Origin of the sequence: Hydrogenophaga sp. Root209, assembly GCF_001428625.1 — a bacterium.
GTDB lineage: Bacteria > Pseudomonadota > Gammaproteobacteria > Burkholderiales > Burkholderiaceae_C > Hydrogenophaga.
Genome location: NZ_LMIE01000029.1, coordinates 658,163 through 700,743, shown reverse-complemented (window position 1 = coordinate 700,743; position 42,581 = coordinate 658,163). Strand labels below are relative to the sequence as shown.

The window sequence follows — 42,581 nt, the reverse complement described above, 5'->3', positions numbered from 1 at the left end:
CTACTGGAATCACCACTACAACTGGCACCGCCCTCATCAAGGCATTGGCGGCATCGCTCCCATGTCCCGGCTCACTCGCTCAAGAAACAACCTCTTGACTCTTCACAACTAGGCCATCTCTGCCGCCATTAAATTGAATGGATGCTATTGAGCTTCCCATTTCTTCCTTTCGTCTCCCCAGATCTGCCCAAAAGCTATCGTTGTCAATCTCCTCTTGATTGGTGGGGAGTAGTTTTATAGTGACTTTCTCGATTTTCTTGAATCTATCGATAAAGTCACTAAGAGATTGACGATCTGAAAGAGGAGTGATGCGAAGCCTCGGGCTGGGATAGCGCCTATGTATATTTGCCCTTGTTCCTCGCGGGGCTTTTTCTTCATTTGGAAGTATCGCATCCTTAATGAGTTTTTGAACAAGGATTTTGTGTTCAATAATTAAAAATTTTTGACAGGTTGATTCAAAGTTTTGAATTGAGGGGGCGCCAGGTAATTCTCTACAAAATATCAGTCGATGAGTTTCAAGGAGAAGTAGAAAGATCGACGTAGGTGCTGTTTCGAGTTCCTTTTTATCAGCAACAATGTGATTGTCCTGAAAGATTTGCTCTCGCTTTAGCTTCGTATTCTTTACTATTCTTCCAACTATGGCGGGATGTTTTTTCTTATTGAAATCAGTGAGTGTTATTTTGGATGAGTCTAGAAAGAAATATTCGCCTTTACCTTCTATTTTTCGATGATGCTTTTGAGCCGTAAATGAAGGTTCTACTATTTCTTCGAAAAAGTCGAGTAAGACTTTTTCGTCTCCAAATTTAAGGGTGAAGTTTCCAAATTCAATTCTTTTCGTGTAGCTCATGGTTCCTCCTGAATTATATTTCTGATGGTTATTTGATCAACATTCGCCGTTTATTTCCCCCAAGAATCCTTTAACCCAGCGATCCGATTGAAAACTGGCTTCCCCGCCGCATGGTCCACCCGATCCGCCACAAAGTACCCAAACCGCTCGAACTGGAACTTCTCATCCGGTTTCGCCGCAGCCAATGACGGCTCCACATAAGCCGTCACTACCTTCAAGCTGTTCGGGTTCAGCGCTTCAATGAAGTCCTTGCCACCAGCATCGGGCTGGGGGTCGCTGAACAGGCGGTCGTACAGGCGCACTTCGGCGGGCACGCCGTCGGCCACGCTGACCCAGGTGATGGCGGCTTTGGCTTTCACGCTGTCGGCGCCGGGGGTGCCGCTCTTGGTGCCGGGGATCACCTTGGCGTGCACGGCGGTCACGGTGCCGCTCGCGTCTTTTTCGCAGCCGGTGCACTCGATCACGTAGCCGCCTTTGAGGCGCACCACGTTGCCTGGGAACAGGCGCTTGTAGCCCTTGGGGGGCACTTCTTCAAAGTCTTCGCGTTCGATCCAAACCTCTTTGCCGATCTTGAACACGCGCTCGGGCGGCGGGGTCTGGCCTTCGGGCACGGCGTGGTGGGGCAGGGCGGGCTGGGTGCAGTCTTCCGTGTAATCGTCTGAGCCAAAGGCCTCGGCCCAGTTGGTGAGCACCAGCTTGACGGGGTCGAGCACGGCCATGCCGCGGTGGGCCTTGTTTTCCAGGTCTTCGCGCAGGCAGCCCTCCAACGTGCTGTAGTCGATCCAGCTGTCGCTCTTGGTCACGCCGATGCGCTCGGCAAACATCTGGATGCTCTCGGGCGTGTAGCCGCGCCGGCGCAGGCCCACGATGGTTGGCATGCGCGGGTCGTCCCAGCCGCTCACCTTGTGGTCATAAACCAGTTGCGCGAGCTTGCGTTTGCTGGTGATCACATAGGTGAGGTTGAGCCGGGCAAATTCGTACTGCCGGGGCGGCGGGCTTTGCAGCAGGCCGCCTTCGGTCAGGCGCTCCAGCAGCCAGTCGTAAAACGGGCGCTGGTCTTCAAACTCGAGCGTGCACAGGCTGTGGGTGATCTGCTCCAGTGCGTCCTCAATGGGGTGCGCAAAGGTGTACATCGGGTAGATGCACCAGGCGTCGCCCGTGTGGTGGTGCGTGGCACGGCGAATGCGGTAGATGGCGGGGTCGCGCAGGTTGATGTTGGGCGAGGCCATGTCGATCTTGGCGCGCAGCACCATGCTGCCGTCTTCGTGCTGGCCGTCGCGCATTTCCCTGAACCGCGCCAGGTTTTCGGCGGGGGTGCGGCTTCTGAACGGGCTGTCGATGCCGGGCTTGCCGAAGTCGCCGCGCGCCAGGCGCATCTGCTCGCTCGTCTGTTCGTCCACATAGGCGTGGCCGGCTTCAATGAGGTATTCGGCGGCGCGGTACATGAAGCCAAAGTAGTCGCTGGCCTGGAAGAGGTGGCTCTGGCCGTTGGCTTCCCAGTTGAAGCCGAGCCACTGCACGGCATCAAGGATGCTGTTGACGTACTCGGTGTCTTCCTTCTCGGGGTTGGTGTCGTCAAAACGCATGTGGCACACGCCGCCGTAGTCGCGCGCCAGGCCAAAGTTGAGGCAGATGCTCTTGGCGTGGCCAATGTGCAGGTAGCCGTTGGGCTCGGGCGGGAAGCGGGTGCGGATCTTGGCCGGGTCGGGCTGGCCGGCGGCGTGGTGCGCTGCGTCACCCGGGGTGCCGGCCCAGCGGCGCTGGGCGTAGGTGCCTTTGTCCAGATCGTTTTCGATGATCTGTCGCAGGAAGTTGCTGACCTTGTGATCGCCCTCTGCGGGGGCGTTGCCTGGGGTGCTGGTGGGCTTGCTTGGGGGGGTGTTGGAGCTCATCAAGGCATTCTATTGATCTCACCCACTCCGTTTGGGTTTTGCTCAAGCATCCTTTCGCGCTGAGGCACTCCGTCCGTTCGGCCTGAGCCAATCCACCCGTTCGTCCTGAGCCGACCCACCCGTTCGCCCTGAGCTTGTCGAAGGGTTCACACAGATGCAGGCGAGGGCTTCGACAGGCTCAGCCCGAACGGGAGTAGCTCAGCCCAAACGGATATGGCTCAGCCCGAACGGGAGTAGCTCAGTCCAAACGGATATGGCTCAGCCCGAACGGAGATGGCTCAGCCCGAACCGAGGTGGCTCAGCCCGCAACTGAGATGACTCCGTGCGGACGGTCTGTGGCGCGGGCTGAATGGTCGCAGCGCACAGCTTGCGCAAGCGGCTTTCCGTTATCGTTGCTGCGGAGTCGAGGAAACCCCCCGGGGCACACAAACACATGCACAACGAAAACCCTGAAACCATCCCCACCGAAGAGCCCTCCACCTGGGAGATCACGCAAGCCGAAGACGTGTTTTTGCCATCGGTGCGCGTGCGCCTGGGCTGGGCCGACATCGAGGCTGCGGTGGAGCGTGGCGCCATCGTGCCGAGCGAGGCGCATGCACTCTGGGCCTCGTGGGCTTCACCGGGGAGCGACCAACGCGTGACCGCGGCCGAGCTGGCGCCGCCTGCCGCGCAGCCTTTGCCGTCGGGCGTGCCCATGGCGCCCATGCCGCGCGTGGCGGCTGGGCCGAGCTTCTCGTTCACCAACACGCTGTATTACTTCGGCGGCATGCTGGCCATCGGCGCCATGACGCTGTTCATGACGCTGGGCTGGGAGCTCTTTGGCGCCTGGGGGGTGTTTGCCCTGGCCATGGGCTACATGGCGGGGGCGCTGCTGGTGGCGCGCAACCTCATGGTGCAGCGCCTGCGCACGCCGGCCGGTGTGCTGGCCACGCTGGCCGTGTGCCTGGTGCCGCTGGCGGTGTGGGCGCTGCAGAGCGGCCTGGGTTTCTGGCCCGAAGGCAGCCATGACAGCTACCGCGATTACCACCGCTTCATCGACTGGCGCTGGCTCACGCTGGAGCTGGCCACGCTGGCTGCGGCCGTGGTCATGCTGCGCAGTTTCAGGCTGCCCTTCATGGTGATGCCGGTGGCCGTGACCATCTGGTACCTCAGCATGGACGTGGCGCACATGCTCATGCAGAAGGAAGGCTTCGACTGGGCGTTCACGCGCGACGTGTCGCTGGTGTTCGGCCTGGCCACCTGCGCCATTGCGGTGTGGGTCGATCTGCGCACGCGTGCTTCGACGCACCCCCTGAACCGGCAAGACTTCGCGTTCTGGCTCTACCTCTTCGGCGCCATCATGTTCTGGGCGGGCTTGAGCCTGCGAGACTGCGACTCGGAGCTGAACAAGTTCATCTACGCGCTCATCAACGTGGGGCTGGTGTTCCTGGGTGCTGCCATTGGGCGGCGCGTATTCACGGTGCTGGGTGCCGTTGGCGTGGCGAGCTATCTGGGCTATCTGTCGTACCGCGTGTTTGAAGACAGCCTGCTGTTCCCGTTTGCGCTCACGCTGCTGGGCTTGAGCGTGGTGGCGCTGGGCATCTGGTGGCAGCGGCGCGAGGCACAGATCCACGCGCGCCTGGCCGGCTGGCTGCCAGCGGCGTTGAAGCCACTGGCAGCGGGCTGAGCGTTCCGCGCTGGGCCGACACATCGCCCGACCACTACTGGCCGAAGCGCGGACCGTCTTTCAGGAACTCGTCTTCCTCTGGCGTGCCGATGCGCCCGAGCACGGCGTTGCGGTGCGGGAAGCGGCCGTACTGCGCCACGATGTCGCGGTGCACCACGGCAAAGCGCAGGTTGTTGGCGAGCGTCTCGCGCAGCGGCTCCGGGCCGGTGTCCACCAGCCGCTGGAAGCGCGCCACACATTCCTCTTGCAGTTCCAGGTTTTCAGCGTGCATGAGCGGCATGTAGAGAAACACGCAGCCCGCCGGCGTGAGCGTGGTGTCCATGCCCTCGGCGAGCGAGCGGCGGCTCAGGCGCTGGGCACGGGCGTCACCGTCAAAGGCGCGGCGCTGGCCGCGGTGCACATTGCGCGAGAGCTGGTCCAGCAGCACGATGAGCGCCAGCCGCGCCCGCGGCTCGGTCTCCCACTCGGTGAGGCCGCCGTCCAGCGCGGTGTCCACCAGTGCGCCAAAGCGCTGGCGGATGGCGTCGTCTTGCGCCGGGCTGCCGCCAAACCAGCGTTGGTTGAAGTCTTGCGAGGGCCAGTCGAGCTGCAGGCCGTCGCCGAACCAGAAATCGAGCACATCGAGGGCGGCGGTGGGGAAGGTTGGGGTGTTCATGGGGTTACGTCTGGCAACGACTTTGACGGGGCATGCGGTACGGCGAAGTGGATGATTGTCTGTAATGCACGCACAGGGTGAGCAAGACCCTGAGATCAGCCCCACGCGAATTCAGGAGCCAGCCATGAAAACCTTGTCTCTCAAAGCCCATTGGGCCCGCACCTCGGCGTTGGCCCGGGGCCTTACGTTGGCCGCCCTGGCCGCCAGCGCCTGGGCCATGTCCACCATCGCCACGCCAGCGCAGGCGCGCGACAACAACATTTCCTGGTCGATCGGCGTGCACTCGCCGGGCGTGGCCGTGGGTGTGTCCAACTACCCGCCGGTGTACGGAAGCCGCTACCCGGTTTACGAAGAGCGTTACCCGATCTACGAAGAACGCCGCCCGATCTATCACCGCCCGATCGTGGTGCATCCGCGTCCGGTGGTGGTGTACCCGCAGCCCATCTACGTGGCGCCGCGCCCGTACTACCGCGCAGGTTGGGGCCACGGCCCGCGCTGGGATGACCGCCGCCATGGCAACGGCCACCGCAGTCATGGCCATCGCGGCCACGACCGTCGCGGCCACCGCTGAGCGGCCTCACATCGCGCGAAACCGGTCGGCGTAAAGCCGGCTCACGCCGAAAGCCTCCGGCGGCTTGAGACGGATCAGGGCCTGGGGGGCGCGAAATGCGGCGAAACGCAGCGCTCGCCCCTCCGTCTTTACGCAAGGGAAACCCGGGCGATACCCGGCGGTGGTGAAGAAACGAGGCCCCGTTCCTACAATGGGACGATGAAAAAGACGACGTGGATTTCGGGTGTGGTGGTGCTGGCCCTGGTGGCCGGCGGCGCCTGGTGGTGGACCCAGCGCAACGCGCAGTCGGCTGTGCAATACCGCAGTGCCCTGATCGAGCGTGGGCCGCTGCAGGCCAGCGTCTCCGCCAGCGGCACGGTCAACCCGGTCACGCAGGTGTCGGTGGGCACCCAGGTCTCGGGCCAGGTGCGCGCGGTCTATGTGGACTTCAACACCGAGGTCAAGGCCGGCCAGCTGATCGCCGAGATCGACCCCCAGACCTTTGAATACCGCGTGAGCTCGGCCCAGGCCGATGTGAACGCGGCGCGCGCGGCGGTGGCGATCTCGGTGGCCAATGCGGCGTCGAGCCGGGCCAACGTGTCGCGCGCCCAGTCCGACCTGGCCGAGGCGCAGCGCACCCATGAGCGCAACCTCAGCCTGGTGGCGCAGGGTTTCATTGCCCAGAGCGAGGCCGACCGCACCCGCGCCGTGCTCACCTCGGCCCAGGAATCGCTCAAGGCGGTGCAGGCGCTGGTGGGCGTGAGCGAGGCGCAGATCAAGAGCGCGCAGGCCAACGTGGCACAGCGCGAAGCGGCGCTGGCGCAGGCGCGCATCGACCTCTCGCGCACCCGCATCACCTCGCCGGTGGACGGCATCGTGATCAAGCGCACCGTGGAGAAGGGCCAGACCGTGGCCGCCAGCCTGCAGGCGCCCGAGCTGTTCGTGATCGCGCAGAACCTCTCCGACATGCAGGTGGACACCAGCGTCGATGAGGCCGACGTGGGCCGCATCCAGCCGGGCCAGACAGCCAGCTTCACGGTGGACGCTTTCCCGGGTCAGACGTTTGAAGGCCAGGTGCGCCAGGTGCGCAAGGCCGCCACCAACGTGTCCAACGTGGTGACCTACGTGGCGGTGGTGGGCTTTGCCAACACGTCCGGGCGCCTGCTGCCGGGGATGACGGCCAACGTGCGCGTGGTCACGGAGTCGCGCGAGTCGGTGCTGAAGGTGCCGAACGCTGCGCTGCGCGTGCGCATTGCCGGCGTGGAGCCCGCGGCGGTGCCCGCAGGCCCGGCCGACGCGCCCGCCAGCGCGGCTGCGCCCCAGGCGACCAACGGCGCTGCGAACGGTGCTGCCAGTCGCACGCCTCGTGAGGCCGGACAGGGCCGGCCAGCCGGGTCCGGTCGTGGTGCATCGCAGCGCGGCCGCATTTACCTGCTTGACGCCAACGGTCAGCCCCGGGCCTTCGATGTGCGTCTGGGCGTGAGCGATGGCACGGCCACCGAGCTGCTGGTGCGACCCGATTCGCCGAACGCGGCAGAACTGGTTGAAGGCGCGACCGTGGTGACCGGCGTGACGGGCGGCCCTGCCGCCTCGGCCGCCCCGGCCCGCCAGGCCGGCCCGCGCCTGGGGTTCTGACCATGACGACTCAACCCCTCGTCCAGACGCGCGAGCTGGTCAAGACCTACGCCATGGGCGACCAGACGGTGCACGCGCTGGATGGTGTGACGCTCACCATCGAGGTGGGCGAGTTCGTGGCCATCATGGGCGCCTCGGGCTCGGGCAAGTCGACCTTGATGAACATCCTGGGCTGCCTGGACCGCCCCACCAGCGGTCACTACAGCCTGGCGGGTGAGCCGGTCGAATCTCTGGCTCCCGACGATCTCGCCAGTGTGCGCAACCGGCGCATCGGCTTCGTGTTCCAGCAGTTCAACCTGCTGCCGCGCACCAGCGCCCGCGAAAACGTGGAACTGCCCATGGTGTACGCCGGCGTGCCCTCGGCCGAGCGCCAGAAGCGCGCGCTGGCCGCGCTGCAGCGCGTGGGCCTGGGTGAGCGCAGCGGCCACACGCCGGCCGAGCTCTCGGGCGGGCAACAGCAGCGCGTGGCGATTGCGCGCGCGCTGGTCAACCAGCCGCAGCTGATCCTGGCCGACGAGCCCACCGGCGCGCTGGACACCCACACCAGCGAAGACATCATGCGGCTGCTCACCGAGCTCAACGAGCAGGGCATCACGGTGGTGCTGGTCACGCACGAAGCCGACATCGCGGCCTGGGCCAAGCGCCGGCTGGTGTTTCGCGACGGCCTGATCATTGAAGACGTGCGGCAGACGCCGGTGCGCCCTCTGGTCCCGGAGGCCGCGCCATGAATTTCATGGCTGCGCTGCGCAGCGCCTGGCGCGCCCTGGCATCGAATGCCCTGCGCTCCATGCTCACCATGCTGGGCATCATCATCGGCGTGGCCGCGGTGATCACCATGATCGCCGTGGGCGCCGGCGCCACCGAGCGCGTGCAGGAGCAGATGAAGGGCCTGGGCTCCAACATCATGCTGGTGATTCCCGGCAGCGTGACCTCTGGCGGTGTGCGCCTGGGTGCGCAGGCCAGTCAGGGCCTGACCGAAGAAGATGCACAGGCCATTGCGCTGGAAGTGCCCGAGGTGCAGGTGGCCGCACCCACGTCGCGCACCAGCGCGCAGCTGGTGGCGGGCAACACCAACTGGGCCAGTTCGGTGTACGGCACCACCAACGACTACCTGGAGGCGCGCGACTGGCCGCTGGCCAGCGGGCGCCTGTTCGAGGCGTCTGAAATCCAGGGTTCGGCCAAGGTGGCCATCATCGGGCAGACCGTGGCGCGCGAACTCTTCGGCGACCTCGATCCGGTGGACCAGACCATGCGCATCAAGAACGTGCCGGTGACGGTGGTGGGCCTGCTCGCGCGCAAGGGACAGAACTCGATGGGTCAGGACCAGGACGACACCGTGATCGTGCCCATTTCCACCTACCGCAACCGCATCCAGGGCGGTGGTGGTGGCCGCCTCAAGCGCGTGGGCTCGATCAACGTGAAGGTGATCGAGGGCCAGAGCATGAAGGTGGCCGAAGACAGCATCAAGGAGCTGCTGCGCCAGCGCAAGCGCGTTCAGCCAGGGGCCGACGACCCGTTCACCGTGCGCAACCTCACCGAGATTCTGCAGGCGCAGGAAGCGTCGAGCCAGGTCATGACGCTGCTGCTGTCGGCCGTGGCCGGTGTGAGTTTGATCGTGGGCGGCATCGGCATCATGAACATCATGCTGGTGAGCGTGACCGAGCGCACCCGCGAGATCGGCCTGCGCATGGCGGTGGGCGCACGCGGGCGCGACATCCTCACGCAGTTCCTGATCGAGGCCGTCACGCTGAGCCTGATTGGTGGTGCCATCGGCGTGCTGCTGGGGGCCATCGCCACCTGGGCGGTGGGTCAGTTCGCGGGCTGGCAGGTGAGCATGACGCTCAACTCGATCGTGCTGGCAGCGGGCTTTTCGGCACTGGTGGGCGTGTTCTTTGGTTTTTACCCGGCCAAGCGCGCCTCGGAACTGCTGCCGATCCAGGCCCTGCGCCACGAGTGAGCGCGCCCGGCGCATGCCCGGCCAGCAGGTACGATACCGGCCTGCTCGTTGGGCCCTCGGTGGGCCCACGCACCACCTGAGAACCCTTTCCCATGGATTTTGTGTTGTTGATCAAGGCCGCCATCATGGGCGTGGTGGAAGGCCTCACCGAGTTCATCCCGGTGTCCTCCACCGGCCACCTCATCCTGGCCGCCTCGCTGCTGAACATGCCGGGCGAGAAGATCAAGCTCTTTGAAGTGGTGATCCAGACCGGCGCGATGATGGCCATCGTCTCGCTCTACGCCGGCAAGCTGTGGGAGACGCTGGTGCACCTGCCCCGCGAGCAGCAGGCCCAGCGTTTCACACTCAACGTGCTGGTGGGCTTCTTCCCCGCCGCCTTGCTCGGTTTCCTGTTCATCGGTGTCATCAAGAGCGTGCTGTTCAATCCGCTGGTGGTGGCCCTGGGCTTCATCGTGGGCGGGGTGGTGATCCTGTGGGCCGAGCGGCGCCAGGAGCGGGGGGTGGCACCGCGCATCGAGTCGGTGGACGACGTGCGCTGGACCGACGCGCTCAAGGTCGGCCTGGTGCAGTGCGCGGCACTGGTGCCCGGCGTGAGCCGCTCGGGCGCCACCATCATCGGCGCCATGCTGCTGGGCTTCAGCCGCAAGGCCGCCACCGAGTTCAGCTTCTTCCTGGCCATTCCCGTGCTCTTCGGCGCCGCCGCCTACGACCTCTACAAGAGCCGGGACCTGCTGAGCACCGCCGACATCCCGCTGTTCGCGGTCGGTCTGTTCTTCTCGTGGTTGTCGGCCTGGATCTGCGTGCGCTGGTTGCTGCGCTTCGTGGCCAGCCACACCTTCGCGCCCTTCGCCTGGTACCGCATTGCCTTTGGTGCGCTCATCTTGCTGACCGCGGCCATGGGCTGGGTCGACTGGGTGGCCTGAGGCGCGAGCTGTCTGACTACACGGCCAACGGCGCGTAAAGACTGAAACAGAAGGTGGCGCCCTTGCCCGGCTCCCCGGTGGCGGCCATGCTTCCGCCGTGGCGCTGCACGATGCGCAGCGACGTGGCCAGTCCGATGCCCAGGCCCGAGAATTCGTGTGGCATGTGCAGGCGCTGGAACGGCTGGAACAGCTTGCTGGCCCGGGCCATGTCGAAACCCGCGCCGTTGTCGCTCACGCAAAACCGCGTCTGACCCTTTTCCATCTGCGCGTACACCCGGATCACGGCCTGGGGCGTCTGCGCGGTGTACTTCCAGGCGTTGTGCAGCAGGTTCTGCATGAGCGCCTCCACCAGGGGTGGATCGGCCATGGCGTTGAGCCCGGGCGCCACCTCCCAGCGCACCTGGCGCTGCGGATCGGTGCTCGAAAACTCCTCCAGCAAGCGGGTGGCGATGGTGCTCAGGTTGACCGGCTTGCGCTGCAGGTCGCCGCGCGAGAACTGCGAGAGCGTGAGAAGACCGTCGATGAGTTCGCCCATCTTCTTGCTCGCGCCCATGATGCGCTCCAGGTGGGACAGGCTCTCGCCGGCCCACTCCGGGTTGTCTTCGCGCAGCGCCTGTGCGAAGCCGTTGATGATGCGCAGCGGGGACCGCAAGTCGTGCGCCACCGCGTAGGAGTAGCTCTCCAGTTCGTCGTAGGCCGCCTTCAGCGCGCGGGTGCGCTCTTCGATGCGTTGCTCCAGCGAGGCGTTGAACTGCTGGATCTGCATGTCGCGGTGTTTGCGCTCGGTGATGTCCTGGGTGACCCCCAGGGCGCGCACCGCGCGGCCCTGGGCATCGCGATCGAACTCGGCCCGCACCGAGAACCACCGGTGTTGTCCGCGGATGATCAGGCGGTACTCGATGTCGTAGTCCGCCAGGCCTTTGACCGCCAGTGCCCATTGCTTCAAGACCATGGCTCGGTCGTCGGGGTGCGTGAGGGCCAGCAGTTCGTCGTCGGTGAACTCGGCAGCCGGCAGGTCGAGCACCTCGTGCGATCCCGAGAGCGTGACGAAGCGGCGGGTCGCCACGTCGGCATGCCAACTGGCCACACCCGCGATCTGGTTGGCCTGGCGCAGCAGCTGTTCGCTGGTGCGCAAGGCCAGTTCGGTGGCCTTGGATGCCGTGATGTCCTGCACCACGGCAATCAGGTAATCGGGCTGCCCATCGGGCTTGCGCACCAGCGACAGCGTGAGGTGCACCCAGACCGGGTGGCCCAGCTTGTGGATGTAGCGCTTCTCGATGCGGTAGCTGCCGAGCTCGCCTTCGAGCGTGCGCGCCAACTGGTCCTGGTCGAGCTGCAGGTCGTCGGGGTGGGTGAAGTCCCGGTAGCTCAGCGACTGGAGTTCCGCCTTGGTGTAGCCAATGAGGTCGCAATAGGTCTGGTTGATGCGGATCCAGCGCCCGTCGATGTGGCTGTGCGCCATGCCGGTGGAGCTGTGCTCAAACGTGTCTTCCAGCTGTTTGGCCCCGCGCTGGATCTCGGTGGTGGCCTGCCGCAGGCGCTGGTTTTGCTGCTGCATGAAGGCAATGGCACCCACCACGACCAGCTGTGTGATCAGGTGCCACAGGTTGAGCCAGAAGGCTTCCACCGGGTCGTCGAACGCCAGACTGAAATAGGGTTTGACCAGCAGGTAGTTGACGAACAGCATGCCCACGACAGTGCTGAACATGCCGACCCGAAAGCCGCCGTACAAGGCGGACAACGCCGCGGCCAGGGACAGGGTGATGAAACGCCCGCCCGATTCGGCAGGGGCCAGAGCCACGCGGATCCAGGCCGCAAAAGCGGTGATCAGAAAGGCCACCACCAGGCGTGTGGCCATGCTGTGTTGTTCGGGTCGCCAGTTGACGTACCGCCACCAGATCCGCCGCAGCAGCGAGTTCACAGGTGATTGGGGTGTCAGGGGCACGGTTGCAACGTTGTTTTGTTGGAGTGTTGTGCGCATTGCCGTTATACCGGAGTCGTTGCCCAGGATGCTTGGGTTCTGCCCTCTGGAGGCGTCAGCGGCGTGTGGGAGCCGACAGCGCGGCCAGCACCTGGTCGATGGCGGCGGCGGTGTCCAGCGGCCGCTCCATCGGGAACAGGTGGCTGCCTTCGATCATGGCCATGCGCTCGGGGTGGTCGCGGCCCACCAGCCGGAGGGTCATGGCCATGCCGACCTGCTTCATCTCGAGCGAGCGCGTCCCGCCGATGAAGCCCACCGGGCATGTCAGCGGGTGGCGGCGCAGCAGCCGGTCCAGGTTGTGGGGCAGGGTGTTGTAGATCGCGGTTTCCACTTCGCGGGTGAAGTCCAGCGTGCGGTGCGCCTTGCCGTTCGCGTCGGTCTCGTCGTGTGTGCCGTGCGCGATGTAGTCCTGCAGCACCTGCGGCTCCCAGGCAGCAAAGGCCTTCTTGCTGGCGAAATGCGCTAGTGCCGACTCGGCGTCAGGCCAGGTGTGGCGGCGGCGGCGGCTGACCTTGCCGGGCGACACCGATCCCACCAGCTGGGTGCGCTTGACCAGCTCCAGCGTGCGGGCGCGCCAGCCTCCGAGCAAGGGCGAGTCGATCAGCAGCACGCCGCGCACCGCATGGCCGCCCAGCTGGGGGTGGCGCGCGGCGCACATCAGGCTGAGGAAACCACCCAGCGAATGTCCCACCAGCCAGGCGCCGCTGCCATGTGCCTCGATCTCGGGGGCTGCAAAGTCGGCGAGCTGCTGCACCAGGTGCGGCCAGTTGCTGGTGACGGGGTAGTTCGGATCGTGTCCGAACTTGTCAACCGCCCGCACCGCATGGCCGCGGGCGCGCAGGGACTTGAAGAGGACGCGGTAGGTGCTGGCGGGGAAACTGTTCGCGTGGGAGAAGATGATCAGCGACATGCCTTAAATCAGCTTCTCTCTGGCGTTCGAGATCTTCTTCAGCGGCTGGTTGCGCGCGCCCTTGGTCAGCAGCGGCACATCGGTGTGGGCGTCGTCCCAGGTCGGGTCTTCGATGCTGTCAAACACCTCGCGCAGCTTCTGGCCCCAGGTGTTGTGCAGCATGCGGAAGTAGGGGTTGTCGTTGTCGATGCAGGTGATCTTGTCGGACTGCAACTGGTTGGCCTCGTACACCACCAGGTCCAGCGGCAGGCCCACCGACAGGTTGGACTTGAGCGTCGAATCCATCGACACCAGCACGCACTTTGCGGCTTCGTCCAGCGGCGTTTCGGGGGCGATCACGCGGTCGAGCACGGGCTTGCCGTACTTGGATTCACCGACCTGGAAGAACGGTGTCTCGGACGTGGCTTCGATGAAGTTGCCGGCCGAATAGATCTGGAACAGGCGCATGCCCTCGCCCTGGATCTGGCCGCCGAAGATCATGGACACGTTGAACTCCACGCCCGCGCGCTGCAGCGACTCGCCGTCGCGCTCGTACACGTGGCGCACGGCAGCGCCCAGCACGCGCGCGGCGTCAAACATGCTCCTGGCGTTCCAGATGGTGATCGGCTCGCCGCCGTCCACGTCTTGCAGTTGTTCGACCTGCAGGATCTCGCGCACCGATTGCGAGACGCTCAGGTTGCCGGCCGAGAGCAGGCACATGAAGCGGTCGCCCGGCTTTTCGTAGACGATCATTTTCCGGAAGGTGCTGATCTGGTCCAGGCCCGCGTTGGTGCGCGAGTCGGACAGGAAGACCATGCCGGCGTTGAGCTTGACGGCGACGCAGTAAGTCATGATGAAGCGATGAGTTTCTTGAGGGTGTAGAGGTGTTCCAGCGCTTCGCGCGGGCTCAGGGTGTCGGGGTCGATTTTCTCCAGCGCGGTCTGCAGCGGGTGGCTCTCGGCCTCCAGTGTCGCAGGTGGCGGTGCGAACAGGTCGACCTGGCTGCGGCTTTCCTCGCTCTGGGCCTCCAGCGCGGCCAGCGCGTGGCGCGCGTGCTGCACCACGCCGGCGGGCACGCCGGCCAGCCGTGCCACCTGGATGCCGTAGCTGCGGCTGGCCGGGCCCGGTTCGATCTGGTGCAGGAACACGATGCCGCCAGCCTTGCCGCCGGCCTCCACCGCGCTCACATGCACGTTCACCGCCGCATGGTGGCTGGCCGGGAACTCGGTGAGCTCGAAATAGTGGGTGGCGAACAGCGTGAAGGCGCGCGACTTGTCGTGCAGGTGGGTGGCGATGCCACCGGCCAGCGCCAGACCGTCGAAGGTGGAGGTGCCACGGCCGATCTCGTCCATCAGCACCAGGCTCTCGGGCGTGGCGGCGTGCAGGATCTGCGCGGCCTCGGTCATCTCCACCATGAAGGTGGATTGCGCGTTGGCCAGGTCGTCGGCCGCGCCGATGCGGGTGTGGATGGCGTCGATCGGGCCGAGCCGGCAGGAGACCGCGGGCACAAAGCTGCCCATGCTGGCCAGCAGCACGATCACGGCCACCTGGCGCATGTAGGTGCTCTTGCCACCCATGTTGGGGCCGGTGATCACTTGCATGCGCTGTTTGGGTCCGAGCACCGTGTCGTTGGCGATGAAGCTGCCGCCACTGGTTTCGTTGAGCCGCGCCTCCACGACCGGGTGGCGCCCGCCGCGGATGTCGATGCAAGGCTCGGGCACGAACTGCGGCGCGCACCAGTTCAGCGTGAGCGATCGTTCGGCCAGGGCGCACAGCGCGTCCAGCGCGGCCATGGCGCGCGCCAGCTGCGTGAGCGGGGCGATCCAGGCCTGCAGCTCGTCGAGCAGGTGCTCGTACAGCCATTTCTCGCGGGCCAGCGCCCGGTCTTGCGCGGAGAGCGCCTTGTCTTCAAACGCCTTGAGCTCGGGCGTGATGAAACGCTCGGCGTTCTTCAGCGTCTGGCGGCGGCGGTAGTCGTCGGGCACCTTGGCCGCCTGGCCCTGCGTGACCTCGATGTAGAAGCCGTGCACCTTGTTGAACTGCACGCGCAGGTTGGCAATGCCGGTGCGCGCGCGCTCGCGCTGCTCCAGCTCGATCAGGAAACCGTCGCAGTTGTTCTGGATGGCGCGCAGCTCGTCGAGGTCGGCATCGAAGCCGTCGGCGATCACGCCACCGTCGCGAATCAAGGCGGCGGGCTCTGCGAGGAGGGCGGCGCGCAGCAAATCGGCGCAGCCCTCGGGAGGCGTGAGGTGCTGACCGATGCCGTGCAGCAGGCCGCCGGCCTCTTGAGGCCCGAGCTGAAGGGCCAACTGCTGCGCGCGCTCCAGCGTCTGGCCCAGGCCTACCAGCTCGCGCGGCTTCACCTGACGCAGGGCCGTGCGAGCGGTGATGCGCTCCACGTCGCTGGCGCCTTTGAGCGACTGGCGCAGGCCCTGCCACAGGCCCCCGCGCAAGGTGCCGATGGCGACCAGGCGCGCGCGGGCCTGCGCGCGGTCGCGCCGGGGCTCCAGCAGCCAGCTGCGCAGCGCGCGGCTGCCCATGCCGGTGCGGCACACATCGAGCAGCGAGAACAGCGTGGGGCTGGTCTCGCCGCGCAGGGTCTGGGTGAGTTCGAGGTTGCGGCGGGTGTTCAGCGGCAGGGCGATCAGTTCATCGCTGCGCGCCACCTGAAGGCTTTTCACGTGGCTGAGCGCGCGGCCCTGCGTGTGCTCGGCGTAGTTGAGCAGCGCCGAGGCGGCCGCGTGGGCATCAATCAGGTCTTGGGCGTCCCAGGCGGCGAGGCTGGCGGCCTGCAACTGCTCCAGCAGCTTGCGCTGGCCCAGACCGGCGTCAAACGCCCAGGCCGGGCGCAGCACCGCCACCAGGCGCTGCCCGTTGGTCTGGCTGGCCAGGGCCTGCACAGTCTTCTCGAATGCGGTGGACGTGTCGGCGCTGTAGAGCAGTTCACCGGGGTTGACGCGCGCCACCCAGTCGGCGAGTTCGTCGCTGTCGCATTGGGCCAGGAACACGATGCCCTGCGTGACGGACATCCAGGCCAGGCCACAGCCGGTGCGCGCACCGGGGTGCACGGCCATCAGCAGGGCCTCGGACTTGTCGGACAGCAGCTCGCTGTCGGTCAAGGTGCCGGGCGTGACCACGCGCACCACCTTGCGCTCCACCGGCCCCTTGGCGGAGGCCACGTCGCCCACCTGCTCGCAGATGGCCACCGACTCACCCAGCTTGATCAAGCGCGCCAGATACGTGTCGACCGAGTGGAAAGGCACCCCGGCCATCACCACCGGCTGGCCAGCGGACTGGCCGCGCTGGGTGAGGGTGATGTCGAGCAGGCGGGCGGCCTTCTCGGCGTCGGCAAAGAACAGCTCGTAGAAATCACCCATGCGGTAGAACAGCAGCGTGTTCGGGTGAGCGGCCTTGAGGCCGAAGTACTGCTGCATCATGGGCGTGTGCCCGGACAGATCTCCCGCGTCGTGCGGGTGCACGGATGTTTCCTTGTTCATCAATGGCTTACGTTGATTCCTGTCGGGAGGTACTGCTGGCGGGCATGCAGTGCATCGTTCATCTCACGGGTGGCGCCTGCACCGTCTTCTTCACCAGAAAGACGACGAGGGGTCTGAAGATCACCACGCAGGTGAAGGCGACCGGGAATGCCACCGCGTAGGCATGCAGCACTCGTGAGAGGAATCCCGCGGCCACGCCCGTGTTGATGGCCGTCAGCACCGCACTCATCACAAAGGCAATGATCCCGGCCATGTAGGCGGCGAACGCGATGCTGGTGAGCTTGTGGGGCAGTTTCATGGGGGTACATCGGTGTGGCTGGTGATTCTGGCATGACGACTCTGCGCCACCCGAGGGCCAGCGATTGTAAAAAGCCGCCGCGCGCCGGCTCGACGGGAAAAATTTGCTGCAAAGGGGACGCCCGACCGGCAGAGCGCGCCTTTGAGCTCTGAATCCACTGGGCGGGCAGTCAGGCACACGCCTTGCCATTGAGACATGCGGTCGGTCCATTCGTGATCGCCGCAATCACACGTCCCCCACCCCCACACACCGATTCAGGAGATTCCCATGGCAACCACTCGCCAAGAAGCAGACGCATGCACCTTGCTCGACTCCGACCACAAGGCGGTCAAGAAGATGTTCAAGGCCTATGAGGAGCTGGCAGGTTCCAAGGCCCGCGGCGTGGAACAGAAGAAGCTGGATCTGGCGCACCAGATCTGCCATGAACTGACCGTGCACGCGACCATCGAGGAAGAAATCTTCTATCCCGCCTTGCGCGCGGCGCTCAGGGACACCGACCTGCTGGCCGAGGCGGAGGTGGAACACGCCAGCGCCAAAGACCTCATCGCGCAGATCGAGGGCATGGAACAGGCCGACGAGATGTTTGACGCCAAGGTCAAGGTGCTCGGTGAGTACATCGACCACCACGTCAAGGAAGAGCGCAACGAGATGTTTCCCAAGGCGAGGGCTGCACGTGGGCTCGACCTGGTGGCCATGCGCGAAGAACTGATGGCACGCAAGGAAGCGCTCATGGGCGTGGAAGTGGCCTGAGGGCCTGTCGCATCACCACATTCAGGAGCCTCACCGTGTCCAGATCCAAGAACACCGATACCCGTGGCAACGCGAAGGGGGCCAACAGTGCTGCCAAAGCCGTGCAGACCGGGCACCTTGCCGAATCCATGCCCTTCAACCCGACCAAGGCAGGGGAGCATGGCTTCCAGAATGGCTTGTCGCCCGAGCCAGGCGCGACCGTCGAGCCGCAATCGCGGCTGCCATCGGGCAGCACGCTTTCTGAAGAGAACCACTCCGAGAAAACCGGCGGTGTGGCGACCGAAGGGGTGAACTGGACCATCGAGTCGCTCGACCGCGTGCGGGTCGACTCCTCCGGGCAGATGCTCACGACCAACCAGGGTGTGCCCATCGCGGACAACCAGAACTCGCTGAAGTACGGCGTGCGGGGACCGGTGCTGCTGGAGGACTTCATCCTGCGCGAGAAGCTCACGCATTTCGATCACGAGCGCATTCCGGAACGCATCGTGCATGCACGGGGCTCGGGTGCGCACGGCTTTTTCGAGTGTTACGAGCCGCTGACCGACATCACCAAGGCCGCGCCGTTCAAGGAGGCGGGCAAGATCACGCCGGTGTTCGTGCGGTTTTCCACCGTGCAGGGCGAGCGGGGCTCGAAGGACACGGCGCGCGATGTGCGGGGCTTCGCGGTGAAGTTCTACACCGACGAAGGCAACTGGGATCTGGTGGGCAACAACATGCCGGTGTTCTTCATCCAGGACGCCATGAAGTTCCCGGACCTCGTGCACGCCGTGAAGCCCGAGCCGCACCACCAGATGCCGCAGGCCGCCAGCGCTCACGACACCTTCTGGGACTTTGTCTCGCTCATGCCCGAGTCGACGCACATGCTGATGTGGGCGATGTCCGATCGAGGGATTCCGCGCAGCTACGCCACCATGCAGGGGTTTGGCGTGCACACCTTCCGCATGGTCAACGAGGCCGGTGAATCCGTCTTCGTGAAGTTCCACTGGAACCCGGTCTACGGCACGCACTCGCTGGTGTGGGATGAGGCGGTGAAGATCTCGGGCGCCGATCCGGACTACCACCGGCGCGACCTCTGGGAGCGCATTGAGTCAGGCGTGTTTCCCGAGTGGGAACTGGGCCTTCAGGTGTTCACCGAAGAACAGGCCGACCAGTTCAGCTTCGACATCCTGGATGCGACCAAGATCGTTCCCGAAGAGCTGGTGCCGGTGCGCCCGGTGGGGCGCATGGTGCTCAACCGCAACCCCGACAACTTCTTTGCCGAGACCGAACAGGTGGCGTTCTGCACGGCACACATCGTGCCCGGGCTGGACTTTTCCAACGATCCCTTGTTGGCAGGGCGCATCCATTCCTATGTCGACACCCAGATCACCCGACTGGGTGGCCCCAACTTCCACGAAATTCCGATCAACTCACCCCTGGCGCCGGTGCACAACAACCAGCGCGACGGCATGCATCGGCAAGCCATTCACCGTGGCCGCGCCAACTACGAACCCAATTCGCTGGGAGGCGGTTGCCCGTTCCAGGCCGGCGCCCAGCAGGGGTTTGTGTCGGTTCCCGCGCGCATTCAAGCCAAGGAAGAGCAGGGCAAGGTGCGCGCCAAGCCCGAGAAGTTTGCCGACCACTACACCCAGGCCACGCTCTTCTTCGAGAGCCAGAGCGCGGTGGAGCAGGCGCACATCGCGGCCGCCTTCCGCTTCGAACTGTCCAAGGTGACGGTGCCGGCCATTCGGGAGCGCATGGTGTCTTCACTGCGCAATGCGTCCGAGGCACTGGCAGCGCAAGTCGCCGAGGGCCTGGGCATGGCACAGATGCCACCGCCCATGCCTCGGGCGCTGGACAAGCCGGCCAAGCCTGAAGTGACCAAGTCGCCCGCGCTGTCGCTGCTGGCCCGACCTGGTGATGGTTCGATCAAGGCCAGGAAGGTGGCGATTCTGGTGGCCGACGGTATCGACGGCCAAAGCGCCATCAACGTGCACGCGGCGCTCTTCGCACAAGGCGCCGTGCCGCGCTTCGTGGCACCGCGCATCGGACCCGTGACCACCAGCGACGGTGTGGCCATCGACGCGGACGCGTCGCTTGAGAACGAGCCGGGTTTTCTGTTCGACTCGCTGGTGCTGCCGGATGGAGAGGCGGGTGTCGCGGCTTTGGCGCGCGACGGGCACACGATGGAATTCATTCGTGATCAGCACCGGCACGGCAAGGCCATCCTGGTCATGCCTGCGTCGCAGACCTTGCTCGATGCGGCGGGTGTGGCGCTCGTGTTGCCATCGGGGGACCCCGATCCGGGCATCGTGACGGAGACCGACGTGGATGGCTTCATCCAGGCCATGGCCCGACACCGTCACCCCGAACGGGAAACCGACCCACCCGCCGTGTAAGTCCAAGGAGACAACCATGCAACTATTGAAAGACGTGATGAGCCGCGACGTTCAGGTGATCAGCCCGGACGCGACGCTGCGGGATGCCGCCGCGATGATGCGCGACGAAGAATTCGGGATGCTTCCCGTGGGGGAGAACGACCGGATGGTCGGCACTGTGACGGATCGCGACATTGCCGTGCGTGCCGTGGCCTCAGGTCTGGGCTGCGACACCCTGGTTCGTGATGTCATGTCCAAAGACGTGGTCTGGGCCTACGAGGACGAATCCGTGGACGAAGGCGCCAAGAAGATGAGCATGTGCCAGATCAGGCGATTGCCGGTGGTCAACGCCGACAAGCGCCTGGTGGGCATCGTGTCCCTCGGCGACTTTGCCGTTGAAGTCAATGACCTCGATGTCTCTGCCAAGGCCCTGGTGGGCATTTCCAGGCCGTAGCACGGTACTGGCGACGCGCGGCGAAGTGCCTCAGCGCGGTGCCGAGGCCAGCGTGCCCGGGCCTTCCACGCGCCAGATCGCATTGCCCACGTCGTCGGCCACCAGCAGCGCGCCCTGACGGTCGATGGCCACGGCCACCGGCCGTCCCCGGGCCTGGCCGTCGGCACTGAGAAAGCCGGTCAACACGTCCACCGGCGGACCGCTGGGCCGGGCACCGGCGAAGGGTACGTAGATCACCTTGTAGCCACTGGGCGGGTTGCGGTTCCAGGAGCCGTGCTGGCCGACGAACATGCCGCTCTCAGCGAAGACGCCACCCAGCGTGTTGCCTTGCGCCGAGCTCAGCCCCAGCGAGGCAGTGTGGTTGCCGAGCGCGTAGTCGGGTTTGTCGGCGGTCGCCACGAGGTCAGGGCGGGGCGGCTTGGGTCGCGTGTCCACGCGCTGTCCGTAGTAGCTGTACGGCCAGCCGTAGAAGGCGCCATCGCGCACCGAGGTCATGTAGTCGGGCACCAGATCGGAGCCGAGTTCATCGCGTTCGTTGACCGAGGTCCACAGCGTGTCGCCCTGCCAGGCCATGCCCACCGGGTTGCGCAGCCCGCTGGCAAAGATGCGGCCGATGCCGGTGACGCGATCGAATTCCCAGATGGCCGCCCGTCCTTTTTCGTGCTCCATGCCGTGTTCCGCCACGTTGCTGTTCGATCCCACGGACACATACAGCCGGCTGCCGTCGGCGCTGGCCACCAGGCCCTTGGTCCAGTGGTGGTTCAGCGGTCCGCCGGGCAGGTCGGCCACCTTGGTCACCGGGCCGCTGGCCCGTGTGTCGCCGGCCTGGTAGGGCACTTTCACCAGTGCGTCGGTGTTGGCAATGAAGAGTTCGCCACCCACCAGCGCCATGCCGAAGGGCGAGTTGAGCTTGTCGAGGAACACCGTCTTCACCTCGGCGGTGCCATCACCGTCCGCATCGCGCAGCAGCGTGAGCCGGTTGGCGCTGGGGGTGGCGGCGCCGGCGCGCTTCATCAAGAAGCCCATCACCTTGCCCTTGATGCCGAGGAGTTCACCACGCAAGGGTCGTTCGGGCGCGTTCGTCTCGGCCACCAGCACGTCGCCATTGGGCAGCACGTGGATCCAGCGCGGGTGATCCAGCTCGCCGGCGAACTTGCGCACCGTGGTGCCGCTGGCGGCGGTGGGCGCCTGACCTTCCTCCCAGGGCTGGGCTGGCGCGACCTTGACGGTGGGAATCATCGTCCTCACCGGTTCGGGCAGTTGCGGGTCCGGGCCGTACCCGGTGTCCACCTTCAACAAGGCGGAGTTGCCGCAGGCGATGAGCAGCAGACCCGTCATGGCGACCAGGGGCAATGGCCGGTGCTTGTGGAAGGTGTTGCCGAAGTTCACCGCGCTCTCCTGGAGTTGTACGAACCGTGGGGTGAAGCTACAGAGGCCCATCAAGCAGGTCTGTTCGCTACCCAACGAACCACCAGGAGGCAAGGCTTTGTGCCGTCTCGTGGGCACTCGAATTGCCCGCCCGACCACCAGGGATGCGTCCACCGTGGGCGCATCCGGCTCCAGAGGAGCGAACAGCGTGCCCGCCAGCGTCGTCGTGGAGCCTGGGTAAATCCCGGCCGACGCGGCCGCAGGCAAGAATGTCGGCAATGCGGTGCGGTCACATTTGCCGGTCTCCCGTTGCTGCTGGCCCTGGCCGGGGATCGCAAGTCCGCCAGGGGGCGGGCTCGCCGCTTGCCCCTTGCAAGCCATGGTCAGCAAGCCTCGCCAAGCACACACCGAGTCCTCCAGGCCGCTGCACTCGCGGGACCTGCTGCAGCCGTACACCTCCAAGCGCAACTTTGCCGTCACGCCCGAGCCCCCGGGCAGTGCGGTTGCGAAGTCCGCTGCGTTGGGCTTTGTGGTGCAGAAGCACTGGGCCAGTCGGCTGCATTACGACTTTCGCCTGGAGCTTGAAGGCGTGATGAAGAGCTGGGCCGTGCCCAAAGGCCCCAGCCTGGATCCGTCGGTCAAACGCATGGCCGTGGAAGTGGAGGACCACCCGGTGGCCTATGCCTCCTTCGAGGGGACCATTCCCCCCGGGCAATACGGCGCAGGCCGCGTGATCGTGTGGGACAAGGGACGCTGGCAACCGCTCGGCGATCCCCAGGAGGGGTTGCGCAAGGGCAGTCTGAAGTTCGATCTGGTGGGCCACAAGCTGCGCGGGCGCTGGGCGATGGTGCGGATGAAGCACGGCGATCAGGACAAGCCCGCGTGGCTCCTGGTGAAGGAGCGCGATGCGTTCGCCAGAGACGAGCAGGACTACAGCGTGGTCGACGCCGAGCCGGACAGCGTCGCATCCACCGCATCGACCGCGCCTGCGAACCCTACCGCGCCGTCGGAAGACGTTCGCTCCCGAACGGCCCGGGTCCACCGGGACTGGCCGGCGCAGGCCAAGGCCAGCGAGTTGCCACGGCAGTTGTCGCCGCCTTTGGCCACCCGGGTCGAGCTGCCGCCGACCGACGAAGCGGACTGGATGTACGAGATCAAGTTCGACGGCTACCGCATGCTGGCCCGCATCGACGGCGACAGAGTGGGCTTGTTCACTCGAAATGGTCACGACTGGACCTCGCGCCTGAAACCCTTGCACGACGCCCTGCTGGGCATGGCTTTGCCCAGTGGGTGGTACGACGGCGAAATCGTGGTTCCCGGCGCTGACGGTCTGCCCGATTTCGGCGCCCTGCAACGCTCGTTCGACAGCCGACGCACGTCCGAGGTGGTGTTTTATGTGTTCGATCTGCCCTATGTGGATGGCCACGACCTCAGGGATGTCTTCTTGGTCGAGCGTCGGGCAATCCTGGAGCGCTTGCTGGCGCGCTCACCGGCGCGGGCGGTGCGGTTCAGCGCGGCGTTCGACGGCTCGGCGGCCTCGGTGCTCGTGTCGGCATGCCAACTCGGACTCGAAGGCGTGATCGCCAAGCGCAAAAGCTCGAGGTACCGATCCACGCGCAGCACCGACTGGCTCAAGCTCAAGTGCGGTCAGCGCCAGGAGTTCGTGATCGGGGGGTTCACCGAGGGCAAAGGTTCTCGAACAGGCTTGGGCGCCTTGATGCTCGGCGTGTTCGACGAGCATGGGGGCTTGCGCCATGTGGGCAACGTGGGCACCGGTTTCAACACCGGGACCCTGACCAGCCTGCGGCGGCGGATGGCGTCGCTGATCCGGCCCTCCAGTCCCTTCACCACGCGCCCGGCGGTGCCCGGGCGGTCGCACTGGGTCGAGCCCACGTTGGTGGCCGAGGTCAGCTTTTCCGACTGGACACGCGATGGGCTCATCCGCCATGGTGTGTTTGTCGGCTTGCGTGAAGACAAACTTCCCCGTACCGTGGAACGCGAGTTGCCCCAACCTGCGGACCCACCCGCGCCCGTCCCCCAACCCAACACACCGCCCGTGCCTGCCAAAGCGCCCACCTCGCCCCGCCCGGTGCGCATCAGCCACCCTGAACGGGTGGTCGATGCCACCACCGGGGCCACCAAGCTCGATCTGTTCCAGCATTACGAGGCGGTGGCCGCCGTGATGATCGAGCACGTCAGGCAGCGCCCGGTCGCGCTGCTGCGGGCGCCCGAGGGCATCGACGGCGCGATGTTTTTCCAGAAGCACCTCGCTTCCCCGCTGCCCGGCATCACGCAACTGGATCTCACGTCCTCGCCGGGCAAGGCACCCTGGATCGCCATTGAAAAACGCGAGGGGCTGCTGTCGGCCGCGCAGTGGAATGTGGTCGAGTTCCACACCCAGAACGCCGTGGCCCGCAGCTTCGAGAAGCCCAATCGCCTGGTGTTCGATCTGGACCCCGGGGAAGGGGTTGCCTGGGAGCAGGTGCAGGAGGCGGCGCTGCTCACGCAATCGCTGCTCGAGCAACTGGGCCTGGTGTGTTTCCTCAAGACCAGCGGCGGCAAGGGGCTTCATGTGGTCGTGCCCATTCGCCAGCAACACGCCTGGGACGATGCCAAGGGCTTCGCGCAGGCGGTGGTGCGGCACATGAGCGACGTGATTCCGCAGCGCTTCGTGGCCAAGAGCGGGCCGAAGAACCGGATGGGCAGGATCTTTGTCGACTACCTGCGCAACGGCCGCGGCGCCACCACGGTCAGTGCGTGGTCGGCGCGCGCGCGAGCGGGTCTGGGCGTGTCGGTGCCGGTGGCATGGAGCGAGCTGGCCACGCTGCGCGCAGGGGACCACTGGAACATCCGCAGCCTGCAGGAACGCCTGCCCACGGGCAATGCGCCATGGCGCGACTACGCCCGCTCGGCGCGTTCGCTCACATCGCCCATGAAGCTGTTGGGATACACACCATGAGTCCACGCGTGATCTGGAAGGGCGCCGTCAGCTTTGGACTCGTCCATGTGCCGGTGGCGCTGTACCCGGCTTCGCAAGACGCCGGCATCGACTTCGACTGGCTGGACCGGCGCTCGATGGACCCGGTGGGCTACCAGCGCATCAACAAGCGCACCGGCAAGCCCATCAAGGGCGACGATGTCGTCAAGGGCATCCAGCAGGATGACGGAGAGTACGTGCTCATCAGCGACGATCAGATCAAGGCAGCTCTCCCGACGTCGACCCAGACCATCGAGATCGAGGCCTTTGTCACGGCGGCCGAGATCCCTTTCCTGCTGCTGGAGAAGCCCTATTACCTGGAGCCGATCGGCAAAGGCGAGAAGGTCTACGCGCTGTTGCGTGAAGCCATGTTCGAGGCCGGCGTCATCGGCATCTCACGCGTGGTCATGCACACCAAGGAGCACCTGGCCGCGTTGATCCCCATGGGGTCTGCGCTGGTGCTCAACACCATCCGCTGGGCCAGCGAAATCCGGCCGATGGATGAGCTGAAGTTGCCCCCCGGGGGGAAAACCGCCGCCGGGGTGAAGGCGGCCGAACTGAAGCTGGCAACCCAGTTGATCAGCGACATGATCACGCCCTGGAACGCCGAACAGTACGAAAACCGGTTCGTCAGCGCTGTGCAGGCGCTGGTGGACAAGAAGTTGGCCGCCGGCGACACACAATCCGTCACACCCGTGGAAGACGCGCCCAGGAACGACGCGCCGTCCAATGTCGTCGACCTCACCCAGCTGTTGGCCAGAAGTCTGGCGCAGCGCAAGGAGAAGCCGGACCCACCCGGCGCGGCCGCTGCGCCCAAAGGCCGCGCTGCGCCCAAAACGCCCCCCAAGCGGCGCGCTTGAGCGCGCAGGAGAAAGCCCTCAGGCCACGGCCTCCAGGCATTGCTGGCAAGCCGCGACAGGCAGCAGGCGGTGGTACTCATCGCGCAGCACGGCGTAGCACTCACAGGCTTGATCTTCCAGGCCTTCGCGGTCGAGCACCTCCACGTGACCCCGTGCATAGCGGATCAGTCCGAGTTTCTGCAGCGTTCCCGCGCCCTCCGTGACGCCTTCGCGCCGCACGCCCAGACGCACGGCAATCTGCTCCTGGGTCATCAGCACCTCGGCACTGCTGGAGCGGTCGGCCTGCTGAAGCAGGCACACCGCCACCTGCTGCGTGATCAGGTGGTGCCGCATGCAGATCGCGCGCTGTGCCGTCTGTGTGAGCAGGGCCTGTGTGTACCGCAGCAGGATTCGCATGGTGGAGCCAGCGCGGTTGAACTCGTGCCTGAGGATGCAGGCCGGGATGCGCCAGGCCTCGCCCGCGGCCAACACCAGGGCACAGCCGCAGGTGGGCCCGCCGCTCATGAAAAGAGACACCCCCAGCATGCCGTCGTTGCCCACCATGGCTGATTCCGCGCAGGCCCCGGTTTCCGTCACGTTCATCATGGAAGCGAGGGCCGTGGTGGGGAAGTAGGCGTGCGACATGGTCTCGCCAGGCGCATAGATGGGCTGGTTGCGCGCGAGGTCGACCCGCTCCACGTGGGGCTGCATTCGCTGCCATTCAACCCTCCCGAGGGCCGCAAGCAGGTGGTTGTCGAAGGGGCTGGACGGTGTGGGCATGTGGGTTTCCTGTTGGAGTGGCGGGATACCCTTGCTTGGCGTTTTCCGCAGGGTCTGGCCTTCCGGCAATCGAGATGCCAGGAACACCGACCTTTCAGCGGATCGCCTGCGGGCACGCTGCTTGCCCGAACAGCAGCGTTTCCCACCCTCACTCCCCGGACGGGCCCATTCGTGGCCACAGGAGAACGCAATGAACTTCGGGTTCCTGCACGCCCAGCGCGTGCCCGATTCGCCCACTGGACGGCAAGACATGTTCTTCCACGCCCGGATGGACCATTCACCGGAAGTGCCTCCACCGGCGCCTGATGTTCCGACGCCCACCCCGTCCCCGACGCCTCCCTTCCCCGACGTGCCGCCGGAGGGGCCCACGGAGGCTCCCCCCGAGGTGAACGATCCGCCCGTTCCACCTGAACAAGTGCCCATTCAAGAGCCCCCTCGCACGCCTGGAAAAATCATGGCTGCGCGCGCCTGAGTGCCGGCGCGACCGTGCTCCCGCGCCACGGGGCCGACATCGCCGAGCCTTGAAAAACGGGCGGCAACATGTGCCGTCCGCTCCACCGACAAGCTGTCTGGGTTGGTGCGCTAGCGCACATCACCCAGTGCGGGCTGGCCCTATCATCAATCGGATCTCTGCAACGCCCTGAGAGTTTGGAAAACGTGTGGAAAGTGACATGATGTCGCTTCACTTGAAGGGCGGTGTTGGGTATGGGCCACAGGGGTTGTCTGCCGACTGTGGCTGGCGCGTCCGTCCACTGGGCTGCTGGCTTGTGGGCCGGGCCGCCTTGTCAATTTCCAGATTGGTGAATGCATGACTCATGCCCTGATCGTCGAGGACGATATGGACTCGGCCACGTCGCTCAAGGCGTTGATCGCCAGCGAAGGCCTCACGGTGGCCACCGCCTGCAGCTTGCTGGATGCGCGCAAACAGCTCGCACTCCAAGCGCCCGACATCGTGCTGCTCGACCTCCGACTGCCCGACGGCAGCGGCATGGACCTGTTCAAGGACGCGGAGCTTCTGTCCAACTCCGAGGTGGTGCTCATCACCGGCCACGCAAGCCTGGAAACATCCATTCTCGCGCTGCGCTTGGGGGCGGTGGATTACATCGTCAAGCCCATCAACCTCAAGCATCTGCAGGGGGTGCTCTCGCGTGTGATGAAGCCGGCGGTGCTGCAGGCCGAAGTGGCAGATTTGACGGAAAAACTTGCCAGCAGCGGGCATTTTGGGCAGCTCTGGGGGCGAGCGCCCAGCATGAAACGCGTCTATGAGCAGATTTCCCGCGTGGCCGGAACCGGCGTCACCGTGTTCATCACGGGTGAGAGCGGGACCGGCAAGGAAGTGGTCGCCCAGACCATTCACGAACTCAGTCGCCGCCGCAAGATGCCCTTTCTGGCGGTCAACTGCGGAGCGATTTCGCCCAACCTCATCGAAAGCGAAATCTTCGGCCACGAGAAGGGCAGCTTCACCGGCGCCGAGCGCCAGCACCAGGGTTTCTTCGAACGCGCCGCAGGCGGCACCTTGTTCCTCGATGAAATAACCGAGATGCCTCTGGACCTGCAGGTGAAGCTCCTGCGGGTGCTGGAGACCGGACGGTTCATGCGGGTGGGCGCCACGCAGAGCCAGGAGACCGACGTGCGCATCGTGGCCGCCACCAACCGCTCTCCGATGCAGGCGGTGGCCAGCGGGCGCTTGCGCGAAGACCTGATGTATCGACTCAATGTGTTTCCCATCGAGTTGCCGCCGCTGCGTGATCGTCTGTCCGATGTGGGCCTGCTGGCAGAGCACTTTCTGCGCATGGTCAGCACCCAGGAGGGCAAGATCAAGACCTTCACCCCGGATGCCCTGGAGCAACTCGCCCGTTACCCATGGCCCGGCAATGTGAGGGAGCTGCGCAACGTGGTGTACCGGGCTTACGTCATGTCGCTGGACTCGCACATTGACGCGCAGTGGTTGCCCCGGGAGGTGGATGAAGCAAGCCATCTCCCGACACCCGAGCCCGCGACGACGCGCGGCGCCGAGGTGGCACCTGCCGTGCCGCGCGCGGATGGCGACTCGATCGTCATCTCGATGGGCGTCACCCTCGCCGAGGCCGAACAAACCATCATCCTGGCCACGCTTCGCCACTACCGGCACCAGAAGGAGCGCACGGCCGCCGCGCTGGGGATCAGCTTGAAGACGCTTTACAACCGTCTCAAGCAGTACACGGCCGACAAGGGCAGCGACGGCTGAGTTGTCCGTCGCTGCGCGGTGGGCCCGGCATGCCGATTGCCGTGACATGGGCGTCTCCGGGGGCTGGTTGCGCGGTCCTCGAGAGATTCTTTCCTTCACGTCTTTTTAGGAGACCGCCATGGCTGACACCTCAACTCGCCCCACCCCCGTGGGCTCATCGGACTTTTCCAGGCCCTCAGGACAAGCGTCCGGGGAAAGCCAGGGCAAAGACATCCTGAACCGCGTGACCGACAGTGCACACAGCGCGGTGGATCGTCTTGCCGACAAGGCTGCGCCTGCTGTGCAGAAGCTGGAGTCGGGCGTGGCGCAGGCCAGCGATGCCTTGCACGAGCAGGCACACCACCTGCGTGAACGCGGAGATGAATGGACGCACAGCGTGCGCGAGACGGTGCGACGGCATCCGCTGTCGTCGGTGATGCTGGCCTTTGCTGTTGGTGCGCTCGTCGCGCGCGTCACACGTTGACGCCGCTTTGCCGCGGGACTGGCCCGCCATGTGAGTCCAGGAGGGGTTGAAATGACCGAAAAGAAACTCAGCGCCCTGGAGTGCGCCAGCGTGGAAGAAGCGGCTGTCCATTCCACGCGAAAGGACCCGCCAGGTTCAGAGCCGGCGCCCTGTGTGCTGCTCGATCCGCACGCGCCCGTGCCCGCGGAGGAGCATTCGATCGATCCGGGTGCTGGCCACAGCGGCCCGGCCAGCCCCGCGGTGGAAGATGAATCCGCCGATCCGGTGGGCGATGGCCACAGTGATGCCGACCTGGCTGCCGACCTGCCACCTCAAGATCCACCACCTCAACCCCGCAAAGGGTCTTCGCAGGGTTGAGGTGAGGGGTCGGCGAGCTCGTCAGTGGTGCTGCTCGCGCGCGCGCTCGCGCAGGTTGCGCATCTGGTCGTGGTTCTGCTTGACGCCCTGGAACTGGCGCTCCACCAGGGCGCGAACGTCGGGCGGCAAATCGTCATGGCGCAGGGCATCGCGGTAGCTCTCCAGCGCGGAGTCCTCGCCACGTTCTGCCTCCTCCAGCATTTTCAGATCGGAGTAGCCCGCCAATGTGCCTTTGACCGCGACCCAGCCGCGGTGCAGCGAGCCGGCCGTCGAGCCTTCCGTCTCAGCCTTGCCGCCGTACTGGATCACCAGCGTCTGCAGCTCTGCCGCGGCCTGGGAGCAGTTGTCTGCCCGCGTGAAAAAGAGCTGCTTGATTTGATGGCTCTGCGCGTGCTCGGCGCAGAGCCGAAATCCATACTCGCCATCTTTGGAAGTTTCGATCAGGGAGTTGAGTGCTTTGATGACGTCCTTGGTGTCCATGACATTCCTTTGAGGGTTGGGGTTGAAACCGGTACAGATCAGCCGGCCGTCTGGTCGTTTTCGACCCTCCTCTCGGGGCACATGGCGTTCCCGAAACAACGCCTCAGGGCGGTGTGCATCCTTCCCTCTGCAGCGCCATCGCCTTGTCGAGCGTGGCCACGAGGGTTTCAGGCGTGCACGGCTTGGGCACGAACGGGAAGTCGTCCCGGTTTTCGGCATCGCCCCTGTGGCCACTGATCAACACCACCGCCAGGCCCGGCATGCGTTCACGCACCTGTCTGGCCAGGGCGACACCGTCCATGGGACCGGGCATGAGCACGTCGGTGAGCATCACGTCAAAGTCCCGCGCGGTCCGCAGGATGCCCAGCGCCTCCTGTGGTGAGGAGCTGCACACGACGTCGCATCCGAAGGAGGCCAGCAGCGCAGACGTGACACCGCGAAGCTCCTCGTTGTCCTCCACCAGCAGCACGCGGGTGCCCACGATGGAGGGCAGGGAAGTGGCGGACGGGATGGCGGGCTCGGTGGCTGGGCCGGACGCCGGCAGAACCAGGCTCACCGTGGTGCCCAGGCCCGGTGTGCTGTTGATCCGCACGGTGCCCCCCGACTGGTGGCAGAAGCCATAGACCTGGCTGAGCCCCAGCCCGGTGGCCTGCAGGTGGTCCTTGGTGGAGAAGAAGGGCTCGAACACGCGCTTGACGATGTCCTCGCCGATACCGTGTCCGTCATCGGTGACGGACACGACCACGCAGTCTTCTTGCGCCAACTCCGCGCAGTCTTCGGGCTCGGCCCGAGAAGTCCGCAGCTCCACGTGGCCGTGGTCGGCGATGGCGTCGCGCGCATTGAGCGCCAGGTTGATCAGGGAGAGTTCCAGCTCGTTGGGATCGGCGAACAGCGTCGGCAGCGAGGGGTCGATCACCACCGTGAGCTTGATGTGACGACCCACCACCGCGCGAATCAACTCAGCGGCTTCTGGCAGAAAGTTTCCCAGGTGGATGACGCAGGGACGCACCGACTGCCGCCCGGCAAACCGGGACAGATGCTGGGTCAACCGGCTCCCGGCTTCCACCGCGCGAAGGGTGGACTCCAATGCCGAGGTGAACGCCGGGTCGCTTGTTTTTCGCAGCATGAGGTGCGCGCTGTTGCTGATCACGCCCAGCAGATTGTTGAAATCGTGCGCGACACCACCCGTGAGCCGGCCCAAAGCCTCAAGCCGGTGGCTGTGCGACATGCGTTGTTCTGCATTTCGGGTGAGGGAGACGGCCTCTGCCACGCGCTGCTCCATCTCGACCTGGGCGCCTTGTATCGACCGGCTGGCCCGCTCCATGGCCTCGGCCACCTCGTCGCATTCGGTGATACCGGTGGGGCTCGCCTGCACGGCCCGACCGTCCCGTATGCCGAGTGCCAGCTTCTTGATGGTGTGGATCGGGCGGACGATGCCGCGTGAAACGCCGATGGCCGCAATGATGGCCAGCGCCAGCATGAGCAAGGTGGCAAGCGCCGTGTTGCGCACGTCCTCGGGCACGACGCCCTCGAAGCGCGACGTGGGCATGCCGGTGACGTAGGTCCAGCCTTGTTCGGAGGTGCTGAAGAAGATGGTGATGTCGTCCCCCTCCAGTGACTTGGTGTGCAGGAGACCTTCCCGATCGGCGGACAGGCGATCGCGCAGTTCCCCGGTCACATGGCGTCCGGCATGGATCACGCCCCCCGGGTGCCGCGCCACCAGACGACCGTCGCTGTCGATGATCGCCGCCACCCACTGTTGGTCGATCTTTTGCTGGTCGATGATGCGCTGGAATTCGTGCGGCATCACCGTCAAGGTGAGGTTGAGCACGGCGCGCCCGTCGCGCAGCACGGGCTGCACCAGCGCGGCGTGGTAGATCCCGAGGTATTCGTTCTTACGCAACGGCAGGATCTGGGGCGTGTCGGCCAACCGCACCATGGCCGCGGGTGCCAGGGAGCGGGGCAGTTCGCCGGGAGTCAGCCGGGTATTGATGTACACGCGATCGGCGCTGCGCATCTCCAGCCAGCCCTCCATGCCGGTGAGCGTGCGGCGCGCCTGTTCGTCGAATGCGCGCAGTGTGGTCGGCGCAATGTTGGGCGCGGTGTCCAGCATGCGCGAGAGCGCCAGGCTGCGTACCACGCCCGAGCGCTTCGCGATTTCGAGGTCCAGCACCATCGACAGTGCACGCGCGGTGTCCTCCAGATGGCGCTGATTGGTGTCGCGCGCCAGCCGGAAGGTCAGGCCCACCACCCACAGCCCCACCACCAGGGACGGCAAGAGGACGGCCAGCACCAACAGAATCAAACGCGAGCGGATCGACTGTGGCCTCAAGTGCAAACGCATCCACCGTTTCATCTGGTCATGGTCCTTGTGTGCTGTTCCATTCGAGCGGGGCGGCGCAAGTCCCGTGGCGGCGCCACTCGACTCGACACCCTCATCAGGGCACGCGGCTTGCCCTAAAAGTCGACTGCGTCAGTCTTTGCGCAGTGTTCCCATCAACCAACTTCAGGACTGCACCATGAATCTTTCAATCCATTCCTCAAGAACATGGCCGTTGGCAGCACTTGCCTTGGCCTGTGCTGGTGTTGGCCATGCACAGACCAGCCAGGGCTCCCCGGCGGCAAGCGCGTCCAGCAGCGATGCGACGATTGCGCAGGCTACTACGGCGAATTCGACCGGTCAACGACGCATGTACGACTCGTCCAGCGGCTCGTATTCGGTCATACCGTACGCGACCAATGGCTACATCGGCCTCAATGTCGGCAAGCCCGACTGGGACATTCCTTGCGGGGGCGGCGGGTTCGGATGTTCCGAGAGCAACACCTCGTACAACATCTACACCGGCGGCATGTTCAACCAGTACTTCGGCGCGGAGCTGGGCTATGTGGACTTCGGTCGCTCCAGCCGTGGCGGTGGCCGCACGAGTGCGCACGGCGTGAACCTGAGCCTGGTGGGTCAGGTACCGATTGGAAACCTCAGCCTTTACGCCAAGGTCGGTACGCTGTACGGCCGCACCCGTGTGAGCGCGAGCCCGTTGTCGGGTCTGGCGAGCGGCAAGGACAGCGGGTGGGAGGGTTCGTATGGCGTGGGCGTGGGCTTCCATCTCTCCCCGAGATCCACGGTGGTTCTCGAATGGAACCGCTACGACCTGAACTTCGTGGGAGACGGACGACGCGACATCACGACCACCAGCCTGGGCTACGTGCACCGGTTTTGAACCCTTGCCTGGACGAGGGACAAAGAGAGATGGCCTGCCTGCCCGCCACCTCTCTTGCTGTCCGTTCGCCGACAGCAGGTTCCCGCGTTCCCGGCGCTCAGTTGGCAGGCCGCACAACGATGTTGTTCTGCACATTTCGCACGTCGGGCACAGCCCTGGCAAGGGATGTCATGAGGACCTCCAGAGTGATGATGAAAAAACGGTTGGGCAATCGACATGCCTGGCGCCACTCCGCTCGACTGGGACCGCATCTTCCCGGTGAGTGCCGTGGTTGAATGCTGAACACCTTGTTGGCGACATTCCCGGCTCTTTCATCCCGTTCCCTGTTCACCATGTCTTCCCCGCCGTCGCTTTCCTCTTTGCAGCCCCCGGGCAGCGGTCCGCTGCGGGTGTTGATCGCCGACGACCACGTTGACGCCGTGGAAACCCTGGCCATGCTGGTGAGCCTGGAAGGCCATGCTGTCGAAGTTGCGCGCAATGGCGAAGAAGCGCTCGAACTGGTGGCGCGTTTCCATCCCGACGTGAGCATCCTGGACATCGGCATGCCTGGGCTGGATGGTCACGCGGTCGCCCATCGCATCCGCCAGACCCCGCAGGGCGCGCACATGCTGATCGTTGCGCTGACCGGTCGCAGCGAGGCAGAGGACAAACTGCGCGCACGCGCCTCAGGCTTCGATGAGCACTTCACCAAGCCGGTGGACCCCGCGCGATTGCTCCAGCGCATCGCGGCCTGGCACCATGGCCGGGCGTCATCCTAGACATCCATTCCCCAGGAGAATCGTCCATGCCCGTTCTCGAGATCGTCGCGTCCACCTTGCGTGCCGAGTTTTCCGATCTGCTGCAGGTGGAACAGGTCACCCGCGTGACCGCACGCATGGCCGTGGCCTTGCTGCTGGGGGCGGTGATCGGCTGGGACCGCGAGCGCCGCGATGCCGACGCGGGCCTGCGCACCCACATGCTGGTGTCGCTGGGCGCTGCACTCTTCGTGCTGGTGCCCGCCGAAGCCGGCATGAGCTCCGACGCCTTGAGCCGCGTCGTGCAGGGCCTTGTTTCCGGAATCGGGTTTCTGGGTGCTGGCGCGGTGCTGAAGATGGGCAACGAAGGGCGCATTCACGGGCTGACCACGGCGGCGACCATCTGGGCCACCGCTGCCGTGGGCATGTCGGCCGGCTTGGGCCGCGAAGGCACGGCCATGCTCGCCACCGCGTTCATACTTCTGGTGCTCGTGTGGCTCAGGCGCCTGGAGGTGCGCAAGGCGCACGATCGCAGCGTGCTGGTGGCTGCGGCGGATGGCCGGGAGCCGCCCCAGCGCGATGCCGAATGATCAACGGCTTCCTCGATGGACGCGTTCGGGAAAATAATCGCGGTTGCAAGATCAACCCCGGGGAGAACTCCCACGCCTGCCGAAAGTAACCATGCCGTCGCCCGATCCAGGACTTCCCGCACTGGCTGACCAGCTGGCCTTGCGCCGCGATCTCATCGTCGCTGCATGGCGTGCCTCGGTGGCGGCCGACGCCACACTGACCACCGGCAACTCCTTGCCGCGCACCCAGATGGTCGACCACATCCCGGCGTTGCTGGAGGGTTTTGAAACCCAGTTGCGCGAGCCCGATGCCGACGTCTCTCACCTGGGCGACGCCGCCGCGCACGGGCTGCACCGGTGGCAACAGGGGTTCGGGTTGGCCGAAGTCTCGCGCGAACTCGGCCACCTCAACGAATGCGTGGTGAGGGAACTTGACGCGTGTGCTCTCTTGAAGCCCGCGCCACGGCCGCAGGTGCTGGCCCGCGCACGGCAGCTGTGGGCCTCCATCTTCAGCGTTGCGGTGAGTGGCAGCACATCGCAGTACTTCAAACTGCAACAGATGGAGGCGGCCAGCTACGTGAGCGAACTGGAGGCCGCGCTGAACAACCTGCGCAGCCTGGAACGCCAGCGCGCCTCACTCTGGCAACAGGCGGCCCACGACCTTCGAGGCAACCTGGGCGTGGTGGCCAACGTCGCAGCGGGACTGGGGTATCCGAACCTGGATGGCTCGGGGCGCGAGAATTTCCTGCGCATGCTTGAACGCAACGTGCACTCGCTGCACAAGCTGCTGGACGACATCACCTGTCTGGCCCGGCTTCAAGGGGGCCAGGAGCCGCGGCGCATCGACGCGGTAGATGTTGCGGCACTTTTGACGGAAATGGGCGAGAACCTTCGACCCCTCGCCACCGCGCAGGGGCTGACTTTCGAGCTGACCGGGGAGTCCGGCTTCTGGGTCGAGGGCGACGCGGTCAAGCTGCACCGCATCGTCCAGAACCTGGTCCTCAACGCCATTCGCTACACCACGGTGGGGGGTGTGAAGGTGTCGTGGGGACATGCGGGTCCCAACGATCCTGAGCGCTGGTCGCTGCAGGTGGAAGACTCGGGGCCGGGCCTGGGGCCCAGCCCGGCGTCGGAAGTGCAGGATGCCCTGGAAGCCGCCACCGACAATGCGCGAGACGTGGCCCGGGCCGCGCGGGCTGGCCATGTGGCGCACGCGTCTTCCGAGGATGCAGGCTTGAATGGGTCCAGTGCGGAGAATGGCCACGACGACAGCGCGCCGTCCGGCCATGGCGAGGGTATCGGCCTGGCGATCGTCAAGCGCCTGTGTGAGCTGCTTGATGCGACCATCCAGGTCGAGTCCGGGCGCGCGGGCACGCGCTTTCAGATCCTGCTGCCCAAGCAATACGTTTCTCATACGCCCGCCACCGCCAAGGCCCCGGAGCAGCGTCAGGCCATGTAACCCTCGCTGGCGTTCCACCGCGCTTCGGCCGCCTCGATGATGCGATGCACCAGATGCAGCTTGCGCACGGCAGGTGCCGAGAGCACGAAGGGGTAGAAGTCGGGAACCCCCATGCTGCGGGAGAGTTCATTGAGCACACCGGTGAGCTGCATCCACTGATTGAGCAGGCGCGCGAACTCGGTGCTGTCGGGACCCGCGTCGCCGAACGCTTCGGCGGTGAAGGGTTCATAGGTGAGTTCCAGCCGCTCCCCGTCGAGGCCGAAGCTTTGGGCCGTGTCCAGCGTGTCGGTCATGTGCAGGTAGTTCGCCCATGTTTCGGCCCAGTCTTCCCAGGGATGGCAGCTGGCGTAGGCGCTGACGTGGCGCAAGCTCCAGTCGGCGCATGGCCCCTGCGAATAGTGTCTTTGCAGCGCGGCGCTGTAGTCCTCGCGCTCATCGCCGAACTCGTTCCTGAACGCCGTGAGCCACTCGGTGTGCTCCACCAGGCGGTGCCAGTAGTAGTGGCCAACCTCGTGCCGCATGTGGCCAAGCAGCGTGCGATAGGGCTCCAGCAACTGGGTGCGGCGAAGCTCACGCGTGGGGTCGTCCGCTTCCTCGGCATCCAGCGTGATCACACCGTTTTCATGACCCGTGACGATGGGCGTGCCGTCCGTTGAGGTGAGGAGGTCGAATGCCAGGCCTTGCTGGGGGTCGTCGGCCAACGGCACCACCGGCAGGTGCATGCCCAGCATCGATGAGAGCATCCGCCTTTTGGCGATCTCGATGCGCCCCCACCACACCGCGTTGCTGTCGATGCTGAGGTCGGGCAGCCGGCGCGTGAGTCGGCAGCACAGACACAGATCCTGTTCTGGCGACGCTGCATCGCCGAGCGGGATCAGCCAGTTGCAGGCAGCGGCCGAGTTCAGGTTGCGACAGCGCGCATACCGGCCTTCGTGCGGTGTGGACTCGGCACTCTGCCACAGCGCCATGTCGGCGGCCCGATCCGGCAGGGGATTCAGGGAAATGAGCAGACCTCGCTCCGGGTCGTAACCCAGAGGAGCCGAGCAGGCGAGGCAGACACTGTTCCGGAAGAACACGGGTTGGCCGCATCGGCAGGTGAACGCCCGGTTCGTGTGGAGGTGCCCGCACGCGCGACGCGGTGGGTGGGGAATGGAGGGCAAGCAGCGCAGCGCGGGGTTGGACGTGTTGGACATGCAGGCCTGTGGGCAAGGCGGATGCCCGTCGGGCTCAGCTTGTCGGCTTTGAGCGCTGCGCGAAAACCCAGGTGAACTCCGCCCCGAGCAGGAACACCTGCGCCGAGTAGTACACCCACAGCAGCAGCACCACCAGGGACGATGCGGCCCCGAACACCGAGGCCACGCCGCTGCGACCGATGTACAGGCCGATCAGCGTCTTGCCCACCGTGAACAGCAGGGCCGTGATGAGCGCGCCAAACCACACATGCCGCCAGGCCACAGGGGTACGGGGCATCCACTTGTAGATCATGGCGAACACCGCGGTGATGAACGCGAGCGTCACTGCAAAGTTGACCATGTCCGCCATGACAGCCAGCTCGCCGAACCAGGGTGCCCACCACTTGCCCAGCGCCGCCAGGGAAGCACTGAGCACCAGCGATACCAGCAGCAGGAACCCGATGCCCAGGACCAGACCGAGCGAGAGCAGACGCACCCGAAAGAAGTCCCACACGCCGCCAGAACCCGGGCGCGGGGGAACCTGCCAGATGCGGTCCATCGCGTTCTGCAGTTCGGCAAACACGGTGGTGGCTCCCACCAGCATCGTGACCAGGCCGACCACGGTGCCCACGACGCTGGCGGCGGGTCTGTCCAGGCTTTCCAGCAATGTGTTCACGGTTCTGGCGCTGTCTTCGCCCACCAGTTGGGAGATCTGCTCGAATATCTCCGTGCGCGCGGCAGCTTCGCCAAAGAACAGACCCGCCACCGAGATGACGATCAGGAGCAGTGGCGCTATCGAGAAGAGCGTGTAGAAGGCCAGCGCCGCACCCATGCTGGGGGCGTAGTCGTCCAGCCATGCGTTCACCGTCGAGGTGAGGAGACTCCAGATCATCGAAGGAGGGTGCAGAACATTCCTTCCCCCGGCAAATGGCGCTCCCACGCGTAGGGCCTGTTCACAACCCCTTCCCTTCGGGTTGCGGCCAAAAAGGCCATAGTCTGGCGCCTGCATCATCAACACCGGCTCGGTGACAGGCCTCAGAGGCAGTGCCCATCTGCTCGACTACGCCTCCACCAAAGGCGCCATCCATGCGTTCACCAAATCCTTGGCCAGCAACTTGCTGGAGCGGGGCATCCGGGTGAACGCGGTGGCGCCGGGCCCGGTGTGGACGCCACTCAACCCTTCCGATCTGCCGGCGGAGAAGGTCGCCGAGTTCGGCCGCAAGACCGACATGAAGCGGCCCACGCAGCCCGAAGAGCTGTCACCGGCCTATGTGTTCCTGGCCGCACCGTCCTGCTCGGGGTACATCACCGGTGTCGTGCTTCCGGTCACGGGGAGTGTGGAAGCCATCTAGGGCCGCGACCGAAAGGGAATGGCCCTAGTGTCGGGTGATTCGGCGCCGCCTGAAATGCTGAAAGACCAGGCCACTCGCCAGCAGGGTTCCCGCTGCGAAGAGGGCGGTCTTCAGGGGGGCGGCGCGGGCCGCATCGGCCGCCATGTCCACCGCGTGCGGCCTGGCCAACTCGAAGCGTCGACGCGTCATCCGGGCCCCCAGCTCCCTCAGGCGCTGAGCGCCGAGCAGTTCCTCTGCCGCCGGCAGCAGTTGCGTCTCTTCGTCGGCGACGTGATGGAGCACTTGGGTGATCAGCGCGGTGAGCGCAGCGGTCGGGTCTTCCTCATGTTCGCTCAGCTGGCGCACGCGTTCGATCTGCAGGCGCATGTCCGCGTGGTCCGCCTCGCTGCGGTCGAGCGCGGGAAGATGGGACTCCAGTTCTCTCAGGGCGGGATGGAACAGTTCCTCTTCCAGTTGCATATGGATGTCCAAGGCTGTGCAGATCCTGCGGCAAAGGGCGCTGCGCACAGGCGGTGTTGTATCCGCGCGCAGTCTCTGGAAGTCCGCCAGCACGTGCGCGTGGTCCATGCGCAGGATCCGCGTGGCGGCGGATGAAAAGGGTTGAAGAAGGCTCTGAGCCATGGTCATGGGTCCTCATGAAACGGCAAGACCCATGGCGCGGCAAGCCATGTGCCCAGTCTTCCTGGGGGAGGGTGTTCTGCGATTGGCATGCCGCTTGCCACCGGTTGGACTCATCGATCCGGGGCATTTGCCTCATGAATCAACCTCTGGAGAACTCTCATGATCAATCTCATCATTTGGCTGGTAGTGGGTGGCGTCATTGGCTGGCTGGCCAGCCTGGCCATGAAGACGGATGGCCAGCAGGGCGTCTTCCTGAACATCGTGGTGGGCATCGTGGGAGCAGCGCTGGGTGGCCTGCTGATTTCCCCCCTGGTCGGTGTGGGCACGATCAACCAGGATGCGTTCAGCCTGGGCGCACTGCTCGTGTCGTTCCTGGGCGCGGTGATTCTTCTGGCGATCGTCAACCTGTTCCGTCGAGGATCCGTGCGCTGACCCCGTTTGACCCCTTGTGCGGCACCGCTTTCCTTCAAGGATTGCGGTGCCGACGTTTCGGCATGTTTTACGGCAAGTGACGTTGAAACCGTCAGGAGTTGCGTCATTCGCATCTGATTGCAACCCGCCAGCCCACCGCGACCCATGCCAGGCGAAACCTCACGCCTTGAAGACACATGATTTGTTGGAATTTGTGTCGATCTGGCCCACGCGGCATGGGGGTTGCAAGCGTGTTCCTTTCTGGGGCCGCAAGCCGGGCCATGACACCACCAACGCCGAGGAGGTACCCGTGATCCACATGGAAGTTCGAGCCGAGCAGCGCCAAAGCCAGACGCTGTCCCCCCGGCTTCAGCACGCCGTTCGCCTGTTGCAGATGTCTTCGCTCGACTTCGGGCTCGTGGTGCGAGACACGCTGGGCCGAAATCCCTTTCTGGAGGTCGACGAGGGTGTCGATGACCCCGAGGAGTTCGACGACGCGTCCGATGCGCTGGAGTCTGCGGATGGCGGGTTGGAGAGTGATCGCGACCTGTGGCATGCGGACGCGGGCGCAGGCTCACGGCAGGCCTCGGATGGCGACACGTCTGCGCTGGACCTGGTGACAGCCGACAGCTCGCTGAGCGCGCACCTGCACGGCCAGCTCAACACCATGCCGTTGTGCGAACGCGACCTGAACCTGGCCCGCGTCATCGTTGAATCGCTCGACGACGACGGTTACCTCAGGACGCCCTTGGCCGATCTGCTGGACGTCGTGACCCTGGAGCCTCCCGCAGAGTTGGCGGACATGCAGATCGCGCTGAAGATGGTTCAGTCGCTGGAGCCCGCTGGTGTCGCGGCGCGCAGTGTTGCCGAGTGTCTTGAACTTCAGTTGCACGAGATCGAGTGTGTGGAAATGCGGGCGGTTGCCCACACCATCGTCGCCGCCCACCTGAGTGCACTCGCCGCCCGGGACATCCAGGGCCTGGCTCGCCAACTGGGCAAGACACCCGCGTTCATCGAGAGCGTTTGTGACCGGATCCGACGGCTGGATCCCCGGCCGGGATGGCGCTGGGGTTCATCGCACATTTCCTACGTGGTGCCCGATGTGATCGTGAAGAAGATTCGCGGCGAATGGAGTGTGCAGCTCAATCCGGCCATCGTGCCGCGCGTCAAGCTGAACCAGGTGTACGCCGATCTTTACCAGCGCCACCACACATCCGATATGACCGACATGGGCGCGCATCTGCAGGAAGCACGATGGACCGTTCGAAACGTCGAGCAGCGCTTCTCGACCATTCTGGACGTGGCGCGCGCCATCGTGAAACGGCAGCGCCATTTTCTGGAGTTCGGACCGATGGCCATGAAGCCCTTGGGGCTGCGTGAGATCGCGGAGGAAATCGGCAGTCACGAGTCGACCGTATCGCGCGTGACCAACAACAAGTACATGGCCACTCCACTGGGGGTGTTCGAGCTCAAGCACTTCTTCTCCCGTGCCATGGTGAGTGCCAATGGCAGGGCCTGCTCGGGCACGGCCATCCGTGGGTTGATACAGGACCTCATCACCGAGGAAACGACGGACAACCCGTTGTCCGATGCGGAGATCAAACGCCAACTGGCTCAGCAGGGGCTGGTGGTTGCCCGGCGCACGGTCACCAAATACCGCCAGATGCTTCGCATCGAGGCGGTGGGCCGCCGGCGCCGACACGACGCTTGAAGACGCTCGCGCCGCCAAAGAAGGAACGGCTTGGTGGTCCCTTACACGAGATCGCCTGGCCGCGACGCGACGAATTCCTCAAACCCGTCCACCAGCAGCTTGACCAGTTCGTCCGGATCCACGGGCTTGATCAAGTGATGGTCGAAGCCCGCCAGCCTGGCGGCTTCCTTGTCGGCCGCAAAGCCCCAGCCCGATATGGCCACCAGGTGGATATCGCTGGTGAGTTCTGAGCGTCGCAGTTGCCTGGCCACTTCGTAGCCATCGAGCTTGGGCATGCCGATGTCCAGCAGCGCGATGTCCGGCCCGGTGGCTTGAGCCAGCCGCAGCGCGGCCTCGCCGTCGTGCACCACATCGACGATGTGTCCGCTGGAACGCAGCAGTTCGGCAAAGTTGTCTGCGGTGTCAACGTTGTCGTCTGCAATGAGGATGTGCAGCGGACGCAGGTGGGCCGCATCGGGTCCATACAAGGGTTCGTCGTCGTTGCAGGCGCATTCCAGCCGCGGCAGCCGGACCATGAAGCACGAGCCACGGCCCTCGCCCTCGCTTGTCATGGTGACTTCGCCGTGGTGGAGTTCGATGATTTGCCGGCACAGCGTGAGACCCACGCCCAGGCCCGTGTTCACCCGTGCCGGCGAGTTGTCCGCTTGTTCAAACATGTCGAAGATGCGGGCCTGCATGTCTGGCGCCACCCCCACGCCGTTGTCCCGGATGGCGATCAGCACCGAAGACGGCTCGGCCGAGAGGGCCACCTCGACGCGTCCCCCGCGTGGCGTGTACTGACAGGCGTTGTTGAGCAGGTTGGCGAGCACCTGCACCAATCGAACGGCATCGCCATTCACGCAAACGGTTTCCCGGGGCAGATCCAGAGAAAGCGCCAGTCCCTGCCGTTGGGCGAGGCATTTCGCGTCCTCCACCGCAGTGGAAACCAGATCGCCCATGTCCAGTGGTTCCAGGTCCAGCGTGAGCTTGCCGGTGGTTGCGCGTGATGCATCCAGCAGGTCGTTGACGAGCCTGACCATGTTCCTGATTTGTCGATCCAGCACGTTGACGGCCTTGTCGCGTGTTTCGGGCGACGTCCTGGACATCTGAAGCAAGGCAACGGCGCTCATCATGGGGGCCAGCGGATTGCGCAGTTCGTGCGCCAGTGTGGCCAGAAAGACGTCCTTCTGGCGGTCTGCCTCACGCAGCTCATGCTCCGCGTTGCGCCGCGTCGCCACCTCCTGTTCCAGCTCACTGGTGCGGGTCTGGCATTCCAGCAGCAAACGGTTGAAGGCTTCCACCAGCAGGTCGACGTCTCGGGCGTCCGTCGCCGGGGCTCTGAGCGCCCAGTTGCGGGTGGAGATGACTTCCCGCGCCACCTGGGTGATGTTCTCCAGCGGCGCGGTGATGCGCCGCTGCAAGTTTCCGAACAGGTAGAACGCAATGGTCAGACCCACACCACCGAGCCCGAGCAGCGCCACGGTGAATATCAGAAGCCGAGGCCAGATGTCGT

The 42,581-nt window shown here is 65.2% G+C and carries 36 protein-coding genes and 2 pseudogenes (1 of these 38 cut by a window edge); 22 read left to right on the top strand and 16 right to left on the bottom strand.

All coding sequences use genetic code 11. The features are described 5' to 3' along the window. Positions 1-112, top strand: a pseudogene (locus ASE11_RS26165) (IS481 family transposase); the annotation flags it as partial. Here ASE11_RS26165 and ASE11_RS25955 read toward each other — a convergent pair. Both ASE11_RS25955 and ASE11_RS16790 read right to left on the bottom strand, forming a co-directional pair. Beyond that, a complete protein-coding gene (locus ASE11_RS25955) occupies positions 80-847 on the bottom strand; it encodes a hypothetical protein (RefSeq protein ID WP_156406383.1) in 768 nt (255 codons plus the stop codon). The pseudogene ASE11_RS26165 and the gene ASE11_RS25955 sit on opposite strands and share 33 nt — an antisense overlap. Before the next feature lie 50 nt (positions 848-897). Then, positions 898-2,739, bottom strand: a complete 1,842-nt coding sequence (locus ASE11_RS16790) for a glutamine--tRNA ligase/YqeY domain fusion protein (protein ID WP_056274087.1) — start codon at positions 2,737-2,739, stop codon at positions 898-900. A gap of 433 nt (positions 2,740-3,172) precedes the next feature. On the opposite strand from ASE11_RS16790, the gene ASE11_RS16785 reads away from it, so the two are divergent. Continuing rightward, a complete protein-coding gene (locus ASE11_RS16785) occupies positions 3,173-4,405 on the top strand; it encodes a DUF2157 domain-containing protein (RefSeq protein ID WP_235501326.1) in 1,233 nt (410 codons plus the stop codon). Between the two features lie 34 nt (positions 4,406-4,439). Here ASE11_RS16785 and ASE11_RS16780 read toward each other — a convergent pair whose 3' ends face one another. After that, positions 4,440-5,060 carry a DUF924 family protein gene (locus ASE11_RS16780; protein WP_056274084.1) on the bottom strand — a complete coding sequence of 207 codons (621 nt, stop codon included), beginning with the start codon at positions 5,058-5,060 and terminating at the stop codon, positions 4,440-4,442. A gap of 124 nt (positions 5,061-5,184) precedes the next feature. Between ASE11_RS16780 and ASE11_RS16775 the strand changes: the two genes are divergently transcribed. The 5 genes from ASE11_RS16775 to ASE11_RS16755 all read left to right on the top strand — a co-directional run bounded on the left by ASE11_RS16775 (position 5,185) and on the right by ASE11_RS16755 (position 10,125). Then, positions 5,185-5,631, top strand: coding sequence for a hypothetical protein (locus ASE11_RS16775; protein WP_056274081.1), 447 nt, complete (start codon positions 5,185-5,187; stop codon positions 5,629-5,631). Between the two features lie 198 nt (positions 5,632-5,829). Further along, a complete protein-coding gene (locus ASE11_RS16770; RefSeq protein ID WP_082585785.1) occupies positions 5,830-7,245 on the top strand; it encodes an efflux RND transporter periplasmic adaptor subunit in 1,416 nt (471 codons plus the stop codon). A gap of 2 nt (positions 7,246-7,247) precedes the next feature. Further along, entirely contained in the window at positions 7,248-7,973 is a 726-nt protein-coding gene (locus ASE11_RS16765) for an ABC transporter ATP-binding protein (RefSeq protein ID WP_056274074.1), read from the top strand. Beyond that, positions 7,970-9,202 (top strand): ABC transporter permease, encoded by a 1,233-nt coding sequence (locus ASE11_RS16760; RefSeq protein WP_056274071.1) that lies wholly within the window; start codon positions 7,970-7,972, stop codon positions 9,200-9,202. The genes ASE11_RS16765 and ASE11_RS16760 overlap by 4 nt, the downstream gene beginning before the upstream one ends. 92 nt (positions 9,203-9,294) lie before the next feature. Next, the gene (locus tag ASE11_RS16755) at positions 9,295-10,125 is read left to right on the top strand and encodes an undecaprenyl-diphosphate phosphatase (protein ID WP_056274067.1); all 831 of its coding nucleotides are present in this window, start codon (positions 9,295-9,297) and stop codon (positions 10,123-10,125) included. Positions 10,126-10,141: 16 nt separating this feature from the next. Here the strand turns inward: ASE11_RS16755 and ASE11_RS16750 are convergent, their stop codons facing one another. The 5 genes from ASE11_RS16750 to ASE11_RS16730 all read right to left on the bottom strand — a co-directional run bounded on the left by ASE11_RS16750 (position 10,142) and on the right by ASE11_RS16730 (position 16,790). After that, positions 10,142-11,983, bottom strand: coding sequence for a PAS domain S-box protein (locus ASE11_RS16750; protein ID WP_162258058.1), 1,842 nt, complete (start codon positions 11,981-11,983; stop codon positions 10,142-10,144). A gap of 178 nt (positions 11,984-12,161) precedes the next feature. After that, a complete protein-coding gene (locus tag ASE11_RS16745) occupies positions 12,162-13,016 on the bottom strand; it encodes an alpha/beta fold hydrolase (RefSeq protein WP_056274059.1) in 855 nt (284 codons plus the stop codon). 3 nt (positions 13,017-13,019) lie between these two features. Then, positions 13,020-13,847 (bottom strand): proteasome-type protease, encoded by an 828-nt coding sequence (locus tag ASE11_RS16740; protein WP_056274056.1) that lies wholly within the window; start codon positions 13,845-13,847, stop codon positions 13,020-13,022. Then, the gene (gene mutS / locus ASE11_RS16735; RefSeq protein ID WP_056274052.1) at positions 13,844-16,492 is read right to left on the bottom strand and encodes a DNA mismatch repair protein MutS; all 2,649 of its coding nucleotides are present in this window, start codon (positions 16,490-16,492) and stop codon (positions 13,844-13,846) included. Before mutS ends, ASE11_RS16740 begins: the two co-directional genes overlap by 4 nt. 58 nt (positions 16,493-16,550) lie before the next feature. Further along, a complete protein-coding gene (locus ASE11_RS16730) occupies positions 16,551-16,790 on the bottom strand; it encodes a DUF2798 domain-containing protein (RefSeq protein WP_056274048.1) in 240 nt (79 codons plus the stop codon). Positions 16,791-17,057: 267 nt separating this feature from the next. On the opposite strand from ASE11_RS16730, the gene ASE11_RS16725 reads away from it, so the two are divergent. The 3 genes from ASE11_RS16725 to ASE11_RS16715 are packed head-to-tail and all read left to right on the top strand — an operon-like array spanning position 17,058 to position 20,351. Next, positions 17,058-17,540, top strand: coding sequence for a hemerythrin domain-containing protein (locus ASE11_RS16725; RefSeq protein WP_156406382.1), 483 nt, complete (start codon positions 17,058-17,060; stop codon positions 17,538-17,540). A 35-nt stretch (positions 17,541-17,575) separates the two neighbouring features. Beyond that, on the top strand, positions 17,576-19,918 hold the full coding sequence (locus ASE11_RS16720; protein ID WP_082585783.1) for a catalase: 2,343 nt from the start codon (positions 17,576-17,578) through the stop codon (positions 19,916-19,918). Positions 19,919-19,934: 16 nt separating this feature from the next. Beyond that, the gene (locus ASE11_RS16715) at positions 19,935-20,351 is read left to right on the top strand and encodes a CBS domain-containing protein (protein ID WP_056274035.1); all 417 of its coding nucleotides are present in this window, start codon (positions 19,935-19,937) and stop codon (positions 20,349-20,351) included. 30 nt (positions 20,352-20,381) lie between these two features. Here the strand turns inward: ASE11_RS16715 and ASE11_RS16710 are convergent, their stop codons facing one another. Next, positions 20,382-21,689, bottom strand: coding sequence for a PQQ-dependent sugar dehydrogenase (locus ASE11_RS16710; RefSeq protein WP_056274346.1), 1,308 nt, complete (start codon positions 21,687-21,689; stop codon positions 20,382-20,384). Positions 21,690-22,098: 409 nt separating this feature from the next. Between ASE11_RS16710 and ligD the strand changes: the two genes are divergently transcribed. Both ligD and ASE11_RS16700 read left to right on the top strand, forming a co-directional pair. Then, positions 22,099-24,678, top strand: a complete 2,580-nt coding sequence (ligD, locus tag ASE11_RS16705; RefSeq protein WP_056274030.1) for a DNA ligase D — start codon at positions 22,099-22,101, stop codon at positions 24,676-24,678. Continuing rightward, on the top strand, positions 24,675-25,556 hold the full coding sequence (locus tag ASE11_RS16700; RefSeq protein WP_056274027.1) for a Ku protein: 882 nt from the start codon (positions 24,675-24,677) through the stop codon (positions 25,554-25,556). The genes ligD and ASE11_RS16700 overlap by 4 nt, the downstream gene beginning before the upstream one ends. An 18-nt stretch (positions 25,557-25,574) precedes the next feature. Here the strand turns inward: ASE11_RS16700 and ASE11_RS16695 are convergent, their stop codons facing one another. Further along, the gene (locus ASE11_RS16695) at positions 25,575-26,315 is read right to left on the bottom strand and encodes a Crp/Fnr family transcriptional regulator (protein WP_056274023.1); all 741 of its coding nucleotides are present in this window, start codon (positions 26,313-26,315) and stop codon (positions 25,575-25,577) included. A gap of 808 nt (positions 26,316-27,123) precedes the next feature. On the opposite strand from ASE11_RS16695, the gene ASE11_RS16690 reads away from it, so the two are divergent. The 3 genes from ASE11_RS16690 (at position 27,124) to ASE11_RS16680 (ending at position 29,362) form a co-directional block, all read left to right on the top strand. Further along, positions 27,124-28,542, top strand: a complete 1,419-nt coding sequence (locus ASE11_RS16690; protein WP_056274022.1) for a sigma-54-dependent transcriptional regulator — start codon at positions 27,124-27,126, stop codon at positions 28,540-28,542. Positions 28,543-28,660: 118 nt separating this feature from the next. Further along, complete coding sequence (locus ASE11_RS16685; protein WP_056274018.1) at positions 28,661-29,005, top strand: DUF883 family protein; 345 nt, start codon at positions 28,661-28,663, stop codon at positions 29,003-29,005. Between the two features lie 51 nt (positions 29,006-29,056). Further along, positions 29,057-29,362 (top strand): hypothetical protein, encoded by a 306-nt coding sequence (locus ASE11_RS16680; protein WP_056274014.1) that lies wholly within the window; start codon positions 29,057-29,059, stop codon positions 29,360-29,362. A gap of 21 nt (positions 29,363-29,383) precedes the next feature. Here ASE11_RS16680 and ASE11_RS16675 read toward each other — a convergent pair whose 3' ends face one another. Together ASE11_RS16675 and ASE11_RS16670 are read right to left on the bottom strand one after the other, a co-directional pair. Next, positions 29,384-29,842 (bottom strand): PA2169 family four-helix-bundle protein, encoded by a 459-nt coding sequence (locus tag ASE11_RS16675; protein WP_056274011.1) that lies wholly within the window; start codon positions 29,840-29,842, stop codon positions 29,384-29,386. Positions 29,843-29,945: 103 nt separating this feature from the next. Then, complete coding sequence (locus ASE11_RS16670) at positions 29,946-32,186, bottom strand: ATP-binding protein (protein ID WP_056274007.1); 2,241 nt, start codon at positions 32,184-32,186, stop codon at positions 29,946-29,948. Positions 32,187-32,532: 346 nt separating this feature from the next. Here ASE11_RS16670 and ASE11_RS16665 point away from each other — a divergent pair, with 346 nt between their 5' ends. From ASE11_RS16665 to ASE11_RS16650, 4 genes are all read left to right on the top strand, one after another. After that, positions 32,533-33,060 (top strand): outer membrane beta-barrel protein, encoded by a 528-nt coding sequence (locus ASE11_RS16665; RefSeq protein ID WP_056274004.1) that lies wholly within the window; start codon positions 32,533-32,535, stop codon positions 33,058-33,060. Positions 33,061-33,392: 332 nt separating this feature from the next. After that, complete coding sequence (locus ASE11_RS16660) at positions 33,393-33,818, top strand: response regulator (protein ID WP_162258057.1); 426 nt, start codon at positions 33,393-33,395, stop codon at positions 33,816-33,818. A gap of 26 nt (positions 33,819-33,844) precedes the next feature. Further along, positions 33,845-34,384 carry an MgtC/SapB family protein gene (locus ASE11_RS16655; RefSeq protein WP_056273996.1) on the top strand — a complete coding sequence of 180 codons (540 nt, stop codon included), beginning with the start codon at positions 33,845-33,847 and terminating at the stop codon, positions 34,382-34,384. Positions 34,385-34,475: 91 nt separating this feature from the next. Then, positions 34,476-35,822 (top strand): sensor histidine kinase, encoded by a 1,347-nt coding sequence (locus tag ASE11_RS16650; protein WP_056273992.1) that lies wholly within the window; start codon positions 34,476-34,478, stop codon positions 35,820-35,822. Here ASE11_RS16650 and ASE11_RS16645 read toward each other — a convergent pair. Both ASE11_RS16645 and ASE11_RS16640 read right to left on the bottom strand, forming a co-directional pair. Continuing rightward, on the bottom strand, positions 35,810-37,015 hold the full coding sequence (locus ASE11_RS16645) for a putative zinc-binding metallopeptidase (RefSeq protein ID WP_156406381.1): 1,206 nt from the start codon (positions 37,013-37,015) through the stop codon (positions 35,810-35,812). The genes ASE11_RS16650 and ASE11_RS16645 overlap by 13 nt on opposite strands. A 34-nt stretch (positions 37,016-37,049) precedes the next feature. Beyond that, positions 37,050-37,886, bottom strand: coding sequence for a YihY/virulence factor BrkB family protein (locus tag ASE11_RS16640; RefSeq protein WP_056273990.1), 837 nt, complete (start codon positions 37,884-37,886; stop codon positions 37,050-37,052). Between the two features lie 106 nt (positions 37,887-37,992). Here ASE11_RS16640 and ASE11_RS16635 point away from each other — a divergent pair. Then, a pseudogene (locus tag ASE11_RS16635) lies at positions 37,993-38,346 on the top strand (SDR family oxidoreductase); the annotation flags it as partial. 24 nt (positions 38,347-38,370) lie between these two features. Here ASE11_RS16635 and ASE11_RS16630 read toward each other — a convergent pair. After that, a complete protein-coding gene (locus tag ASE11_RS16630) occupies positions 38,371-38,973 on the bottom strand; it encodes a hemerythrin domain-containing protein (RefSeq protein ID WP_235501324.1) in 603 nt (200 codons plus the stop codon). 156 nt (positions 38,974-39,129) lie between these two features. Here ASE11_RS16630 and ASE11_RS16625 point away from each other — a divergent pair, with 156 nt between their 5' ends. Together ASE11_RS16625 and rpoN are read left to right on the top strand one after the other, a co-directional pair. Next, on the top strand, positions 39,130-39,399 hold the full coding sequence (locus ASE11_RS16625; protein ID WP_156406395.1) for a GlsB/YeaQ/YmgE family stress response membrane protein: 270 nt from the start codon (positions 39,130-39,132) through the stop codon (positions 39,397-39,399). Positions 39,400-39,697: 298 nt separating this feature from the next. Further along, entirely contained in the window at positions 39,698-41,089 is a 1,392-nt protein-coding gene (gene rpoN, locus ASE11_RS16620) for an RNA polymerase factor sigma-54 (protein ID WP_056274339.1), read from the top strand. Positions 41,090-41,130: 41 nt separating this feature from the next. Here rpoN and ASE11_RS16615 read toward each other — a convergent pair whose 3' ends face one another. Continuing rightward, positions 41,131-42,581, bottom strand: partial view of an ATP-binding protein gene (locus tag ASE11_RS16615; RefSeq protein WP_162258056.1) — the 3' portion only. It continues 394 nt past the right edge of the window; only the last 1,451 of its 1,845 coding nucleotides appear in the window; the start codon falls outside the window, past its right edge; the stop codon is at positions 41,131-41,133.

Coding starts and splice junctions, on each gene's coding strand:
- ASE11_RS25955 (WP_156406383.1), bottom strand. CDS start 847: ATGAGCTACACGAAAAGAATTGAATTTGGAAACTTCACCCTTAAATTT.
- ASE11_RS16790 (WP_056274087.1), bottom strand. CDS start 2,739: ATGAGCTCCAACACCCCCCCAAGCAAGCCCACCAGCACCCCAGGCAAC.
- ASE11_RS16785 (WP_235501326.1), top strand. CDS start 3,173: ATGCACAACGAAAACCCTGAAACCATCCCCACCGAAGAGCCCTCCACC.
- ASE11_RS16780 (WP_056274084.1), bottom strand. CDS start 5,060: ATGAACACCCCAACCTTCCCCACCGCCGCCCTCGATGTGCTCGATTTC.
- ASE11_RS16775 (WP_056274081.1), top strand. CDS start 5,185: ATGAAAACCTTGTCTCTCAAAGCCCATTGGGCCCGCACCTCGGCGTTG.
- ASE11_RS16770 (WP_082585785.1), top strand. CDS start 5,830: ATGAAAAAGACGACGTGGATTTCGGGTGTGGTGGTGCTGGCCCTGGTG.
- ASE11_RS16765 (WP_056274074.1), top strand. CDS start 7,248: ATGACGACTCAACCCCTCGTCCAGACGCGCGAGCTGGTCAAGACCTAC.
- ASE11_RS16760 (WP_056274071.1), top strand. CDS start 7,970: ATGAATTTCATGGCTGCGCTGCGCAGCGCCTGGCGCGCCCTGGCATCG.
- ASE11_RS16755 (WP_056274067.1), top strand. CDS start 9,295: ATGGATTTTGTGTTGTTGATCAAGGCCGCCATCATGGGCGTGGTGGAA.
- ASE11_RS16750 (WP_162258058.1), bottom strand. CDS start 11,983: ATGGCCACACGCCTGGTGGTGGCCTTTCTGATCACCGCTTTTGCGGCC.
- ASE11_RS16745 (WP_056274059.1), bottom strand. CDS start 13,016: ATGTCGCTGATCATCTTCTCCCACGCGAACAGTTTCCCCGCCAGCACC.
- ASE11_RS16740 (WP_056274056.1), bottom strand. CDS start 13,847: ATGACTTACTGCGTCGCCGTCAAGCTCAACGCCGGCATGGTCTTCCTG.
- mutS (WP_056274052.1), bottom strand. CDS start 16,492: ATGAACAAGGAAACATCCGTGCACCCGCACGACGCGGGAGATCTGTCC.
- ASE11_RS16730 (WP_056274048.1), bottom strand. CDS start 16,790: ATGAAACTGCCCCACAAGCTCACCAGCATCGCGTTCGCCGCCTACATG.
- ASE11_RS16725 (WP_156406382.1), top strand. CDS start 17,058: ATGGCAACCACTCGCCAAGAAGCAGACGCATGCACCTTGCTCGACTCC.
- ASE11_RS16715 (WP_056274035.1), top strand. CDS start 19,935: ATGCAACTATTGAAAGACGTGATGAGCCGCGACGTTCAGGTGATCAGC.
- ASE11_RS16710 (WP_056274346.1), bottom strand. CDS start 21,689: ATGACGGGTCTGCTGCTCATCGCCTGCGGCAACTCCGCCTTGTTGAAG.
- ligD (WP_056274030.1), top strand. CDS start 22,099: ATGGTCAGCAAGCCTCGCCAAGCACACACCGAGTCCTCCAGGCCGCTG.
- ASE11_RS16700 (WP_056274027.1), top strand. CDS start 24,675: ATGAGTCCACGCGTGATCTGGAAGGGCGCCGTCAGCTTTGGACTCGTC.
- ASE11_RS16695 (WP_056274023.1), bottom strand. CDS start 26,315: ATGCCCACACCGTCCAGCCCCTTCGACAACCACCTGCTTGCGGCCCTC.
- ASE11_RS16690 (WP_056274022.1), top strand. CDS start 27,124: ATGACTCATGCCCTGATCGTCGAGGACGATATGGACTCGGCCACGTCG.
- ASE11_RS16685 (WP_056274018.1), top strand. CDS start 28,661: ATGGCTGACACCTCAACTCGCCCCACCCCCGTGGGCTCATCGGACTTT.
- ASE11_RS16680 (WP_056274014.1), top strand. CDS start 29,057: ATGACCGAAAAGAAACTCAGCGCCCTGGAGTGCGCCAGCGTGGAAGAA.
- ASE11_RS16675 (WP_056274011.1), bottom strand. CDS start 29,842: ATGGACACCAAGGACGTCATCAAAGCACTCAACTCCCTGATCGAAACT.
- ASE11_RS16670 (WP_056274007.1), bottom strand. CDS start 32,186: ATGCGTTTGCACTTGAGGCCACAGTCGATCCGCTCGCGTTTGATTCTG.
- ASE11_RS16665 (WP_056274004.1), top strand. CDS start 32,533: ATGTACGACTCGTCCAGCGGCTCGTATTCGGTCATACCGTACGCGACC.
- ASE11_RS16660 (WP_162258057.1), top strand. CDS start 33,393: ATGTCTTCCCCGCCGTCGCTTTCCTCTTTGCAGCCCCCGGGCAGCGGT.
- ASE11_RS16655 (WP_056273996.1), top strand. CDS start 33,845: ATGCCCGTTCTCGAGATCGTCGCGTCCACCTTGCGTGCCGAGTTTTCC.
- ASE11_RS16650 (WP_056273992.1), top strand. CDS start 34,476: ATGCCGTCGCCCGATCCAGGACTTCCCGCACTGGCTGACCAGCTGGCC.
- ASE11_RS16645 (WP_156406381.1), bottom strand. CDS start 37,015: ATGTCCAACACGTCCAACCCCGCGCTGCGCTGCTTGCCCTCCATTCCC.
- ASE11_RS16640 (WP_056273990.1), bottom strand. CDS start 37,886: ATGATCTGGAGTCTCCTCACCTCGACGGTGAACGCATGGCTGGACGAC.
- ASE11_RS16630 (WP_235501324.1), bottom strand. CDS start 38,973: ATGACCATGGCTCAGAGCCTTCTTCAACCCTTTTCATCCGCCGCCACG.
- rpoN (WP_056274339.1), top strand. CDS start 39,698: ATGGAAGTTCGAGCCGAGCAGCGCCAAAGCCAGACGCTGTCCCCCCGG.